The sequence below is a fragment of the Proteus appendicitidis genome (assembly GCF_030271835.1).
Classification (GTDB): Bacteria; Pseudomonadota; Gammaproteobacteria; order Enterobacterales; family Enterobacteriaceae; genus Proteus; species Proteus appendicitidis.
In genome coordinates this window covers 980,418-1,038,088 of sequence record NZ_CP127389.1, presented here as the reverse complement: position 1 = coordinate 1,038,088, position 57,671 = coordinate 980,418, and the positions used below count along the sequence as shown (strand labels likewise).

Annotated in this window: 54 protein-coding genes and 1 tRNA gene (2 of these 55 cut by a window edge); 28 read left to right on the top strand and 27 right to left on the bottom strand. The window is 36.6% G+C overall.

Features of this window, described 5'->3' with window-relative positions; genetic code table 11:
- Together QQS39_RS04760 and QQS39_RS04755 are read right to left on the bottom strand one after the other, a co-directional pair.
- A protein-coding gene (locus QQS39_RS04760) for an NADH:ubiquinone reductase (Na(+)-transporting) subunit B (protein ID WP_151434487.1) crosses the window boundary here: on the bottom strand, positions 1-1,073 show its 5' portion. Its footprint begins 166 nt before the window's first position; 1,073 of the gene's 1,239 nt are visible here — the first part of the coding sequence; its start codon is at positions 1,071-1,073; its stop codon lies off the left edge, out of view.
- Positions 1,074-1,076: 3 nt separating this feature from the next.
- Positions 1,077-2,417 (bottom strand): Na(+)-translocating NADH-quinone reductase subunit A, encoded by a 1,341-nt coding sequence (locus QQS39_RS04755; protein ID WP_285805480.1) that lies wholly within the window; start codon positions 2,415-2,417, stop codon positions 1,077-1,079.
- Between the two features lie 415 nt (positions 2,418-2,832).
- Here QQS39_RS04755 and QQS39_RS04750 point away from each other — a divergent pair, with 415 nt between their 5' ends.
- Complete coding sequence (locus tag QQS39_RS04750) at positions 2,833-3,600, top strand: L,D-transpeptidase family protein (protein WP_285805479.1); 768 nt, start codon at positions 2,833-2,835, stop codon at positions 3,598-3,600.
- Here QQS39_RS04750 and QQS39_RS04745 read toward each other — a convergent pair.
- Together QQS39_RS04745 and lpcA are read right to left on the bottom strand one after the other, a co-directional pair.
- Complete coding sequence (locus QQS39_RS04745; RefSeq protein WP_109373915.1) at positions 3,571-4,338, bottom strand: class II glutamine amidotransferase; 768 nt, start codon at positions 4,336-4,338, stop codon at positions 3,571-3,573. The genes QQS39_RS04750 and QQS39_RS04745 overlap by 30 nt on opposite strands.
- Before the next feature lie 53 nt (positions 4,339-4,391).
- Positions 4,392-4,970: a D-sedoheptulose 7-phosphate isomerase gene (lpcA, locus tag QQS39_RS04740; protein ID WP_006534804.1), complete on the bottom strand. Its 579-nt coding sequence runs from the start codon at positions 4,968-4,970 to the stop codon at positions 4,392-4,394.
- Between the two features lie 238 nt (positions 4,971-5,208).
- Here lpcA and fadE point away from each other — a divergent pair, with 238 nt between their 5' ends.
- Complete coding sequence (fadE, locus tag QQS39_RS04735) at positions 5,209-7,656, top strand: acyl-CoA dehydrogenase FadE (protein ID WP_285805478.1); 2,448 nt, start codon at positions 5,209-5,211, stop codon at positions 7,654-7,656.
- A gap of 113 nt (positions 7,657-7,769) precedes the next feature.
- Here fadE and lysA read toward each other — a convergent pair whose 3' ends face one another.
- Positions 7,770-9,011: a diaminopimelate decarboxylase gene (gene lysA, locus QQS39_RS04730; RefSeq protein ID WP_285805477.1), complete on the bottom strand. Its 1,242-nt coding sequence runs from the start codon at positions 9,009-9,011 to the stop codon at positions 7,770-7,772.
- Positions 9,012-9,123: 112 nt separating this feature from the next.
- Between lysA and QQS39_RS04725 the strand changes: the two genes are divergently transcribed.
- Positions 9,124-10,050, top strand: coding sequence for a LysR family transcriptional regulator (locus QQS39_RS04725; protein ID WP_285805476.1), 927 nt, complete (start codon positions 9,124-9,126; stop codon positions 10,048-10,050).
- Here QQS39_RS04725 and QQS39_RS04720 read toward each other — a convergent pair.
- Entirely contained in the window at positions 10,027-10,947 is a 921-nt protein-coding gene (locus tag QQS39_RS04720; protein WP_285805475.1) for a LysR family transcriptional regulator, read from the bottom strand. The two genes, QQS39_RS04725 and QQS39_RS04720, sit on opposite strands and share 24 nt — an antisense overlap.
- 105 nt (positions 10,948-11,052) lie before the next feature.
- Here QQS39_RS04720 and QQS39_RS04715 point away from each other — a divergent pair, with 105 nt between their 5' ends.
- On the top strand, positions 11,053-11,925 hold the full coding sequence (locus QQS39_RS04715; protein WP_151434480.1) for an MBL fold metallo-hydrolase: 873 nt from the start codon (positions 11,053-11,055) through the stop codon (positions 11,923-11,925).
- The gene (locus QQS39_RS04710) at positions 11,913-12,581 is read left to right on the top strand and encodes a DsbA family protein (RefSeq protein ID WP_285805474.1); all 669 of its coding nucleotides are present in this window, start codon (positions 11,913-11,915) and stop codon (positions 12,579-12,581) included. The genes QQS39_RS04715 and QQS39_RS04710 overlap by 13 nt, the downstream gene beginning before the upstream one ends.
- 113 nt (positions 12,582-12,694) lie before the next feature.
- Here QQS39_RS04710 and QQS39_RS04705 read toward each other — a convergent pair whose 3' ends face one another.
- Positions 12,695-13,126 carry a prepilin peptidase gene (locus QQS39_RS04705; RefSeq protein ID WP_285805473.1) on the bottom strand — a complete coding sequence of 144 codons (432 nt, stop codon included), beginning with the start codon at positions 13,124-13,126 and terminating at the stop codon, positions 12,695-12,697.
- Positions 13,127-13,599: 473 nt separating this feature from the next.
- On the opposite strand from QQS39_RS04705, the gene rsmE reads away from it, so the two are divergent.
- The 4 genes from rsmE to ruvX all read left to right on the top strand — a co-directional run bounded on the left by rsmE (position 13,600) and on the right by ruvX (position 16,422).
- Positions 13,600-14,331 (top strand): 16S rRNA (uracil(1498)-N(3))-methyltransferase, encoded by a 732-nt coding sequence (rsmE, locus tag QQS39_RS04700; protein ID WP_151434477.1) that lies wholly within the window; start codon positions 13,600-13,602, stop codon positions 14,329-14,331.
- Positions 14,332-14,341: 10 nt separating this feature from the next.
- On the top strand, positions 14,342-15,298 hold the full coding sequence (gene gshB / locus QQS39_RS04695) for a glutathione synthase (protein WP_023581014.1): 957 nt from the start codon (positions 14,342-14,344) through the stop codon (positions 15,296-15,298).
- Between the two features lie 141 nt (positions 15,299-15,439).
- Positions 15,440-16,003, top strand: a complete 564-nt coding sequence (locus tag QQS39_RS04690) for a YqgE/AlgH family protein (RefSeq protein WP_023581015.1) — start codon at positions 15,440-15,442, stop codon at positions 16,001-16,003.
- Complete coding sequence (gene ruvX / locus QQS39_RS04685) at positions 16,003-16,422, top strand: Holliday junction resolvase RuvX (RefSeq protein WP_151434476.1); 420 nt, start codon at positions 16,003-16,005, stop codon at positions 16,420-16,422. Before QQS39_RS04690 ends, ruvX begins: the two co-directional genes overlap by 1 nt.
- Before the next feature lie 47 nt (positions 16,423-16,469).
- Here the strand turns inward: ruvX and QQS39_RS04680 are convergent, their stop codons facing one another.
- The gene (locus QQS39_RS04680) at positions 16,470-17,474 is read right to left on the bottom strand and encodes a type IV pilus twitching motility protein PilT (protein WP_151434475.1); all 1,005 of its coding nucleotides are present in this window, start codon (positions 17,472-17,474) and stop codon (positions 16,470-16,472) included.
- A gap of 21 nt (positions 17,475-17,495) precedes the next feature.
- Here QQS39_RS04680 and QQS39_RS04675 point away from each other — a divergent pair, with 21 nt between their 5' ends.
- The 5 genes from QQS39_RS04675 to hemW are packed head-to-tail and all read left to right on the top strand — an operon-like array spanning position 17,496 to position 21,333.
- Positions 17,496-18,194 (top strand): YggS family pyridoxal phosphate-dependent enzyme, encoded by a 699-nt coding sequence (locus QQS39_RS04675; RefSeq protein ID WP_151434474.1) that lies wholly within the window; start codon positions 17,496-17,498, stop codon positions 18,192-18,194.
- 14 nt (positions 18,195-18,208) lie between these two features.
- Positions 18,209-19,027 carry a pyrroline-5-carboxylate reductase gene (gene proC, locus QQS39_RS04670; RefSeq protein WP_196571374.1) on the top strand — a complete coding sequence of 273 codons (819 nt, stop codon included), beginning with the start codon at positions 18,209-18,211 and terminating at the stop codon, positions 19,025-19,027.
- Between the two features lie 18 nt (positions 19,028-19,045).
- Positions 19,046-19,603: a YggT family protein gene (locus QQS39_RS04665; protein ID WP_151434472.1), complete on the top strand. Its 558-nt coding sequence runs from the start codon at positions 19,046-19,048 to the stop codon at positions 19,601-19,603.
- Positions 19,604-19,616: 13 nt separating this feature from the next.
- Positions 19,617-20,210 carry an XTP/dITP diphosphatase gene (locus tag QQS39_RS04660; RefSeq protein WP_285805472.1) on the top strand — a complete coding sequence of 198 codons (594 nt, stop codon included), beginning with the start codon at positions 19,617-19,619 and terminating at the stop codon, positions 20,208-20,210.
- Positions 20,203-21,333 (top strand): radical SAM family heme chaperone HemW, encoded by a 1,131-nt coding sequence (hemW, locus tag QQS39_RS04655; protein ID WP_196736043.1) that lies wholly within the window; start codon positions 20,203-20,205, stop codon positions 21,331-21,333. The genes QQS39_RS04660 and hemW overlap by 8 nt, the downstream gene beginning before the upstream one ends.
- A gap of 121 nt (positions 21,334-21,454) precedes the next feature.
- On the opposite strand, the gene QQS39_RS04650 is transcribed toward hemW, so the two are convergent.
- The 5 genes from QQS39_RS04650 to trmB form a co-directional block, all read right to left on the bottom strand.
- On the bottom strand, positions 21,455-22,405 hold the full coding sequence (locus QQS39_RS04650) for a siderophore ABC transporter substrate-binding protein (protein WP_285805471.1): 951 nt from the start codon (positions 22,403-22,405) through the stop codon (positions 21,455-21,457).
- A gap of 173 nt (positions 22,406-22,578) precedes the next feature.
- Entirely contained in the window at positions 22,579-23,316 is a 738-nt protein-coding gene (locus tag QQS39_RS04645) for a DUF2884 family protein (protein ID WP_151434468.1), read from the bottom strand.
- A gap of 22 nt (positions 23,317-23,338) precedes the next feature.
- On the bottom strand, positions 23,339-24,265 hold the full coding sequence (glsB, locus tag QQS39_RS04640; RefSeq protein ID WP_151434467.1) for a glutaminase B: 927 nt from the start codon (positions 24,263-24,265) through the stop codon (positions 23,339-23,341).
- Positions 24,266-24,339: 74 nt separating this feature from the next.
- Positions 24,340-24,666, bottom strand: coding sequence for a YggL family protein (locus tag QQS39_RS04635; protein WP_023581025.1), 327 nt, complete (start codon positions 24,664-24,666; stop codon positions 24,340-24,342).
- Complete coding sequence (trmB, locus tag QQS39_RS04630) at positions 24,666-25,385, bottom strand: tRNA (guanosine(46)-N7)-methyltransferase TrmB (RefSeq protein WP_109373894.1); 720 nt, start codon at positions 25,383-25,385, stop codon at positions 24,666-24,668. The genes QQS39_RS04635 and trmB overlap by 1 nt, the downstream gene beginning before the upstream one ends.
- 216 nt (positions 25,386-25,601) lie before the next feature.
- Here trmB and mutY point away from each other — a divergent pair, with 216 nt between their 5' ends.
- The 5 genes from mutY to QQS39_RS04605 all read left to right on the top strand — a co-directional run bounded on the left by mutY (position 25,602) and on the right by QQS39_RS04605 (position 29,317).
- Positions 25,602-26,642 carry an A/G-specific adenine glycosylase gene (gene mutY, locus QQS39_RS04625; protein WP_151434466.1) on the top strand — a complete coding sequence of 347 codons (1,041 nt, stop codon included), beginning with the start codon at positions 25,602-25,604 and terminating at the stop codon, positions 26,640-26,642.
- Positions 26,643-26,671: 29 nt separating this feature from the next.
- On the top strand, positions 26,672-26,944 hold the full coding sequence (locus QQS39_RS04620) for an oxidative damage protection protein (protein ID WP_098943971.1): 273 nt from the start codon (positions 26,672-26,674) through the stop codon (positions 26,942-26,944).
- A 63-nt stretch (positions 26,945-27,007) separates the two neighbouring features.
- Positions 27,008-28,078, top strand: coding sequence for a membrane-bound lytic murein transglycosylase MltC (mltC, locus tag QQS39_RS04615; RefSeq protein ID WP_196736039.1), 1,071 nt, complete (start codon positions 27,008-27,010; stop codon positions 28,076-28,078).
- Between the two features lie 250 nt (positions 28,079-28,328).
- A tRNA-Phe gene (locus QQS39_RS04610) sits at positions 28,329-28,404 on the top strand.
- A 439-nt stretch (positions 28,405-28,843) separates the two neighbouring features.
- The gene (locus QQS39_RS04605; protein WP_151434464.1) at positions 28,844-29,317 is read left to right on the top strand and encodes an Hcp family type VI secretion system effector; all 474 of its coding nucleotides are present in this window, start codon (positions 28,844-28,846) and stop codon (positions 29,315-29,317) included.
- A gap of 398 nt (positions 29,318-29,715) precedes the next feature.
- Here QQS39_RS04605 and QQS39_RS04600 read toward each other — a convergent pair whose 3' ends face one another.
- On the bottom strand, positions 29,716-30,519 hold the full coding sequence (locus QQS39_RS04600) for a DUF4225 domain-containing protein (RefSeq protein WP_151434463.1): 804 nt from the start codon (positions 30,517-30,519) through the stop codon (positions 29,716-29,718).
- 754 nt (positions 30,520-31,273) lie between these two features.
- On the opposite strand from QQS39_RS04600, the gene QQS39_RS04595 reads away from it, so the two are divergent.
- Positions 31,274-32,530 carry a Zn-dependent hydrolase gene (locus tag QQS39_RS04595; protein ID WP_285805470.1) on the top strand — a complete coding sequence of 419 codons (1,257 nt, stop codon included), beginning with the start codon at positions 31,274-31,276 and terminating at the stop codon, positions 32,528-32,530.
- Here QQS39_RS04595 and QQS39_RS04590 read toward each other — a convergent pair.
- Positions 32,524-33,408, bottom strand: a complete 885-nt coding sequence (locus QQS39_RS04590) for a helix-turn-helix domain-containing protein (protein ID WP_151434461.1) — start codon at positions 33,406-33,408, stop codon at positions 32,524-32,526. The genes QQS39_RS04595 and QQS39_RS04590 overlap by 7 nt on opposite strands.
- A 270-nt stretch (positions 33,409-33,678) precedes the next feature.
- Positions 33,679-34,875, bottom strand: a complete 1,197-nt coding sequence (locus QQS39_RS04585) for an ROK family protein (protein WP_285805469.1) — start codon at positions 34,873-34,875, stop codon at positions 33,679-33,681.
- 204 nt (positions 34,876-35,079) lie between these two features.
- Between QQS39_RS04585 and QQS39_RS04580 the strand changes: the two genes are divergently transcribed.
- The 7 genes from QQS39_RS04580 to QQS39_RS04550 all read left to right on the top strand — a co-directional run bounded on the left by QQS39_RS04580 (position 35,080) and on the right by QQS39_RS04550 (position 45,387).
- Complete coding sequence (locus tag QQS39_RS04580; RefSeq protein WP_151434459.1) at positions 35,080-35,898, top strand: purine-nucleoside phosphorylase; 819 nt, start codon at positions 35,080-35,082, stop codon at positions 35,896-35,898.
- A gap of 84 nt (positions 35,899-35,982) precedes the next feature.
- On the top strand, positions 35,983-37,215 hold the full coding sequence (locus QQS39_RS04575; protein ID WP_285805468.1) for a nucleoside permease: 1,233 nt from the start codon (positions 35,983-35,985) through the stop codon (positions 37,213-37,215).
- 187 nt (positions 37,216-37,402) lie between these two features.
- On the top strand, positions 37,403-39,019 hold the full coding sequence (locus QQS39_RS04570; RefSeq protein ID WP_285805467.1) for a M10 family metallopeptidase C-terminal domain-containing protein: 1,617 nt from the start codon (positions 37,403-37,405) through the stop codon (positions 39,017-39,019).
- Positions 39,020-39,361: 342 nt separating this feature from the next.
- The gene (gene zapA, locus QQS39_RS04565; RefSeq protein WP_151434456.1) at positions 39,362-40,786 is read left to right on the top strand and encodes a ZapA family metalloprotease; all 1,425 of its coding nucleotides are present in this window, start codon (positions 39,362-39,364) and stop codon (positions 40,784-40,786) included.
- Positions 40,787-40,953: 167 nt separating this feature from the next.
- On the top strand, positions 40,954-42,693 hold the full coding sequence (locus QQS39_RS04560; protein ID WP_285805466.1) for a type I secretion system permease/ATPase: 1,740 nt from the start codon (positions 40,954-40,956) through the stop codon (positions 42,691-42,693).
- Between the two features lie 16 nt (positions 42,694-42,709).
- Positions 42,710-44,035 (top strand): HlyD family type I secretion periplasmic adaptor subunit, encoded by a 1,326-nt coding sequence (locus QQS39_RS04555; protein WP_151434454.1) that lies wholly within the window; start codon positions 42,710-42,712, stop codon positions 44,033-44,035.
- The gene (locus tag QQS39_RS04550; RefSeq protein ID WP_285805465.1) at positions 44,035-45,387 is read left to right on the top strand and encodes a TolC family outer membrane protein; all 1,353 of its coding nucleotides are present in this window, start codon (positions 44,035-44,037) and stop codon (positions 45,385-45,387) included. Before QQS39_RS04555 ends, QQS39_RS04550 begins: the two co-directional genes overlap by 1 nt.
- 510 nt (positions 45,388-45,897) lie before the next feature.
- Here QQS39_RS04550 and arnT read toward each other — a convergent pair.
- Together arnT and QQS39_RS04540 are read right to left on the bottom strand one after the other, a co-directional pair.
- Complete coding sequence (arnT, locus tag QQS39_RS04545; RefSeq protein ID WP_151434452.1) at positions 45,898-47,544, bottom strand: lipid IV(A) 4-amino-4-deoxy-L-arabinosyltransferase; 1,647 nt, start codon at positions 47,542-47,544, stop codon at positions 45,898-45,900.
- 406 nt (positions 47,545-47,950) lie between these two features.
- On the bottom strand, positions 47,951-48,289 hold the full coding sequence (locus QQS39_RS04540) for a carboxymuconolactone decarboxylase family protein (RefSeq protein ID WP_023581047.1): 339 nt from the start codon (positions 48,287-48,289) through the stop codon (positions 47,951-47,953).
- A 130-nt stretch (positions 48,290-48,419) separates the two neighbouring features.
- Here QQS39_RS04540 and QQS39_RS04535 point away from each other — a divergent pair, with 130 nt between their 5' ends.
- Positions 48,420-48,809 (top strand): DnaJ family domain-containing protein, encoded by a 390-nt coding sequence (locus QQS39_RS04535; protein ID WP_285805464.1) that lies wholly within the window; start codon positions 48,420-48,422, stop codon positions 48,807-48,809.
- Positions 48,810-48,874: 65 nt separating this feature from the next.
- Here QQS39_RS04535 and QQS39_RS04530 read toward each other — a convergent pair whose 3' ends face one another.
- The 9 genes from QQS39_RS04530 to QQS39_RS04490 all read right to left on the bottom strand — a co-directional run.
- Positions 48,875-50,449: an AbgT family transporter gene (locus tag QQS39_RS04530; protein WP_151434450.1), complete on the bottom strand. Its 1,575-nt coding sequence runs from the start codon at positions 50,447-50,449 to the stop codon at positions 48,875-48,877.
- A 538-nt stretch (positions 50,450-50,987) separates the two neighbouring features.
- Entirely contained in the window at positions 50,988-51,305 is a 318-nt protein-coding gene (locus QQS39_RS04525; protein ID WP_151434449.1) for a helix-turn-helix domain-containing protein, read from the bottom strand.
- Between the two features lie 23 nt (positions 51,306-51,328).
- Complete coding sequence (locus tag QQS39_RS04520) at positions 51,329-52,162, bottom strand: MrpH family fimbial adhesin (RefSeq protein ID WP_151434448.1); 834 nt, start codon at positions 52,160-52,162, stop codon at positions 51,329-51,331.
- A gap of 20 nt (positions 52,163-52,182) precedes the next feature.
- Positions 52,183-52,734 carry a fimbrial protein gene (locus QQS39_RS04515; protein ID WP_285805463.1) on the bottom strand — a complete coding sequence of 184 codons (552 nt, stop codon included), beginning with the start codon at positions 52,732-52,734 and terminating at the stop codon, positions 52,183-52,185.
- A gap of 10 nt (positions 52,735-52,744) precedes the next feature.
- On the bottom strand, positions 52,745-53,191 hold the full coding sequence (locus QQS39_RS04510) for a fimbrial protein (RefSeq protein WP_416202678.1): 447 nt from the start codon (positions 53,189-53,191) through the stop codon (positions 52,745-52,747).
- A 56-nt stretch (positions 53,192-53,247) separates the two neighbouring features.
- A complete protein-coding gene (locus tag QQS39_RS04505) occupies positions 53,248-53,796 on the bottom strand; it encodes a fimbrial protein (RefSeq protein ID WP_151434445.1) in 549 nt (182 codons plus the stop codon).
- Positions 53,797-53,807: 11 nt separating this feature from the next.
- Entirely contained in the window at positions 53,808-54,566 is a 759-nt protein-coding gene (locus QQS39_RS04500; protein WP_151434444.1) for a fimbria/pilus periplasmic chaperone, read from the bottom strand.
- Between the two features lie 45 nt (positions 54,567-54,611).
- Positions 54,612-57,233, bottom strand: a complete 2,622-nt coding sequence (locus QQS39_RS04495) for an outer membrane usher protein (protein ID WP_285805462.1) — start codon at positions 57,231-57,233, stop codon at positions 54,612-54,614.
- 20 nt (positions 57,234-57,253) lie between these two features.
- Positions 57,254-57,671: the 3' portion of a fimbrial protein gene (locus tag QQS39_RS04490; RefSeq protein WP_151434442.1), read on the bottom strand. The gene runs 143 nt beyond the window's last position; 418 of the gene's 561 nt are visible here — the last part of the coding sequence; the start codon falls outside the window, past its right edge — the gene reads right to left on this strand; the stop codon is at positions 57,254-57,256.

Sequence of the window (57,671 nt, the reverse complement as noted above, 5' to 3'; positions counted from 1 at the left end):
CATTTACCTTTATCGGTAAACGATGCGGATACTGGATCTGTTGCCATAAACATCATACCGAAAGCAAAACCACCTAATACTAAGTGCCAGTGCCAAGGCATTGAGAAGAGAGGATTAGTATCTGAACCAATAAAATTAAACAGGTATGACATTGCAATCATACCCACCATTACCCCAGCAACAATACGCCATGAAGCAATGCGAGCAAAAAGAATGACAGCCCCACCGATTAAAATCATCAGTGTTGAAACTTCACCTATCGATCCTGGGATATATCCAAGGAAAGCATCCATCCAAGAGATAGGTTGTTGAGTGACGGTATTTAATAACGCACTTTGACCCGATACAGACCATTGTGATAATGGTGTCGCACCAGAGAAGCCATCAGCCGCAGTCCAAACCAGATCACCTGAAATTTGAGCTGGATAAGCAAAGAACAGGAATGCACGACCTGCTAATGCCGGGTTTAAGAAGTTACGCCCTGTACCACCAAAGATTTCTTTCGCGATAACAACACCAAACGTAATACCTAATGCAGCCTGCCAAAGTGGTAATGTTGGCGGTACGATCAAGGCAAATAAGATTGATGTAACAAAGAAACCTTCGTTAATTTCATGGCCACGAATAAAGGCAAAAAGAACTTCCCAAAATCCACCCACCGCAAAAACAACAAGATAAATAGGTAAAAAGTAAGTTGCACCAAGTAGCATCTTACTTGCCCATCCAGCATCTGTTGTTAATGATGCGCCAAGGAATTCAGCAAGGCGATAGTGCCAATCTGAAGCAATGATTTGCTGTAATTCTGCACCGCTATATAACTGATTCAGCGCAGGGATAGCTTGATGACCGACATTATACATTCCCCAAAACATTGCTGGGAAAACAGCCAACCAAACTAAGATCATCATGCGTTTTAGGTCAATAGTGTCACGAACATGCCCACCATTACGCGTGACAGTACCTGGCGTATAAAATACCGTGGTCACTGCTTCATAAAGTACGTACCATTTTGCTAATTTGCCTCCAGGCTCAAAATGGTGCTCTACTTTTTCAAACAAATTTTTCAAACCCATGAGTTACCCTTCCTGCTCAATTTTGGTCAAGACTTGGCGCAGTGCTGGGCCATACTCATATTTGCTTGGGCAAACATAAGTACATAATCCCAAATCTTCTTCATCCAATTCCAAACAACCTAATGCTTGAGAACTGTCAGTATCACCTACAACTAAATCACGTAATAAATGCGTTGCCATAATGTCTAACGGCATTACACGCTCATAGTTACCAATTGGTACCATTGAACGTTCGCCACCATTCATTGTGGTTGTAAATGCAAAGCGTTTATTTTTTAAGAAGTGACCGATAGTTGTACGAGTGATAGAAAATTTATCGCTACCCGGCATACCCCAACCAAATAACTCTTTATCACGACCTTCTCGTAATACAGAAACTTGGTTATGGAAACGACCTAAATAGTGATGAGCCTCATCAGATTTCCATCCCCATAATACAGAGCCAGAAATAATGCGGTTTTCACCATCAACTAATTGATCTTTAGTTAACTCATAGAGATCAGCCCCTAAACGAGTACGCACTAAACGCGGTACTTTTACTTGAGGGCCAGCTAATGCAACAACACGTTCTGTATATAAAGAACCTGTTGTAAACAAATAACCAATCGCAATGACATCCTGATAATTTAAATGCCAAACCATTTTCTTAGCACTCACCGGCTCTAAAAAATGGATATGTGTACCGACTAATCCTGCTGGATGTGGTCCTGCAAATTGGTTATAGCTAATTTGTCCATCATTTAATTTTGTAGGTGATTTTTCACCATGACAAACATAGACTTTGCCTTCGGTTAAACGAGTTAAAACAACAAGACCATCATTAAATGCCTTCTCATTTTGCTCAATAATAACCATAGGATCTGCTGCAAGCGGATTTGTATCCATTGCAGAGACAAAAATGGCGACAGGTGTTGTACCTAAATGCGGAGTCCGGCTATAAGGGCGAGTCCTTAATGTAGTCCACATTCCCGAATCAACGAGGTTAGTTTCAACTTGTTCGCGGGTCAGGTCTGAGAGCGTTGAGCTATCATAACGGTTAAAGGTGATTTCTTCGTCGCCATCAATTTCGATAACGATAGATTGGAACACACGACGTTCGCCGCGGTTAATTGCAACGACTTTACCACAAGCTGGGCTGGTGAAAACAACACCGGCATTCTTTTTATCTTCAAAAAGAATTTGCCCTTTTTTTACATGCTCACCTTCCGAAACCATCATAGAAGGACGCATACCAACATATTCTTCACCTAGCAATGCTACGTGTCGAATCGCGGGGCCGTCTTCTATCACTTGGGCAGGCGCTCCTGCAATTGGGAGGTCGAGTCCTTTTTTAATTTTAATCATAAGATTTGCACAAGTTTATCAGTTAAACCCTAAGCTACAAATTCACCCCGAAAATGTAGCGACTCTGTAATAAAAACATCTTAAGGCATTTTTAAACCCTAAGTTATTTATCTCCGATAATTGTTACTATTTTCTCTTATTCTGCCGAACTGAATTTTATCATCTCAGCCTAAACCTGTCTGACTATTCGAGTGATTTAGCTCAAGCAAATGGGAATATTATTTTGACTGAAACGTTAACAACTCGTATAAACCGAATTAAAATATCATCTTTTTCGACGAGCGCTTAAATTTCATACGGAATATTTTGTAAAAGAAAAGAAACCATATCAGATTTTAATTTACAAATTTATTGCTTCATAGCAATCTAAGATCTACTTTATCAACAAATTTTAAGCTATTTTTCTGATAAAACCATGACCAGTCACGCAAAACAACTAATCAGTTTTTTAACATTAATGTTAATTTCCTTATTAGTTAACGCTGAAAACAATTCAAGTTTTCTAATGAAACCTGTTAAAAAAAGTACAGGGCAGCCTATCTATATTCAGATTTTCAAAGAAGAAAGCTTACTTGAACTTTATACAGAAAAATTAGATGGGCAATTAGAAAAAGTACGTACTTACCCTATTTGTAGCTATTCCGGAGGTCTTGGGCCTAAAAAGTTTCAAGGTGACTTAAAAAGCCCTGAGGGTTTTTATCAGGTTAATTTCTCACAATTAAATCCGAATAGTCGATTTTACCGAGCAATCAACCTGGGATTTCCTAATCAATATGACAAATCAAAAGGATATACAGGTGATTTTTTAATGATCCACGGGGCATGTAAATCGGTTGGTTGCTATGCAATGACTGATCCTGTGATGGATGAAATTTATCAGTATGCTGAATTGGCGCTACTAGGGGGTCAATCTACGATTAATATTCATATTTTTCCATTTAAAATGACCGCTGAAAATATGAAAAAACATCAGTATTCAAAAGATATGGATTTCTGGCAACAACTTATGCCAGCCTACCAATATGTTGAAGAACGCAAACAAATCCCATCTGTTACCGTTCAAGATGGGCGTTATTTCGTTAATAGCACGTTGACTTCACCTAATAGTGTCAATCCTATCCTTAACTTATCGCAAAATAGTGAAAGCAAATGGTTACAGAATACGCACACCACGATCAAATAAGACAAACTCGCCAGCGGGAATACGCTGCCAAGATTCATTTCCAGTCAATGGTAATGTTGAAATAACAGAAACCACATCATCTGATTGTGTGTGTTGCTGGAAATCGATTTCTACATCTTGATCAAGTAATTTCGCTTTGCCGAAAGGCGCTTTACGTGTGATCCAATGTAAATTAGTTGAACAATATGCCATTACAAACCGACCATCTGACAACAGCATATTAAAAACCCCTTTTTGCTTTAATTGAGAGGCTAAAACAGCGATAAAACGAAATACAGCAGACCAATTCGCAGGGGTTCTTTTATAGCGATTATCGAGCTGATTTAAGATCCAGCAAAATGCTTTTTCACTATCCGTCTGCCCAATGGCTCTAAAACGCCCAGTATCAAGAGATTGATAACCTTTTAGTTGACCATTATGTGCATAAGTCCAGTTTTTTCCCCATAATTCACGGGTAAAAGGATGGGTATTTTCTAAAGAGACATTACCTCGATTCGCTTGGCGAATATGAGCAATCACAGCCTCTGATTTAATAGGGTATTCTTGCACAAAGCGAGCGACTGGTGAAATTGCGCTAGCTTGAGGATCTTTAAATGTACGACATCCCAATCCTTCATAGAACGTAATTCCCCAACCATCTTTATGAGGTCCTGTCTTACCACCTCTTGGAATTAATCCACTTAGACTGAAATTAATATCTGTCGGTACATTTGCACTCATGCCTAACAACTCACACATCGCTCACTCCTTCTTGCTGATATTTCTTGCTAATTTATAGCAATATCAACAAATTATTTTTCCATTTCTTTTTCAATTAATTGGATCAGAATATGGATAACTTTAATATGAATTTCTTGAATACGATCAGCGTAACCGAAATGAGGTACACGAATTTCAATATCGGCTGTACCGTCCATTTTTCCGCCATCTTTACCTGTTAGCGTAATGACTTTCATGCCTTTTTCACGCGCAGCACTAATTGCTTTGATGATATTGCCTGAATTGCCTGAGGTTGAAATACCCAGCAGAACATCACCTTCTTTACCCACAGCTTCAACATAGCGGGAGAAGATATATTCATAGCCAAAATCATTACTTACACATGAGATATGGCTTACATCTGAAATAGCAATGGCAGGATAACCAGGGCGATTTTCGCGATAACGTCCAGTTAATTCTTCTGCAAAATGCATTGCATCACAATGAGAGCCACCATTACCGCAAGATAATACTTTACCGCCTGCTTTAAAAGAATCTGCTAATAATACTGCCGCTTTTTGAATAGCTTCAATATTTGCATCATCTTGAAGAAAACGAGAAAGTGTATCTGCTGCTTCTGTTAATTCACCACGGATAAGATCTTGGTACATAGGATTTTTACTCCAGAAAGGGTAATCGAAATTTTCTGTTTCTCAGTGTAACGGATTAAATGTCATGAAAGAAGATACTGATTATCGACAAATGCTAACTTCTCTCATTTACGAATAATTTGTGAGCTATATTGTAATTAGAATGTAAATATATTGATAAAAGTTAGTGACTGGATTAGATCTAAATAACAAACAACAGGTCTGACCTCTGATCTCTTGCTAAATACAGGAGTTTATTATGACACTACTCAGTATCGTACTTTTTATTGTTCTTATTGGTGTACTTAGTTATCGCAAATACGGTATCGCAATAAGTAGCTTCGCACTTATTGCTTATACATTAGTCATGGGTGTCGCCAATATTTGGAGTTACTGGTTACTCCTTCCCGTTGCATTGGTTTTATTACCCTTTGCTATCCCTTCTATTCGTAAAGCCTATATCTCAGTACCTGCACTTAAAGCATTTCAAAAAGTCATGCCTTCTATGTCTAAAACTGAACAAGAAGCTATTGATGCGGGTACAACATGGTGGGAAGGCGAGCTTTTCCGAGGCGCTCCCGATTGGAAACAACTTCATAATTACCCTAAACCACAGCTAACTGCGGAAGAGCAAGCTTTCCTTGATGGACCTGTCGAAGAAGTTTGTCGCATGACAAATGACTTTGAAATTACTCATGAACTAGCTGACTTACCTCCCGAAATTTGGCAATACCTTAAAGATAATCGCTTCTTTGCGATGATCATTAAAAAAGAGTACGGCGGGTTAGAATTTTCAGCCTACGCTCAATCACGCGTATTGCAAAAACTATCAGGGGTATCTGGTATTTTAGCCATCACGGTTGGTGTACCTAACTCTTTAGGTCCCGGTGAGCTATTGCAACACTACGGTACTGATGAACAGAAAAAACGTTATTTACCAGGTTTAGCTAAAGGTGATGAAATTCCTTGTTTCGCCTTAACAAGCCCTGAAGCTGGCTCTGATGCTGGCTCTATTCCTGATAGTGGTGTTGTCTGTATGGGTGAATGGCAAGGCGAGCAAGTACTTGGTCTTCGTTTAACATGGAATAAACGCTATATCACGCTTGCTCCTATCGCGACCGTATTAGGATTAGCATTTAAATTACGCGATCCTGACCATCTATTAAGTAATGATGAAAATCCAGGCATTACCTGCGCGTTAATTCCAACTGATGTCAAAGGTGTTGAAATCGGTCATCGTCATTTCCCATTGAACGTACCCTTTATGAATGGGCCGACGCGTGGTAAAGATGTTTTTGTTCCTATCGATTACATCATTGGTGGGCCAAAAATGGCTGGTCAAGGTTGGAGAATGCTGGTGGAATGTCTTTCTGTTGGTCGAGGCATTACTCTACCTTCAAACTCTACTGGTGGGTTAAAGAGTGTGGCAATGGCAACAGGTGCTTATTCTCGCATCCGTCGTCAGTTCAAAATTCCAATTGGCAAAATGGAAGGTATTGAAGAACCATTAGCACGCCTAGCTGGTAACGCCTATCTTTTAGATTCTGCAGCGACCTTAATTACTACGGGTATTATGCTGGGAGAAAAACCCGCTGTATTATCAGCTATCGTGAAATATCACTGTACTCATCGAGCGCAACGTGGCGTTATCGATGCAATGGATATCGTTGGTGGTAAAGGGATCTGCCTTGGGCCATCAAACTTTGTTGCACGTTCTTATCAAGGCTCTCCAATTGCCATCACAGTTGAAGGTGCCAATATTTTAACTCGTAGCATGATCATTTTTGGTCAAGGTGCTATTCGTTGCCATCCTTATGTATTAGATGAAATTGCAGCGGCACGAGATAATAACCTACATGATTTCGACCGCGCTTTATTTGGTCATATTGGTCATGTGGCAAGTAATACCTTACGTAGTTTATGGTTAGGTATCACTAATGGTCGATTAAGTCATTCTCCAACTAATGATGAAACCCGTCGTTATTATCAACAAATTAACCGCCTAAGTGCCAATATGGCGCTATTGTCTGATGTTTCAATGGGCGTTTTAGGTGGAAGCTTAAAACGTCGTGAACGTATTTCAGCACGTTTAGGTGACATATTAAGTCATATCTTCCTCGCTTCTGCCGCTCTTAAGCGTTATGAAGATGAAGGACGCCATACTGCGGATTTACCTCTGGTACATTGGAGCGTAAAAGAGTGTTTATACCAAGCTGAAAATGCAATTGATGAACTGCTACGCAATTTTCCAAGCCGTGTTATCGCAGGAACTATGCGTGCAATTATTTTCCCACTGGGTAAAGCTCAAAAATTACCATCAGATAAATTAGATAGCAAAGTAGCACAACTTATTCAACAACCTTCTGAAACTCGTGATCGCATTGGTAGAGGTCAGTACTTAACACCGAGCGAGCATAATCCACATGGTTTAATGGAAGAAGCACTACTGGATATCTTAGCCGCTGAGCCTATTTTTGACCGTATTTGTCGCCTTTATGAGAAGAAGTTTAGCTTTACTCAATTAGATAAATTAGCGGACAAAGCACTGGCTGATAAACGCGTAACTCAAGAAGAAGCCGATATCTTACGTAAAGCAGAACAGAGCCGCTTGCGGAGTATCAATGTTGATGAGCTTGACTTTGATGCATTGGCGGTACCTGCAAAAAAGCCGAAAGCTGACAAAGTCAAAACAGACAAAGCTGCTTAACAACAGATATAAAGGGAAATACTCCCCCTTGATAAAACACAAACACCTCATCACGGTTAGTCATGAGGTGTTTTTTTATTTTTCAATAAAGCATGTTTAATAAAAAGAATAAATTAGAGATCTAACTCCAACGCTAATAACTCTTCTATTGTTTGGCGACGACGAATTAATTGAGGAACACCCTTTGTTATCAGTACTTCAGGAATAAGTGGTCGGCTATTATAATTAGATGACATTGAAGCACCATAAGCCCCAGTATCATGAATAACTAAATAATCACCGACCTGTGCTTGAGGCAATAAACGAGGTGTGACCATTCCTCCCTCTTCTTGAGTGAAAACATCTCCAGATTCACACAAAGGACCTGCCACAATCGTCTCTTGTAATTCTGTCATTGGTTTTATTTGACCATGACTATCTAAAACTGAAATGTGATGATAACTGCCATACATTGCAGGACGCATTAAATCACTAAATCCAGCATCCACCAGCACATAATGACGGCTTCCCATTGATTTAACGGCTCTTACTTGTGAAATCAATACACCTGATTCCGCCACTAAGAAACGTCCCGGCTCGATTTCTAACTCAACAGAATGCCCTAAGTGTTGTGCAATACGATGACGTGCCTTATCCCATAAAGAAAAATAGTGATCTAAATCGACTTTTGCATCACCCTCTTGATAAGGCGTTGATAATCCGCCTCCTGCCGAAATAGCCTGAATATCAACTTGAGAGGTAAGCACTTGCTCTACCATAGCATCACAGACACTAGAAAGATGTTGATAATCAACACCAGAGCCAATATGCATATGAAAACCGACTAAAGTTAGATTGTATTGTTGGATCACCGCTAACGCTTCAGGCACATCTTCATACCAAATACCATGCTTACTGTTTTCTCCACCCGTATTGGTTTTTTGGCTATGCCCATGACCAAATCCGGGGTTAATTCTAATCCACACCGCATGCCCTTGATTGCGTTCACCTAATTGACGAAGCATATCAATAGAGCCAGCATTAACAGGAATATCTAACTCCACAACACGTTCAAGGGTTCTTTCATCCAGTAAATCAGCCGTAAAGACAATCTCACTTTTTTCTCTGCCAGCTTGATAACCCGCAACTAAAGCACGTTCAATCTCTCCTAATGACACTGAGTCCACTTTCACACCCTGTGCTTTCATTAAACGTAAGATATGAATATTGGAGCATGCTTTTTGAGCAAACCGAACCACATCAAAAGATTTAAGCTGAGCAATACGCTGAGAAATTGTATCGCCTTGATAAATCCATAATGGCGTTCCATAAGTTTGTGCTAATTGGTATTGAGCCATAGTTATTGATGTTGTCATGTTATCTACTCATAAAAGTCGCGGGTGAATAAATTCATTATTTATTAACTTAAAAGGGAATAAAAATATCAAATAAGCTACACTCTATTCATCTGTGATATAGGAATGGACAATGAAAGCTCCTTTTAATTGGCGGCATATTGAAATTTTTCATGCAGTGATGACCACTCAGAATCTGACTGAAGCCGCAGAGTTACTGAAAACATCACAACCCACTGTCAGTAGAGAGTTATCTCGTCTTGAGCATCTATTAGCATTTAAATTATTTGATAGAATAAAAGGCCGTTTACAACCCACAACTGAAGGGTTGCGCTTTTTTGAGGAAGTACAGCGTTCTTATTATGGCTTAGATAGAATAATTAACGCTGCTGAAAACATTCGCCATTTTAACCAAGCAGAATTGAATATCACCTGTTTGCCCGCATTTGCTCAATCATTGTTACCTTCAATTTGCCGACAATTTCTAGATACATATCCTGATGTTAACTTAACCATTGTTCCTCAAGAATCCCCGTTATTAGAAGAGTGGCTATCGGCTCAACATTATGATTTAGGATTGACTGAACACACACAAACACCTGCGGGCACCCAACAAGAAACTGTACTTACACTCAATGAAGTCGCTGTTTTACCCAAGTCTCACCCATTGTGTAACAAGCCATTGTTAAATCCTGCTGATTTTCAAAGTCAGCATTTTATTAGCTTGTCAGCCAATGATAGCTACCGACAATTGATTGATAGCGTTTTTATTAAAGATGGAATTACACGACAGCTAGTGATGGAAACGCAAAGTGCTGCCTCTATTTGTGCCATGGTGAGTGAAAATATCGGCATTTCAATTGTTAACCCGATTACTGCACTTGATTACTTAGATAAGCCTATTTGTCTTCGTCCTTTAAGCTTTTCAATCCCCTTTACCATCAGCTTAATTACCCCATCACATCGCCCTTCATCACAACTTGTTGCCTATTTTATTGATGTGATGAAAAAGACATTATCAGACTACCCTAAGCGACTAACCCAAGCTTTTACCCGATAAAGCAAGCCAATAAGGTGATGATGAAAACCACTCTACTAAGAAATCCAACAATACTCTGACAGCCGCAGGCATATTTTGTCGGCTCGCTAAAACTGCATAAATTCCCATCGGCAGCGCTTGATAGTCAGGCAAAACTTGTTCTAATTCACCGCTTTCAAGATAAGGTTTGGCTGAATAATAAGGTTGTAGCGATATACCTACTCCTTTTAATGTAGCTTGCAATAAAACAACCGATTCATTTGCACTTAAATTACCGCCAACAGGCACTGAATAACGTTCATCACCTAAATTAAATTCCCACAAACTACGCCCAAAAAATCGATAAGTTAAACATTGATGCTGAGCAAGTTCATCTGGCGTTTGAGGTATGCCTTTTTTTGCTAAGTAATCTTTATGCGCACACACCACCGAAAGGCATGTTGCTAGCGAGCGTGCGATTAAATTAGGTTCAAGGTGATTTGTAATACGCAATGCAATATCAATACGTTCTTCCACCAAATTCACGGTTTGATTGGTAATTTGTAAATCAACCGCAATTAAAGGATAACGTTGCATAAACTCGCATATCGCTACTGACAAAATACTATTTGCTAATGATTGTGAACTGGTAATACGAACAAGCCCACTGATTTGATGACGTTCTTTCGGAATATTGGCAGGAATACGTTCAGCCATTTCTAATAGCTGTAAACTCTGTTCATATACCATTTCACCTACTGATGTTAGGCTTTGTTTGCGTGTCGTTCTGTGCAATAAACGCACCCCTGCCCACTCTTCCATTTCATTTAAATATCGCGTCACCATCGCTCTAGACATACCTAGATAATCAGCAGCTTTTATCATGCTTCCCTGCTTCACAATGGTGACAAACACTTCTGATGCTTTTATTTTATCCATTTCATTTGCTCGATTTACGCAACAATCAATTGCCTAAAATAGGGTTTTTCTCTTGTTTTATGCAACATATTATAGTCAGCAACAACATTATGGAGAAAACAAAAGATGAAAAAATTACTTCCTTTAACACTTGCAACTACCGCCTTCTTCGCAACATCAGCGCTAGCAACTGATTTAACATTAGATATTTATAACCCAGGAGAAGCGAGTGTTTTCCCAGTTTCTTCTGAAATTATTTATGGCGATAAAGATGCTGTATTAATTGATGCACAATTTCAAAAAAATGATGCACAAGCGTTGGTTGACAAAATAAAAGCCTCTGGAAAAAACCTGACTTATATCTATATCAGCCATTCTGATCCTGATTTTTATTTTGGGTTAGATGTCATTACTAAGGCATTTCCAAATGCCAAAGTCATTGCTACAGCACCCACCATTAAAGCCATTAACGAAACCCAAGCAGGAAAACTTGCCTACTGGGGGCCTGTACTTAAAGAAAATGCCCCTCAGAAAATTATCATTCCTGAAGTACTAAAAGGTGATAGTTTTTCTCTAGAAGGTGAAACTATTTCAGTCAAAGGTTTAGACGGACTATCTCCAGATAGAACATACCTGTATGTTCCAAAACTTAATGCAGTGATGGGTGGTGTTTTAGTTTCTGAAAATATTCATGTTTGGTTAGCAGATACACAAACCGTGGCAGAACGCCAACATTGGGTTAGCGCGTTACAGCAAATAAAATCACTATCTCCAAAAACTGTTATTCCTGGTCACTATTTACCAAAAGCAACATATGATCTACAAGCAGTTGACTTTACAATGAATTACCTGATTGAAGCTGAGAAAAATCTTGAAAAGACGAAAAATTCAGATGAATTTATTGCAGCGATGGAAAAAAATCATCAGAATTTAGCAGATAAATCAAGTTTAGAGCTTAGTGCAAAAGTACTAAAAGGAGAGATGCAGTGGCCTCAGTAACAAGCAATACAGGTAATACCCAAGGTACTAAAATATTGCACTATGTTTATGATCCTCTTTGTGGTTGGTGCTACGGTATTGCGCCCCTGATTGAAGCAGTAAGCAATGCATTTCCAAATTCCATTAAGTTACATGGTGGTGGATTGTTTACACCCGCAAGAGCAGTAACGGGTGGTCAATCATGGAAAGAGCATGTTACGCCAATTGATGAGCGTATTAGCCAATTATCAGGTCAAGTTTTTAGTCGCGCATACCATGACGCTCTTGGTAACACTGAAATGGTATTAAATTCACTGTTACCTATTTCAGCGATCCTTGTTGCTGAAAAAATGGGAAACCGTGGTGTTTATTTACTAAAAGCACTGCAAGAGGCCTATTACCTTGATGGCTTAAATATCAGTGACAAAGATACATTGCTATTTATTGTGAAAAAACTTGGCTTTGATGTTGAACAATTTGCGTCCTTACTGTCCGAAATTGGCGAAACTCAAATTCAACAGCACTTAAGCCAAACACAACAATTAATGAACCAAGTAAATGGTCGAGGTTTTCCGACTTTATTTATTGAAGATAACCAAGGTTATCGCCTGATATCGGTTGAAAAATATTTAGGTGATACAAAACGTTGGCAGCAATTTATAAAAGAAAACCTATAATCTTCTTTTCAGTGTGCGGATTAATTTCCGCACACTGCCTTTTTTATTTCCATTCTTATTATTCTTACTATTTTGTATTTTTGCTATAACTCATAAAAAATCATTCAAATCAATTAATTAAAGAGATTATAAGACGAAAAATAGCAACCTAATACCATTAATGTTGAAAATGAAAGACAAGAGCCAAATGCCACTTTTTTTATGTGATCTTTTATTGTGATTAATACTGTAAAATACACACCTAATCCTAAAAAAGAGCCAAGCAAAAGAATATAGGGTAATTTTTCAAATCCACACCATGCACCAATAGCACCAAATAATTTCACATCGCCAAAACCTAAAATACATTTTTGGCAGATAAAATATCCCCATAAATAGATGCTATAAAAAAACCCCGTACCACCTAGAAAACCATAAAAAGCATATTCAAAAGACACTAATCCATATGTAGTGTAATTACACAACAACCCTAAAAATATTAGCCAATAAGTTAGCGTATTAGGCAAAAGAAAATAGTCAGCATCAAAGAAAGAGAGTATTAACAAATAAAAGCTTAGTACAGAAAGTATTATCAATAAAGAAAACGAATAAATTGAAAAAGACCAATATAAACAAATAATAAGGTAGCTTATGACAAGTTGTTTACGACGGGTTTTAGGTAACAAAAATAAGAGAGAAAAAGGCAGACAAAACTTAATAAAAATAAGAAAGTCATTCAAAAAAGAGAGCAAAGGTGTTTTTATAAAACAACAACGGCTTAATGGCATAAATATCTACTCCTTAGATACCTCGTTATCCTTGTTAAACGACTGTATAAGAGTATCCATTTAATACCGAGAATTTTCTTTCTAATTACAATGAAAACATGAAATTTTGCGACAAAACACGCAATAAGATCCACGCTATAATAACGACAAAAGCAAAGTGATAACTTGCATGCCATAATGTCATGCGTATGATGCATATCACATATTTTATTTATCACGGTTAACCATCTTTTACGTAAGGGTTTCACGTTATGCGTATTCCTCGCATTTATCATCCAGAACCACTCACAGCAGGTACTCAAACAGCATTAGATGAAGAAGCATCTAATCATGTTGGGCGTGTATTAAGAATGTCTACTGGGCAAAAACTGGCACTGTTTGATGGTTCAAATCAGGTATTTGATGCTGAAATCATAGAAAGCACAAAAAAGTCAGTCACTGTGCAAATTAATGAAGGCATTGTTGATGATAAAGAATCCCCTCTCGACCTCCATTTAGGGCAAGTGCTTTCACGAGGCGAGAAAATGGAATTTACGATCCAAAAATCAGTTGAGTTAGGTGTTAATACGATCACTCCACTGATCTCAGAACGCTGTGGTGTTAAACTTGACCCTAGCCGTTTAGAGAAAAAACATCAGCAATGGCAAAAAATTATTATCTCGGCATGTGAGCAATGTGGTAGAAATAGCATCCCACAATTAATGCCGGTGATGTCATTAGAAGAATGGTGCGCTCAAAATGATGATAGTTTAAAACTCAATCTACATCCTAGGGCTAACCAAAGTATTAATACCTTACCCTTACCTGTTAAAAAAGTGCGTTTATTGATTGGCCCTGAAGGTGGGCTTTCCCCTGAAGAAATCGCCATGACAGCAGAACACCATTTTACTGATATTTTATTAGGTCCTCGTGTATTAAGAACTGAAACAACAGCACTCACCGCAATCACCGCTTTGCAGGTTCGGTTCGGCGATCTGGGATAAAGGAGAAGTAATGATTAAATTAGGTATTGTGATGGACCCTATTTCATCCATCAAAATCAAAAAAGACACCAGCTTTGCGATGCTATTAGAAGCACAACGCCGTGGCTGGGAAATTCATTATATGGAGATGAACGATCTTTACCTACACCAAGGTGAAGCACGCGCTCACACTCGTTTACTCAGCGTAGAAGAAAACCCAGAAAAATGGTTTGAATTTGGCCAAGAGCAGGATATTGCTTTAGGTGAACTAGATACCATTTTAATGCGTAAAGATCCGCCTTTTGATACCGAATTTATCTACGCAACCTATATTTTAGAACGCGCTGAAGATATGGGAACACTCATCGTTAATAAACCACAAAGCTTACGTGACTGTAATGAAAAGCTCTTTACTGCATGGTTCCCAACATTAACACCAGACACATTAGTCACTCGTGAAGCTAAGCATTTACGTGCTTTCCATGAAAAACACGGTGATGTTATTTTCAAGCCACTCGATGGTATGGGGGGAGCATCAATCTTCCGCTTGAAAAAAGATGATCCAAACGTAGGTGTTATTATTGAAACATTGACAGAACATGGTCACCGTTTCTGTATGGCACAAAATTTCTTACCTGAAATTGTTAACGGCGACAAACGTATTCTTGTTGTTGATGGCGAACCAGTGCCTTATTGCTTAGCTCGAATTCCTGCAAAAGGTGAAACGCGAGGCAACTTAGCTGCTGGTGGCCGTGGAGAAGCCCGCCCATTAACAGAAAGTGATTGGGCAATTGCGCGCCAAGTCGCACCTATTCTTAAACAAAAAGGGCTTATTTTTGTTGGATTAGATGTTATTGGCGATCGTTTAACTGAGATTAACGTGACAAGCCCTACCTGCGCCCGTGAAATTGAAGCTGCTTATCCTGATGTTTCTATTACAGGCATGTTAATGGATGCCATTGAAGTACGCTTAAACAAGAAAAACTAACTTTTAAACACAAAGATTAACGGGTTTAAAAGCATGAACCTAGCCCCCATATATGAATCAATAAATGGTATACATTAAGAAAAACAATGTATAAAGGGCTAGGTTTTTTAATAAAAATGATCAGGGAACAGTACGACTATTATGAATTTACTTAACCATTTTCTTATTGCTATGCCTTCATTAAGCGATCCGTTATTTGAACGCTCGGTCGTCTATGTTTGCGAACATAATGAAAACGGTGCGATGGGCTTAATTATTAATAAACCTATCGAAGACATCTCTGTGGAAGGTGTATTAGATCAACTGGAAATTTTTTCGACTGATAGAGACGAAGCGATTAGCTTACAAAAACCTGTGATGTCAGGAGGCCCAGTTGCAGAAGAACATGGTTTTATCTTGCATACTCCAGTTTCAGGTTTTAGCTCTAGCATTAAAATTAGTGACAGCACAATGATCACAACATCCAAAGATGTATTAGAAACCTTAGGCACAGCAAGACAACCAGAAAAAACATTAGTCTCTCTAGGTTATTCCAGTTGGGAACAAGGCCAATTAGAGAAAGAAATCTTAGAAAATAGCTGGCTAACAGTTGAAGCCTCGCCTCAAATTATTTTCGATACACCTATTGCTGAACGTTGGCATAAAGCCGCTGAATTAATTGGGATTAATATCCACACCATTTCACCAATAGCGGGTCATGCATAATGTCAAACAGAACGGTAATGGGCTTTGATTTCGGTACTAAAAGCATTGGTGCCGCCATCGGTCAAGAAGTTACAGGAACCGCAAGACCATTAGCCTCATTTAAAGCAAAAGATGGCATTCCTGATTGGACTCTAATCGAAAAAATCATAAAAGAGTGGCAACCTGATTTAGTGGTTGTCGGCTTACCTCTTAATATGGATGGCACCGAACAGTTAGTCACAACTCAAGCTAAAAAGTTTGCTAATCGCCTTCATGGTCGATTTGGTGTACAAATTGCATTGCATGATGAACGCCTTAGCACCGTAGAAGCTCGCGCTCATCTTTTTGAACGTGGTGGTTACCGTTCCTTAGATAAAGGCAGTGTAGATGCAGCATCTGCCGTTATTATTCTTGAAAGCTGGTTTGAACAGCAGTTTTAAAACATAAGTTCCACCTTGTGACACCACTTATTTTTACTTATAAGTTATCACTCCGCTTGAATTAAACCTTCATGTTGGCGTTGCTGCCGACTTAACATGAAGGTTTGCATTCCGTATTCGCTACCTGTTTGCATTAATGTTGTCACTTGGTGGTATTTGCCTTCTCTTATAAGATGCGAAATACCCTGCGTAACCTGCATTATTTCAAATAATGCCACACGCCCACCTTCAGTTGAAGGCACTAACTCTTGTGAAATTATCGCCTTTAAACTGCACGCTAATTGTGATGAAACCCATTGACGTTCATTACCTGTAAAGACATTAGTTACGCGCTCAAGCGTTTGTACTGCTCCTTGAGTATGCAATGTTGCCAGCACTAAATGCCCTGTTTCTGCCGCCGTTAATGCCAACTGAATACTTTGTGCATCTCTTAATTCACCCAACATAATGACATCCGGATCTTGGCGTAGAGCGCTCTTTATTGCATTTGCTGTATGTTGAACATCTCGCCCTATTTCCCTTTGCTGTACAATGCTTTGCTTATTACTATGCATAAATTCAATAGGATCTTCTAATGTCAAAATATGCTGACGTTGATATTGATTTAAATGATTGATCATTGCAGCTAATGTCGATGATTTCCCACTTCCGGTTGCGCCAGTCACTAAAATAAGCCCATGAGAATAATTATCTAATAATGTTGAAACCGACTTGGGTACTCGAAGTTTATCTAAAGAAGGAATTTGTGTTTCAATGATCCTTAATACGGCGGAAACACCTTTTTGTTGACGAAATAAATTAACACGAAGTCGTTGCCCACAAGACAGCGTAAGTGCCATATCAACCTGCCCTTCATGCTCAAAAATTTGCTTTTGAGCATCACTCAAAAAAGGCAGGAGCCACGTGAGTAGACTATCAGAAGTGATAGGTTTACATTGATTTTGTTGATAAAGTATCCCATTGATCCGCAATCGAGGTACATCACCACAACAAAGGTGCAGATCCGAAGCGTTATGCTTTACACTATATGCAATTAAATTTTCCATTTTCATCTTATTATCTCCTGAGTTGCCATGAATACTATTAAACAGAATCTCGTCAATGTCAGGTCTCACATTGACACAGCAGCGCAGAAATGCGGCCGTTCTTCAGAAGAAATAACACTACTTGCAGTGAGTAAAACAAAACCTGCGAGTGACATCGAAAAAGCAATAGCATGTGGACAAACTGAATTTGGTGAAAACTATGTCCAAGAAGGTGTTGATAAAATCCATTATTTTGCTAATAACAACAGCTTAGTTTGGCACTTTATCGGTCCTTTACAGTCAAATAAAACACGCCTTGTTGCTGAGAATTTCGATTGGTGCCATACCATTGATAGATTAAAAATTGCGCAAAGATTAAGTGACCAACGTCCTGACACATTGCCACCATTAAATGTGCTTATTCAAATCAATATCAGTGATGAAAATAGTAAATCAGGTATTAATCTGACAGAGCTTGATGGGTTAGCAGCGCAAATTTCTATTCTTTCAGGTATTAAATTACGTGGATTAATGGCGATCCCAGCACCTGAAAGTGAGTATGACAAACAAGTTGAAGTGTTAAAAAAAATGCATCTCGCATTTAAGCAATTACAATCTCAATATCCCAATATAGATACGTTATCTATGGGAATGACGAGTGATATGGAAGCGGCGATTGCTTGTGGTTCAACGCTCGTTCGTATTGGTACAGCAATTTTTGGCGCAAGAGATTACGCGACTAAGTAGAAATAGAGGTTTATATGGAACATCGTAACATCGCTTTTATTGGCGCTGGGAATATGGCTCATGCCATTATTGCAGGGTTGGTTCAAGGTGGATATCCAGCACATAAGATAACCGTCAGCTCACCTTCTGCCGTTCGCCGTGAACCTTTAGAAAAAGAGTTCGGCATTCATAGTACTAATGACAATATTGATGCCGTTCAAAAAGCGGATGTCATTGTGCTGGCAGTCAAACCACAAATGATGGAAGAAGTTTGTAAGCCCTTACAAAATATCGCAATGAGTAAAAAGTTGGTCCTTACTATCGCTGCTGGCATTCCTGCTACACGTTATAACGACTATTTTGCGACTCAATTACAGCTTGTTCGCATTATGCCAAATACTCCGGCATTAGTAGGTAAAGGCTTAAGTGGTATGTTTGCGCACAATTCACTTTCATCTCAAGATAAACAGTTTGCCGACGAATTAATGAAAAGTGTCGGAACAACTGTTTGGGTAGAGCAAGAATCTGCCATCAATGATATTATCGCCGTTGCTGGTAGTGCACCCGCTTATTTCTTCTTGTTTATGGAATCCATGCAACAAGAAGCTGAACGTTTAGGTTTTTCACCTGAAGTAGCAAGAGCTATTGTGCAACAAGCCGCAAGTGGTTCTACCGCTTTAGCTGAGAAACAACATATGTTGCCTTTCTCAACTTTACGTGAGCAAGTAACATCAAAAGGTGGAACGACAGCGGCTGCACTTATGCAGTTTTATGAAGGAAAATTACCTGAAAACGTCGCTTCTGCCATGCAAGCTGCAATTAAACGTGCGCAAGAAATGGAAAAACAATTTTAATTTCATCAGGGCCAACTAATGAATTTTTTAAATTTCGTCATTCTGACTCTTCTTCAACTCTACACATCCGTACTTCTATTACGTGTTTGGATGCAATGTGTCAGAGCTGATTTTTATAATCCTTTTTCACAATTTATCGTCAAAATCACACAGCCAATTGTTCGTCCATTAAGAAGTGTTATTCCTTCTATTGGTCCTATTGATACCGCTTCAGTCTTATTAGCCTATATCCTCATTCTGCTTGGTATTATTATTCCATCTTACTTATCAGGGACATCTATTCCTTTCTCTTTAATGTTCCCATTTGCCTTTATTGAACTGCTCACAGCAGCCGGTAAGATGATTTTCTGGTTGATCATTATCCGCGCAATTCTTAGCTGGGTAAGCCAAGGTCGTAACCCAATTGATCATCTTTTATATCAATTAACAGAACCTTTAATGGCGCCAATTCGTCGTGTAATTCCGGCAATGGGCGGTTTAGATTTCTCTGCAATGATTGTTATTCTTGTACTTTACGCTCTGAATTATCTACGAGTAGACGTTTTACAATGGCTACTTAGCGTAACCCTTTACTAAGAGGATAACACTCATGCAAAAAGTCGTTCTCGCAACAGGAAATCCGGGGAAGGTCAAAGAGCTAGCCTCTTTGCTTTCTGATTTTGGTTTAGATATTGTTGCTCAAACAGAGCTTGGTGTTGATTCTGTTGAAGAAACAGGCTTAACCTTTGTTGAAAATGCGCTAATTAAGGCGCGTCATGCCGCAAAAGTGACAGGTTTACCTGCCATTGCCGATGACTCAGGTATTTCAGTTGATGCATTAGGTGGCGCGCCAGGGATTTACTCCGCACGCTATGCGGGTGTTGATGCAAGCGATCAGCAAAATCTGGATAAATTGCTTGATGCAATGAAAGATGTACCTGCTGAAAAACGCCAAGCTCAATTTAACTGTGTATTGGTTTATATGCGCCATGAAAACGATCCAACTCCGCTGATTTTCCACGGTATTTGGCACGGTATATTAAGCACAGAAATGCACGGTGAAAGTGGATTTGGCTACGATCCTATTTTCTTTGTTCCTGAATTAAATTGTACTGCTGCACAATTAACTAAAGAGCAAAAGAATCAGCATTCACACCGCGGTAAAGCACTTAAATTAATGTTGGATGCCCTTAAGAATGCTTAAGTTGCCCCCATTAAGTTTGTATATTCATATTCCTTGGTGTGTACAAAAATGTCCTTATTGTGATTTCAACTCACACACCTTAAAAGGAGAAGTACCACATCAGGAATATGTGCAACATTTACTCAATGATTTAGATGCCGATCTTATTCACGTTGGCTCCCGTGAAGTACAAACAATATTTATTGGTGGCGGTACACCTAGTTTATTAAGCGCTGAGTCAATGGCTGATTTACTCTATGGTGTGAAAGAGCGTATTGCTGTTAGCCCTAATGCAGAAATTACTATGGAAGCAAATCCAGGAACCGTAGAAGCTGAACGTTTTTCTGGATTCCAGCGTGCGGGTGTCAATCGTATTTCTATTGGTGTGCAAAGTTTTGGTAACGATAAGCTTATTCGCCTAGGGCGTATTCATGATGCTGATGAAGCTAAAAATGCGGCTCGTTTAGCCAAAGAATTAGGCTTACGTAGCTTTAATTTAGATTTAATGCATGGGTTGCCAGACCAATCATTATCTCAAGCGCTTTCAGATTTACAGCAAGCAATAGAGTTATCTCCACCACATTTATCTTGGTATCAATTAACCATTGAACCCAATACACAATTTGGCTCTCGTCCACCTAAATTACCTGATGACGATATGCTGTGGGATATTTTCTCACAAGGCGATAAATTACTGACAGCCGCAGGTTATCAACAATATGAAACATCGGCATATTGTAAACCGGGCTTTCAGTGTGAGCACAACTTAAACTATTGGCGTTTTGGTGATTATTTAGGTATCGGTTGTGGCGCTCATGGAAAAATAAGCTTTGAAGATGGTCGCATAATGCGAACAGTCAAAACCAAGCACCCTAAAGGTTTTATGGAGGGGCGTTATCTCCACCAGCAAAATTTTGTTGATAATGATGACCGTCCATTTGAATTTTTTATGAACCGTTTTCGTCTATTAGAAGCATTTCCAAGACAAGATTTCAGTGATTACACGGGGCTTTCTGAAGAAGTGATTCGCCATCAAATAGATGAAGCATTGTCATTAGGTTATATCAGTGAAACTGACTCTCACTGGCAAATAACCCCTCACGGCAAGCTATTTTTAAATTCATTACTTGAGCTATTTCTTTAATATTGCTGATTTCAAATAGCTAATTTAAAAACGCCCATACTGTTATTGAACTGAGATCAGTTCATTCATAATATGGGCATTTTTTATTTATGATAAAGCGGCTTAAACGATTATAGAAATCTTAAAGTGCGCTTTCTACCGCTTCAATCTGCTTAGTTAAGCTATCTAATCCCCCTCCAGAGAGATACCAAAGATCTGCTTGCAGATAAACAATATCGCCATTTTTATAAGCCGATGTTGTTTTCACTTCATTATTTTCAAAGGTGGCTTTCTCTAATTTACCTGCGCCAATTGCTTCGCTACGATCAACAATTAAAATAACATCAGGATTCGCTTTTGCGATCATTTCAGAGGTAACAACACGACGTTTACCTTTATCTTCTTCAGCAACCGGCGGTAATTCAGCACGCTTCGCTTTAACGACATCATAAACAACGCTTTGATTATTAGGCATTAAATTGCCATCATTATGCATTAGAACTAATACTTTTTTATCAGATCCAGCCGCTTTTTTCTGAGCTTGCTCAATAACTGTATTTAACTTAGTAAGTTGCTCTTGAGTCGCTTGCTGTTTATCAAATAATTCACCTAATAATTTGATGTTTGACTCAACAGAATTGAGATAATTAGCACTATTAGTCCCTAAATTAACAGTAGGTGCAATTTTCGCTAAAGCCTCATAAGACGCACCTTGACGACCTGTAATAATAATTAAGTCAGGTTTAATCTCTGCTAATTTTTCTAAGTCAGGCGACTTCATACCTCCGACATTAGCAACGTTACTTGCAATACTTCCTTTAATATAAGCAGGTGCATTACCTAACGGCAACCCTACCACTTTATCGGCTAAACCTAACTGAACTAAAGAATCATATAAACCAAAATCAAATAGAACAACTTTTGAAGGGTTCTTAGTGACCGACGTTTCACCTAACAGATGCTTAATCACCATTTTGTCATTCTGTTGACTAATAATTTGGTTAGGTTGATATTCAATTGGCGTTTTACTTAACGCTGAGAAACTCGTTACAGAAAGGATAGATGCGATAACTAAAGGAAGGATCTTCTTCATTAATTTTGCCCTGTTTAAGTGGAATACTCAAACAGGGCATTCTAAACAGCTCTCCCCACAAGTCAATTGAACAAGAATGATTTTCATTATTATTTTCAATTATTGTGAGTTTGCTATTTGTAAAGCTCATTAATTATCTGGTTAATAACCTAATCATTAGAGAGGCAGAGCAGCTACTTCTTTAATGCATTAATTAATTCAACACGTTGATTTTCCATCTGTGTGATTTTGCTACAAGCTTGCTGACCAAATTGAGTAAACGCGGCTTCTTGCTGCTTCCACTCCTGATCTATAATCTTTTGGAAACCATCTAAGCTTCCTAATAATCCGCCTAAGGCTTTTTTACTGTCGCCACCAGCAGCGGCTAATAACTGTTTTTTCCCCAATTCATTAATACTGTCTTGCAACATACCACCTAGGCTGCTTTCTACGATTTCACGACCTTTGGTTTCAACTTCTTTAATGGCTTGAGAATGAAACGTAATGTTATTCGGCTCTATGCTGACCACTCTATCCATTTGCTGATTAAGATCTTTCTCTAATCGACTTAACCTATTGAGGATATTACTTTCTTTACCAAAAGCTTCAATCACGACTTTATCAAGCACTTTGCGAGAATCTTGCAGTTTTACCCCTGTTTCAGTTCTTAACCAAGGTACGTCTCGTCTTACTGTTGCTTGATATTTTTTGGCTAATTCTTGTTGTTGAGGTGTCAGTGTGGCACTTTTTTCATTTTGAAATAATGTGCCATCAGGATAAATAACCATTAAACCATGTGAACCAGCAACTTCAACAAATTCAGAGGTGATGCGTAAATCATCTTTTGGCATTACAGCGCAATCAAAACTGGGTGATGCATTTGCTGTACCCGCAACAAAAAACAGTGTGACAGCAATATTTCTTAAATTCATAACAACTCTCCTGAAAACACACCTAAAAAATGGAACGCCCTACTTTGTTTGCTAATAATTCAAGTGCTGCACAACCTGCTAATGAGTTACCTGATTTATCCAGCTCTGGTGACCAAACAGCAACCGTAAAAGCATCAGGAACAACGGCAATAATGCCACCACCGACGCCAGATTTTCCGGGAATACCAATACGAAATGCAAATTCACCTGCACCATCATACATGCCACAAGTTAACATTAACGCATTTATTTGTCGGGTTTGTCTTGGCGTAATAATCTGATTTTTATTACCCACACACGTACCTTGATTAGCTAAATAGCTAAAACATCGTGCTAATTCAGTGCAACTCATTTCTATTGAGCAATAGTGAAAATAAGTTTCAAGCACCGTAATAACATCATTCTCAAAATTACCAAAAGACTTCATCAAATAAGCGATTGATGCATTACGACTAAGATGCTCCATCTCTGATTTTGCAACCACGGAGTTATAACCAATGTCAGGAGTATCAGTAAGAAAACGGATCACTTCTAACATTCTTTGCTTAGGCGCACTCAGTCGAGATTGCAACATGTCAGTGATAACAATGGCTCCAGCATTAATAAAAGGATTGCGTGGTATTCCTTTTTCCATTTCTAGCTGTATCAAGGAATTAAAAGGCAGCCCTGATGGCTCTTTTCCTACACGTTGCCAAATTTCATTTTCTTCATAACGTGTTAAAGCAAGCGTTAAGCTAAGTACTTTAGAAATAGATTGAATCGAAAAACGCTTATCTGCCATACCTGATTGATAAAGTTCACCATCAACCGTATAAACAGCCATAGCAAGCTGTTCTGGAGGTATTTGAGCCAATGCGGGAATATAATCCGCGACTTTTCCTTGCCCAATTAATGGGTGAATTTGTTGCAAAATATCTGACAGTAATGCGTTAGATAACGTTGTAGTCACAGTCCCTTCCCCAGACAGACAAGGGCATCCTTTTGGATGCCCTTGTAATCATTTGCTAAATGTATAACTTTCTATCAATCCCACCAAACATCAAATAGTTCAGAGGTCTGTACATCTTGCATTTTGCTTTCTTTGAGGAAGTTTTCGACTAATTGGCGATGCTCTTCTGTACATTTACCAATTTGTTGTAAGCAGATTAAACCTTCCCAGCTCAGGTAACCACTTGCATCAAATGCCAGCCCGTTTGGCTCAATAACTTTGAGGATCAGTTCATCAACAAAGCGATCTACTTCCTCAATTGGGGTATTTTCTGGGAAAGTCCATTTAACTGAAAAACCTAATTCCTGAAATTCATCGATACGCATTTTTTTGCGTAAGCGGCGACTACGTTGTTTAGCCATTATTTTACCCTCTTAAACATAAGATCCCAGACTCCATGCCCTAAACGATGACCGCGTTTTTCAAACTTAGTCACAGGTCGTGTTTCTGGTCGTGGTACATAATCCTGAGTTTCTGACAAATTCTGATAACCTTCAACACTTGTCATCACTTCAAGCATATGTTCTGCATATGGTTCCCAATCTGTCGCCATATGAAAAACACCGTCTAACGTTAATTTTTTTAAAATTAATTCTGCAAAAGGCACTTGAACAATACGGCGTTTATTATGACGCGCTTTGTGCCATGGATCAGGAAAGAATAGCTGAACCATTTTTAAACTATTATCTGGGATCATATGATTGAGCACTTCAATCGCATCATGACACATGACTCTCAGATTACTTAATTGTTCTTCTTCCGCATTTGCAAGACAAGCACCAACACCCGGTGCATGTACTTCAATACCGAAATAATTATTTTCTGGTGTATTTTTTGCCATAGTCACGAGCGATGCGCCCATGCCGAAGCCAATTTCTAAAATTACAGGCGCTTCGCGTCCAAAAACCTGACTGAAGTCGATGGGTTCCGGCTGATACTCAATACCAAAGACAGGCCACTGTGTTTCTAATGCTTGCTCTTGACGAGGTGTTAAACGACCTTGTCTACGAACAAAACTACGAACGCGTCGTAAAGCACGCCCTTCTTCATTGAATTCCGGAGAAATTACATTCTTGATCATGTCTAATACTGTCAGTCGTTAGGCCAATTATTTACTTAAAATCGTTATAATGTCGCTATAGTGCAACTTAACCGACATTATCCAAAGATCACTAAGTTTAGCAAGAGTCACTCACAGAAGCATCACTCTATAAGATAAATATTAAGAGTGTTTACAGTTTATTCTCTCTGTGGTGCAATCTTACCTTAATCAGAACATGAGTTAATAAAATAAAACATGATGGAAGCTCCGCAATTTTCGCAAGTCGTACTCAGTTGGTATCACAAGTATGGGCGTAAAACGCTCCCTTGGCAGCAAGAAAAAACGCCTTATCACGTATGGTTATCTGAGGTAATGCTGCAACAAACCCAAGTTGCCACTGTTATTCCTTATTTTGAGCGTTTTATTACACGTTTTCCTGATGTCAGCGCATTAGCTAAAGCGCCACTTGATGAAGTGCTTCATTTATGGACAGGGCTTGGTTATTACGCAAGAGCCAGAAACCTACATAAGGCCGCACAACACATTGTAGATAAACATCAAGGGCAATTTCCTGATACCTTTGAGGACGTTTGTGCCTTACCCGGCGTTGGACGTTCAACCGCTGGTGCTATTTTATCGTTATCACTGAAAAAACCTTACCCAATTCTTGATGGTAATGTGAAACGTGTTTTAGCACGCTGCTATGCTGTCGAAGGCTGGCCGGGTAAAAAAGAGGTTGAAAATAAATTGTGGGAGATCAGCGAAAACGTCACCCCAACTGAAGGTGTAGAGTATTTTAATCAGGCAATGATGGATTTAGGTGCAATGGTTTGCACAAGAAGTAAGCCTAAATGTGAATTATGCCCATTAAATACTGGCTGTATCGCTTATGCTCAAAACAATTGGTCTGATTATCCTGGGAAAAAACCGAAAAAAGTTATTCCAGAAAAAACAACTTATTTTCTTATTTTACAATATGATAATCTTGTTTGGTTAGATAAAAGGCCACCAGCAGGAATATGGGGTGGGTTATTTGCCTTTCCTCAATTTGAAACAAAAGCATTTTTAGAACAGTGGTTAAATGAGCATGGACTCGATAATAATGAATCAGAACAACTGATTTCATTTAGACATACTTTTAGCCACTTTCATTTAGATATTGTGCCAATTTGCGTAAAACTCTCAGCGTTTACCTCTATGATGGAGGAGCAAAAAGGACTTTGGTATAACTTACAGACTCCTGCAACCGTAGGGTTAGCAGCACCTGTAGAGAATTTACTTAGACAATTAGCCTAAGCTAATACCTGCGATATTGAGGATTTATTATGAGCAGAACTATTTTTTGTACTTTCCTTAACAAAGAAGCTGATGGACTTGATTTTCAGTTGTACCCAGGAGAAATTGGAAAGCGCATTTTCAATGAGATCTCAAAAGAAGCATGGGCACAATGGATGACCAAACAAACCATGCTTATCAATGAGAAAAAACTTAACACCATGAATCCTGATGATCGCAAACTATTAGAACAAGAAATGGTGCGTTTTTTATTCGAAGGTCATGATGTTCATATTGACGGCTACACACCTCCTGAAAAATAATATTCACTTTTCCAGAGCCTTTAAGGCTCTGGTATTTTATTCACCATAGCGATGCAATTGACCATGAAAAAAATCCTTCTCTTGCTAATTATCGCCCCTCTACTCATTTCATGTAGTAGCCAACCATCAAAAACATTTGAACCCGATTACGCAAAGGACACCAATGCGTTCGATATTCTTATGGGGCAATTTGCCAATAATATCGAAATGATTTGGGGTATGAAGGAAGTATTAATCGCAGGCCCTAAAGATTACGTAAAATATACCAATGCTTATAAAACACGTAGCCATATTAATTTTGAAGCAGGTACCATTACGATAGAAACTTTAGGTGATGATGCACCTCAATTCCAATTGCATAAGGCGATAGTCACAACGTTATTAATGGGGGAAGATCCGGGTTCTATTGACCTCTACTCTGACGTTAATAATATTCCTCACAGCACTGAACCGTTTTTATCTGGACAGGTTCTTGATAATACGGGACAACCTATACGCTGGGAATGGCGAGCCAATAAGTTTGCAGATTATCTGATTGCCAATAAATTACAAAAACGCCAATCTGGTATAAATACAATTTGGTATGTCACCATTAACCTTGTTCCTAATCACCTTGATAAGCGTGCTCATAAATATTTACCGTTAGTTCAACAAGCAGCGGCTAAATATGGGGTTGAACCATCACTGATCTTGGCAATTATGCAAATTGAATCCAGTTTTAACCCATATGCCGTGAGTAGTTCTGATGCTCTAGGTTTAATGCAGATCATGCCAGCAACTGCAGGGCGGGATGTATTCAGGATGCAAGGGAAATCAGGGCAACCAAGTCGTAGCTACTTATTTGATCCTGCTAATAATATCGATGCAGGTGCAGCTTATATCTCAATACTGCAAAATAGTTATCTTGGAGATATCAAAGATCCTGTTTCGCGCCGTTATGCTGTTATACAGGCTTACAACGGTGGTGCAGGTAGTGTGTTACGGATATTCCATAACGATAAGAAACAAGCGGCAGCCCTGATTAACAACTTAGAACCAACGCAGGTGTATTCCACATTACGTAATAAGCACCCTGCCGACCAATCTCGTCGTTATCTAGAGAAAGTCAGCACAGCTCAACGCAACTATCGTTAGTTGTTACTTAATCTAAAAAACAAAGCTTCCTCAATGAATTTGGGGAAGCTTTTTTGTTATTGAGACTTAATAAACCGTTTTATCGTCATGTATTTTTTGAATATTGCAAAAGCCTTTAGCTTGATTTTTACGCTTCCTTCGCGATAAATAGCGTTTTATTAACCAATAAGTTTAAAAAAACAGCAATCGAGCAGTTTTGTGATAAATAACGTTGACGAGCAAGGCGATATCGGGTTTAATACGCCCCGTTGCCCGAATAGCTCAGTCGGTAGAGCAGGGGATTGAAAATCCCCGTGTCCTTGGTTCGATTCCGAGTTCGGGCACCATATTTCATTTGTTCGTCAGTGAGTTAAATCACTGAGAGGGCAAAAAAGCTAAGATAAAACACAAATTTAACGTAAGTTATCTGTTGTTAAAATTTATTAAAAGCTTTGAATAAACAGTCTTGCTCAAATCAAGGCTGTTTTTTTTATTTGTAACTTTTACTTTCTTTCCTAATCACTGTCAAATCTTGATACTCCTCCTGTTATTTTCATCACATCAATTCTGCTTCTAATATATCTCGCAAGTTATCAACACTTTAATCAATGTATTTAAAGATTACATTCTAGTGATTGCGCCATATAAATTGCCACAATACATAGATAGTAATTTATCTATTTTTAAATATAATAAATACATAAATTAATCTAATAAGATTAACTTTAAAGTAAATTTAGTTTTAGATAAACATGAAGTTTAATTATATAAAAAGGAAAATAATTAATGTCTAATAATATTTATTTAAGAATAAATGGAAATGTTCAGGGTAATATTTCAGCAGGATGCTCTTCATACGATTCACTTGGCAATAAATATCAGAGTTCTCACTTAAATGAAATATTAGTTATAGCATCCACATTTGATATATCAAGAAGACAAAATTTAAGTCATGCCCCTCTTTCTATAACCAAACATGTTGATAAATCGACACCATTACTAATTACGGCAATTACAAATAACGAAATTTTAAAATGTGAAATTGATTACTACAGAACTTCTCATACCGGCGCCCAAGAGAAATATATGACGGTTGTTTTAACCAATGCTTCTATTGTCAATTACTCACAAATACATGCAAGTACCTTAACTCAAAGTAATTCATTACCTAGCGAAATTATCACCATACAATATGAAAGCATCACCTGTAACCATATAATGGCAGGAACGTCTGGGTATAGTATTTCTGAACTAAGTTAACTAGTGAAAATTTAATGGTGAATTTAATATCTTGATTCACCATTAATTAAATCTATCTTTCATAAAATATCAATATGATAAATTACTTTTTTTTACCAAATGTCAGTGATATACAAAGGTAAAGTGCAAAAAAGAGACAGCTATAGCGAATAATATCTTTATTACCAGATCTTATAAATAATTCACCAATAAAAAATTTATCACCAAATTTAAATATAATAAGACAACTACTACCAACAATATAAATAAATATAAGATACATTAAATTTAAAAATCTACTCTCTTTATTAAGAAGATAAATCTGCAATTTATATAGAATATAAAATAATAGAAATGAAGATAGATAGAATAGAAAAAGTTCCAACCAGCCAAATGGAAAAGGTGATAACACATCAAAATCATTCACTTTTATTTTTTTCCTTATATAAATCGTATGTAGAATAGAAGGTCACACCATCAAAGAAAAACTCAGAAGTAAGTGATAATCGCCCCATTGATTGCCATGATGTTATAAAATCACTCTTAATATAATGAAATAACTTCCATGAATCTTCTTTAAGAACCGGTTTTAGTAGTGATGCACCAGATAAACTTAAATCAACCACATTATAAAATATATCCGCTTCATTATCACCATAACCTAAAGCTTTAGATGTTGCTCTATATCCGTTTCTTACAGGTCCACTATATTCCTCTCTAAATAATAAATAATATCCATTTTCAATCATACTATTTACACCTTGAGATACCATTCCAACCCCTAAACTACTGCATAATGTTCCGACAGATCCCACACAAGAAGCTCCCCCTCCATATATTTGCATTGCTCCGCTGACAAAACCTACTTGTTTGAGTGTTAATTTATTATTTTCCTCACTTTCTTCTTGTTTACGTATTATTTCAAAAAGTGCATATTGCATTACGCTTCGATTTCTTAGTAAATTATCCTGTAACTCTAACCTTTCAATTTCATCTGAGATATTATCTAACCCTGCTGATAAACTTAAGCAATAACTGCTTACCTCTAACTCAGTTCTAGCAATCAGTTGTTCTATATCATTTAAGAACATCATTCTTGCAAAAGAATCACCAATATATTGATAGGCAAATTTCATTGCTATTTTTCTTAAATAACTGGATTCTCTTCTTAATGTATCTCTATATACATCGCTATAACTATAGTCTAGTTCATACTCAGTCATTTCTTTCACATCCTTATTTAAAATAAAAACTTAAGTAATATCTCATCCAAATTATCGGCTATTATAGTGTAATATTTAATAATTCTTATCAATAGTGAATATTTAGTTTTCTACTTAGCAGAGAGATAAAAGCCCATTTAACTAAAGCAATAAGATAAATAGACTATAAATCTAAATATATAAGATAGGTCATTATTTATTTTAATAATTAGAAAGATAATTTTATATAAAGACCTATCTATATTTACATATTATTTATGATATTTAACAGAAAACCCAACATCCCCCTAATAATGTTATAAATGTTATTTTATATAAGAACTAATATATTATTAATACAAAAAACTCAGGGGTATTTTTAATTATCTTTTATTATTAGTATATAAATCACAATTTAAATAACTCTTAAAATAATAAATTCACTACCAATAATAATTCTTATTTTCATTTTTAAATTAAAAATATAATTTTAAATATACTTAACATAAAAAAGCGATCGCTTTTATAACATTTATAATACAATTTAAATTCATTTGAGAAATACTCCTGCTATATATCTCTTTTTAATTAATACCTACCTCACAGAATATGAAATTCACCTTAATTGTCATTGACGAAATATAGCTTCAGCAGTAAATATAATAAGCAATGATTATAAAAACAGTGACCATCTTTGAAGATGGCTTTTTTAATCCTTAAATCGTCTCATTTTTTAGACAAAGGGATATTACAGAAACCACGGGAGAATTCTCTTATGACTCAACAAGATGCAGCGACTCATTACTCAATTAATGATATGAAAGCATTAATTGAAACAATGCAAATTTATAAAAAAGATAACAGTGGCAAAGGGATCACTCGTATTGCTTATGGCGAAGAAGATGAAGCAGCACATCTGTACCTTGCTGGTTTAATGAAAGAAGCGGGTCTTGAAGTTTATCGAGATGGTATTGGTACACTTTACGCACGTTTACCAGGTAAAGATCGTTCACTACCTGCAGTAGGTACAGGATCTCATCTTGATACAGTTCCTCAAGGCGGTGCTTATGATGGCGCTTTGGGTGTTATTGCAGGGTTTTATGCCTTAATGCAATACAAACCACAACAACTTAAACGTGACTTGGAGCTTGTTGTTTTCCGCGCAGAAGAATCTAGCCGTTTTGGCTTTTCATGTATTGGCAGTAAAGTATTAACAGGAAAAATAGATAAAGCTCGTTGGGAACAAAATAGAGATGATGACGGCAATAACTTCTTTGAAGTTTTAAAATCTTTAGGTTATCAGCATGATAATTTTGATAATTGCGTAATCACAAAAGAGCGTTTTAGTGCCTTTGTAGAGCTTCATATCGAGCAAGGTAAACGCCTAGAGAATGACAAAAAAACTATTGGTATTGTTAATGGTATTGCAGCACCAACCCGTTTTTCAGTGACTGTTAATGGTCATGCGGATCACTCTGGTGCAACACCTATGTATCAACGTCAAGATGCGTTAGTGGCAAGTGCTGGGATTATTACCGATATCAACCGTGCTGCATGTACTGAAGCCGTTTATGGCACTGTTGGTACAGTGGGTAAACTTAATGTTATTCCGAACTCCATGAACGTCATTCCAGGACAAGTAAAATTCTCTGTTGATATTCGTGGTATTGATACTGATAGTATTCAACGTGTTGTACAACGTTTGAATAATAGTGTTGAAAAAGCAGAAAAAGATTTTGGCGTTACTATTGATGTTCAACCAATTTCTGCTGAATCGCCAGTCAAATTAGATGATTCAATTTGCCAAGTCATTGAAAGCTTATGCCAAAAACACAATATTGACTACATGACTATGTTAAGTGGTGCAGGTCATGACTCAATGAACATGGCGTCACTTTATCCAACGGCGATGATCTTTACACCGTCAGTTGCCGGTATTAGCCATCATCCTGATGAATTTACCGAATTTAGTGATATAGCTGTCGCTGCAGATTTATTAGCAGAAACATTAGGCACATTAGCAAATCAATAATTACTCACTATTTGTTTTAAAAGGTTAATTGCATCATTTCCCTTGGTTGCTTTTAACCACAATTTATCAAAGAGTGATTGATATTGAAATATTGCCTCAGTTGAAGAGGTGACAGTGGCAATGCCCGTACTGACATTAGGGAATTCACCTAAACGGAACGGGCTAACGGCCAAAGAAAGAGGCACTTTCTCTTGATAGAATAATTGGAAAGTTAAAGACGGCATAGTATCTGAAATGATTGCAATATTAAGATAACTATTTTTTTGTTCTAATTTTTCAATTAGATGAAGAATTTCATTTTTTGCTCGTTCTTTTCTTTCTTGTTGCAGTGTTTTAGTTAAATTAACCGAACCTAGCATGCCAACATAAAGAAATTTTTCAATTTGTTGCTGGCTAATAAGGTTATAAATATGCGGTGAATGTAAGGACTGATGTTTTTTACGCTCTTTTAAAATAGACAAAACTTCTTGTTGTTTTTCAGACAAAAGATTTAAAGGTGATGCCTCTGTTAGCATTTCAACTAATGTTTTGTCATAACAATCTGAAGTTAATAAGTAAGAGAAAGGTTCAAAGTGGGTGTAAATATGTGAAGACTGAGTTTCAAGTTGGCGCATTCGTTCAAAAAAGCCATTTGCGCTTGAATAATATTCAGTATTGATGCCCAACAAACTGGTTAGCGAGGTATTTAATAATCTAGCAAGATTATCAAGTGTCTCAATTTTAACAATTTCGCCTTTTTCTAACCGATATACAGCAGCACGAGAAATACCTAAGCTTTCTGCTACATCTTCAGCTTTTAATGAAGAGGCTATGCGGTAAGCGCGCAAGCGATAGCCAATGGATTGATAATCTATTTTTTCTCTAGGTATGTAAGGCATATTTATAATTGGCTCCAAAATGCACAAAGTACCAGGGTAAAGTAACGGCACAACGATAAGATATTAGTTCAGATAGTTTAAATTAAACCCAAAATAAAAAGAATCACCTTCCTCACAATGAGGTAAATAAAAGAAGTTTGCAGTAAAAAGTTAGTCTATATCAATAAACCTGTCTCCTAGCAGGTAACCTCACCAGGGTTAAAGCAGTAACAAACAACAATAAAAAAACAAAAGGCGTTGTAATTGATATTACAACGCCTTTTTCATTATTTAATTAACTAAATGCTCTAATACCATTGCACCCGCGCCTTGAGAAACTATTTCATAAGCATGACTTGCTGGATAAACTTCTGTTTTTATATTTGGGAAAAGTGCGAGTTTAGTTTCAATCGTTTTTTTAACGGTAGCAAAAAACGTATATTTAGGTATTAATGTTCCACCACAAACAACAATATCAGGTTGAAGCATTAAAATCGTATTTGCGATAGCAAGCCCATAGTAATAAGCTGCTTCTTCTAATGCATCAATACACAAAGGATCTCGCATTTCTATCGCTTGAAAAATAGTATGGTAATTAATTTCATCATCAGTACTGACCAGAGAGGTTAATAAAGAGTGCTTCCCTCGCCTTATCTGATGAATAATATTATTTTTTATAGCATCTAAAGAGCACAATGTATTTAAGCAACCATAAGAGCCACATTCACACAATGGTCCTTTTACATCAATCGTCATATGGCCAAAACAATTCATAGTCGCTGAGGTATCAGTTAAAAACTGATTGCTGATAATGGCACATCCTCTTACTTCGGTATCACAAGAAGTAAATAAAAATCGTTGTGTTTTTTGGCGGTAATACAAACGAAATTCAGCTAAAGCGGCAAAATGTACTCCACTCCCCACGGTAACGTAAGTAGGAATTTTTTTACGTAATAGTGTCTCTAGCTCGCAGAATTCTTTATCGAGGGATTTGGACGCCAATTGATGTTCGACAACATGCTCAATAGAAATTCCTAATCCTAAAACTTTCTCATAGCTGATGTTATTTTTTAATAACAAGGCATCAACTTTAGGTAATAGCTTCTCTGTCATCTGATATGCAGATAAATAAGGCTCTGGCGATATTTTGATTTTATCCAGCATATTAAGTTTTAAGTCCATTAACACAATAGTTGAATAGACTTTGCTTAATTCAATACCAATTAAAAACACCCCTTCTGTATTAATATTATACAAAATAGGTTTCCGCCCTCCCGTTGATTCCCCTAATTCTGCAGTAGTAATTAATTGAAGAGCATTTAGCTCGTCCAATAATCGGGCGCAAGTCGCGGGCTTCATTTGTGCTAATTCAGTCAGTGTCTCTGTTTTTATTGGCCCATTTTCTGCTACTAATTTGTAAAGGCTTTTAAGTTTCAATGCTTTTGAAGTCTTAGAAGACTGAAGTTCTTTTAAATTTTTCAATAGCATAGCGACATCCTTTATTAAATTATTGATTAGCAAAAGAGGGATATCGCTATCTTACTGTAAAAAAAGCAATAGTTCCTTAATCAAAACAAACAACATGATCTTAATCTCAAAATGAGAAAAAGTGAGTTGTTCATTTCTGTTTATCAGGCAAAGTACTCTCAACCACTATTTAAAACGTAATGACGATTTACACAGGAGAGAGTCATGCATCAGGTTTCTGAAATTAATAAAGCAAAAGAATTTGTTCAATCTAAAACCACAGAAAAACCAACCATTGGGATCATTTTAGGATCAGGTTTAGGTCCTTTTGCCGATACATTAGAAGATGCCGTACATATTCCTTATCACACCATTCCACACTTTGCAGCGTCAGGGGCTGTGGGGCATGCTAATGAATTAGTGATTGGTAAAATTGCAGGAAAAACGGTTGTTGCCATGAAAGGTCGTTTTCATTACTACGAAGGTGTATCACTTGATGAAGTCACCTTTCCTGTTCGTGTAATGAAAGCTCTGGGTGTGGAAAAACTGATTATCACTAACGCATGTGGCGCTGTAAATACAGATTTTAACCCCGGTGATCTGATGTTAATTACGGATCATATTAATCTAACTGCAAATAACCCACTGATTGGACCAAACAACCCTGAATTAGGTGTTCGTTTTCTTGATGTGAGTGAAGTTTATAACAAAGCCATGCGCCAAATTGTTATTGATATTGCCAAAGAGCAAGACATTACCTTACGCCAAGGTGTTTATGCATGGTGGACAGGGCCAACTTATGAAACGCCAGCAGAAATTCGCATGATAAGAACATTAGGTGCAGATGCCGTAGGCATGTCAACCGTTCCAGAAGCACTCATTGCTCGCCATTCAGGTATTGATACCATTGGTATTTCATGCTTAACCAATATGGCTTGTGGGATTTTAGAACAGCCTCTTAGCCATGATGAAGTCATTGAAACAGCAGAACGCGTAAAATCCACCTTCTTAAAACTTATCAGTGAAGTGATCGCTCGTTTATAACTTTCTATCAATAAAAGAAAAAGTGGATCATAGATAGCTGCCTATGCTCCACTGAAATCAATATTCCCAACAGTGGAGATTGTTATGGGTATAAAAATACAGCTCAAAGGCATGATGTTTATGCAATATTTTATCTGGGGGAGTTGGTTAATTACCCTAGGTGCATACATGATGCAAACATTAAACTTCACTGGAATTGAAGTTGGACTGGTTTACGGATCTAAAGGCATTGCGGCTCTGATTATGCCCGGTTTACTAGGCATCATTGCTGATAAATTTATTCCTGCGAATCGCTTATATATTATTTGTCATCTTATTTGTGCAGTTGCTTTATTTTTTGCCGCGTCCGTCACTGATCCAACTATCATGTTTTGGGTTATGTTTATTAATGCATTAGCATTTATGCCAACCATTGCACTTTCAAATTCAATTGGTTACTTCTGTTTAAATAAACATAAATTAGATTCTGTAGCTCATTTTCCACCTATTCGTGTATTTGGTACGATAGGCTTTATTGTTGCAATGTGGTGTGTGAGTTTATTTAAATTAGAACTCAGCAATACTCAATTATATATTGCATCTGTTGCATCGCTTTGTTTAGCGCTCTATTCATTCTGCTTACCTAAAATTCCAACAGCCCAGCATAAACAATCAACCTCTTGGGCATCGCGCTTAGGATTAGATGCTTTTGTTTTATTTAAAAAACCAGTCATGGCAATATTCTTTTTATTTGCCATGTTATTAGGTGCGGTACTTCAAATTACAAATACCTTCGGCAGCCCATTTATTCATGATTTCGCTAAAAATCCTCAATTTGCTGATAGTTTAATTGTTCAATATCCATCGATTTTATTATCAGTATCACAAATGGCTGAAGTTGCCTTTATTTTAGCAATACCTTTTTTCTTAAAACGCTTTGGTATTAAAAAAGTCATGCTAATTAGTATGATTGCATGGACTTTACGCTTTGGATTATTTGCCTATGGCGATCCCTCACCTTGGGGTTTTGTATTGCTGATGCTTTCAATGATTGTTTATGGTTGTGCATTTGATTTCTTTAATATTTCAGGATCTATCTATATCGAAAATGAAGTTAAACCTGAAATAAGAGCCAGCGCTCAAGGGCTATTTATGACTATGGTAAATGGCGTTGGTGCATATGCGGGATCTATTTTAAGTGGTATGGTGGTTGATCATTTTACAGTCAATGGAATAAAAGACTGGCAATCCATTTGGTTAATATTTGCATCATATACATTAATATTAGCAATTATCTTTGTGTTTGCTTTTAAGGAAAATAAAAAGATAGCTCAATAATAGTCTTCAAAAATAACTTTTCCTTTTATATTAATGATAATAAATCGATAAAAAGATTTATTATCATTTTTATTTTTAATTAAATTTAAAATTTAATCCATATCAAAAAATTCTTTTTTTTAAAGTAAAAAAACAATTAACACATAGCATATTAAAAAAGGAAATGGATCTTTTAAAAGGAAATAAAATGTCCCATCAAGAATATTCACATGGAATAAGCGTTATTATTGGTATAATAAAGAGTTACTCACCTTTAAAACGATGGAATAAAAAAAATAAAGATGATGTATTTACAGAAATAACATATAGCTTTCCTGACTGGAGCAATTTAAGGGGTGAAGAATATAAAACAATTACGACATTAAATAAACATCAACAAGATATTGCCGAAAAAACATTACAACTATGGGCTGACATTGCCAATATTACATTCATTAAGAAAGACAATAAATATGATACTAATATTAAATTTGGTGTTTATAATAATATAAATGAACTAACAAAAGACGGCTCTCATTTAGTCCTTGGCGTTGGAACCCCTCCAATAAACAACACAGAACCGAATAAAAAAATAGAAAAAGTCACTGATTACAGTGTGGGAGGTCATGTTTGGATTAATATATCTTCAACTAAACATATAAAAACATTAAATAAGAATGAAATGACATCAGAGCAAAAAAATAAAGTAGATTCATTTAAAGAGAAATCAGATAATATAAAATATTATTATATAGAAACAGATACTCATATTACTTTATATAAAAATAATAATGAAAGTGGTCATATAGATAATCAACCTATAATATTACAAAAAGGAAATAGAGAAACTCAAACTTATATACATGAAACAGGGCATGCTCTTGGTTTACCTCATACCTTCATTGGAGAAGATGACCATAATAATCCTGATATTGAAGAAAATAGTTTCAAATATTCAGTAATGTCATATCGCTATCCCAAAATAGAAGAGGCTGATTTTGATGGGCTTTTTCCTATGTCTCCACTATTAATCGATATATATGTTATTCAAAAGTTCTATGGCGTAAATGTAACGACGCGAACTGATGATACTATTTATGGTTTTAATTCTAATACGCAAAGAGACTGTTACAGTTTAACTTCATTAGATGATGTCATTATTAGCTGTATTTGGGATGCCGGTGGCTGTGATACTCTTGATTTTTCAAAATATAATGTAAATCAAAAAATAGATCTTAATCAAGGTGTCTTTTCTGATATTGGTGGGCTAAAAAGTAATATTTCTATTGCCTATGGAACAATAATCGAAAACGCAAAAGGCGGTGAGAATGATGATCATATCATTGGTAATAACATAAATAATGACCTATTTGGTCATGGAGGTAATGATATTATTTATGGATACGATGGAGATGACAACATTTATGGAGGTAAAGGTAGTGACATGCTTTATGGTCAAGAAGGTAATGATTTTATTTATGGGGGGGATGGTTACGATATAATTTCCGGAGGAAATGGACATAATACACTGTTTGGAGGAAAAAATGCTGATATGTTTTTTTTCGAAATTAGCGATAAGACAAATAGCCATAATAAAATTATGGATTATAATATCAAGGAAGATTTTCTTATTTTCCTAGATGAAAATAGAATAAGCCTAAATATCGAAAAACTTATATCTCAAAATTCAATTTCTTTTAAGATAAGTTTTAAAGAAGAAGATAATTTAACAAGTTTAGTAATAAAAACAAAAGAACAACTAGAAATTCCAAATTTAACAATAGATATTGTTGGAAATTTTAGTTATGAAGATCTATTTTATTAACATCACTAATTACGGTAAACAATAAACGGACAAATTATAAGGTTTAAATTTACTTAAACCTTATAATAACAAAGTAATATATAATATTATAAAATCATGACCGTATTATATAATAACGTTTAAAAACATCCCTATTGATAAGGTAACCTAAGTTCTATTTACTTAATTAAATTATTCTGACTTAAAACACACCTTACTTCACAATTATTTAAAAACTTATTTTTCCCCTCTAGATTAATGTTAATAAATGTCTATCTTTATTATCTCTAGCATTCGCTAGATAATTAAACTATTTTCAATATGAAAATAAACTTAACCTAAACTTGATATCCGGAGGATATTATGGGTTCTTCTTTATTAAAAAAAGCAGTAGGATTATCTAATGTTTCTGACTTATTAGATAAAAGTGGAATTTTTTATAATTTCTCAGCTAAAACTCTACCTTCTTTTGATTATGATACTGCTGGAAAACATATTGCACGAGAAAATTCCACATGGAATGGAAAGTATGTTATTGGACAAGCGGCAGAAGTGACATATTCATTCCCAACTTGGGCTGGTAAAAAGTTTAATGATTTTGGTGATAAAAATCCCTATGGATTTAATTCAGCACAAAAAGATCATGCAAGACAATCTTTAGATGCATGGTCTGATATTGCAAATATCAAATTTACCGAAGTAGCGCCAGGTGTAAAATCAGATATTACTTTTGGTAATATTACTGATCCATACGGCAAATTCCAAGCTTATGCAACTTTGCCAAATACCTATAGTTATGGTCGTGATCTTTCGGGGCAAGCTTGGTTTAGTGACTATTATGATGCAAAAAATACAACGCCTGAATTAGGTAATTATGGTCGTTTAACTATAATCCATGAAATTGGTCATGCACTTGGTCTAATGCATCCTGGCGATTATAACGCAGGGCAAAACGTACCTGGATATTTAAAGTCTGACTATGCTGAAGATAGTCGCCAATATACTGTTATGAGTTATTGGGAAGAATATGAAACAGGTGCGCACTTCCAAGGTGCTTATGCAGGCGCTCCTTTACTTCATGATATTTCAGCAATGCAATATCTTTATGGCGCAAATACCACAACCAGAACAGGTGATGATGTTTATGGTTTTAACTCAAACACAGGTCTTAATTATTACACTGCAACAAGTAGCAGTGATAAATTAATCTTCTCAGTTTGGGACAGTGAGGGTAACGATACTTTTGACTTCTCAGGATATTATCAAGATCAAGTTATTGACTTACGTGAGGGTCATTTCTCTGATGTTGGCGGACTACAGAAAAACGTTTCTATTGCACAAGGCGTTACAATAGAAAATGCAATCGGTGGCTCTGGTGATGATACTATCTATGGAAATGATGCTGATAATATTCTCATCGGTGGTGGCGGTAACGACATACTATATGGTGGCGGTGGTCAAGATATATTATGGGGTGGTACAGGTAGCAATACCTTTGTTTATAAAAAGATCACCGACTCTTTAACCTCTGCTGCTGACAAGATAATGGACTTCAAATCAGGTATTGATAAGATTAATTTATCAGAATTAATCGACGATACCTTTGGCCATAAATTCCTTAACTTTGTTGATAATTTTACAGGTCGCTCGGGTGAAGCAACCATTAAATATGATCAATCAACAAACTCAAGTGAACTTGCTATTAATGCTTATGGATATGGATATAGCCCTGATTTCAAAATTGACATTGTAGGATTTGTTAATTACGAAACTGACATTATTGTTTAATTTATCATTAGGTAGGAGAGAGATATTTCTCCTACCTTTCTTTTACCTATAAGGAGTTATTTTTATATTATCTTATTAAAGAAAAGATAGAGTTATCACTCCATATAGATAGAAGAAATGCAGTAAATAGCAATAAAACAGATAGGAATAAAATCAGGAATAACACTATGTCAGTAAACAAAAACAATAATGAAATAACAAATATTATAAAAGAAAGAAAGAAAGTCTTTCTTTCCATTGGAATATTTACAGCCTTAATAAATATTTTAATGTTAGTTCCTTCCATTTATATGTTACAAGTTTATGATCGCGTCTTGCCTTCAGGCAATGAAATGACTTTATTAATGCTAACGCTCATCATGTTAGCATTATTTATTTTTATGGGAGGATTAGAATACTTAAGAAGCATTATTGTCATTAGAATGAGTAACAAACTTGATTTATCCTTAAACTCAAGAATTTATACCGCTGCATATCAAGCAAAATTAAACAAAATGCCCGGTATTAATTCCTCTTTAGCATTTAATGACTTAGTGACTATTAGGCAATTTATTACAAGCCACGCTATTTTTGCATTTTTTGATTTACCTTGGTTCCCTATTTATCTTCTTGTTATCGCATTATTTAATCCATGGTTAGGATTATTTGCATTATGTGGTGCGATCGTTTTATTTTCTTTAGCAATTCTTAATGAATACTTGTCTCGATCATCATTAAAAAAGGCCAATGAGTTTGCTAATCAAGCTCAGGTAATACAAGGTCATCATTTTGAACATCCACAGCCTATTGAAGCAATGGGAATGCTAGGTTATTTACGTAACCAATGGCAAGTCGCTCACTTTAAATACCTACAAGCGCAAACTCATGCAAGTGATAATGCCGCAGGTATCAATGCAATAACAAAAGTCACCCGAATGGCACTGCAATCTTTAATGCTAGGATTAGGCGGATGGCTAGCAATAGATAATACAATTAGCCCAGGAATGATGATCGCAGGTTCAATACTATTAGGTCGTGCTTTAGCGCCGATTGAACAAGTTATTGGCGTATGGAAAAACTGGGATAGTAGTAAAGAAGCTTATAAAAGATTAACCACGCTATTAAAAACGTACCCTGAAGAAAATAAAAAAATGGCGCTACCTACTCCTAAAGGTGAATTAACGGTAAATATTAATCAAGCTCAATACCCTCAAACGGAACGCACCCTATTAAATAATATTCATTTTTCACTCAGCCCCAGCGATGTACTTGGTATTATTGGCCCGAGTGCTTCAGGAAAATCCTCTTTAGCTAAATTTATTGTTGGCATATGGGAAGTTAAAACAGGTGCCATACGTCTTGATAATGCAGATATATATCAATGGAATAAAAGTGAAGTTGGCCAATATATTGGATACCTTCCTCAAGAAATCGCCCTTTTCCCTGGCACGATTGCCGAAAATATTGCTCGCTTTTCTGAAGTAGATCCTCAAAAAGTCACTCAAGCTGCAATGATGGCAAATGTTCATGAAATGATTTTACGTTTTCCTAATGGTTATGAAACTGTTATTGGCGCTCATGGTGAAGGATTATCAGGAGGGCAACGACAACGTATTGCGTTAGCTCGTGCATTATATGGTGATCCTGCACTAGTCGTTTTAGATGAACCCAATTCTAATTTGGATGATTTGGGTATTAAAGCTTTAATGCAGGCAATTCATATACTTAAGCAGAATAAAAAAACCGTAATATTAATTACACACCAAAAACAGTTACTTTCAGTGACCAATAAACTCTTAGTTCTTTTCGATGGTCACACCAAATTATTTGGCTCTACAACAGCCGTTATTGCTGAGTTAAATAACTCATCAGTAATAAAGAGTACGCCAACACCAACAACTATACCTATAACTCAAAGCAATATTTAATATTGAGAAAACTATTATGATCACAAAAAAAAATGAAATCGATATTGTTCATGGTATTTCAGATGATCCTAGAAAATTCTTAATAATAGGATGGTCAGTTATTCTTTTAGGTCTTGCTATTTTTATTTTTTGGGCCGCTTTTGCGCCTTTAGATAAAGGCGTATCTGCGAAAGGAAATGTTTCAATTTCAGGTAATAAAAAGAGTGTTCAAGCTTCAGTAGAAGGTATTATTACTGATATTTTAGTGAAAAATGGTGATAGCGTAATAGAAGGTCAAACTCTTATTCAATTAAGCCCTATTCAATCGAAAGCTTTAGTCAAATCTTTATCCGAACAATATGATAATTTGTTGATTACTCAACAACGCTTATATGCTCAATTAAATGAAAAAACAGAGTTTATCTTAGATCCTAGTGAAAAATACTATTCTCCTTCTGAGAATTTAAATAAATTATCTCTATTGCAAAATAAATTACTTAATGAAAAGTATATTGAGTTGCATAGTGAAATAAATGGCTACAACGCTATTATTGATGGTATTTCTAATCGTTTAGTCCATTTAAAAAGATCTACGCTAAACAAGCAACATCAAATTGATAGCTTAAAAACCCAAATCAAAGATTTATACACCCTTGCTAATGAGGGGTATATTCCCCGTCATCGTTATCAAGAAATTGAGCGTGAACTTGCTGAAAATAACAATCATCTTAATGATACCTATGGGCAAATAAGTACGCTAGAAAAACAAAAGTTGGAATATCAACAAAAAATATTGCAACGTAATGCTAATTTTTACCAATCGGCACGTACTGATCTTAACCAAGTTCAGTTACAAATAAGTGAAACAGAAAAACAACTTATCATTGAAATAGATAAACTGAAAAAGATGCAAATTACGGCTCCTATTTCAGGAATAGTGATGGATTTATCTGTTTTTACCCAAGGTGGCGTTGTAAGAACAGGTCAAACACTCATGGAAGTTGTTCCTCAAGATCATCAATTAATTATTGAGGCACGTTTAGCACCTCACCTTATTGATAAAGTTACCCTTGGTCTTCCTGTTGATTTAATGTTTAGTGCATTCAATCAAAATACAACACCTAAAATTCCCGGCGAAGTCACATTAATTTCCGCTGATAGACTTATTGATGAAAGAACAACAGAGCCTTATTACCAAGTATTTATTAATGTTAAAGATAATACTCTTCTTGCAGACAATAAAAATAAATTAAAGGCTGGAATGCCAGTTGATGTATTTATTAACACAGGCGATCGCTCATTACTAAATTATCTCTTCAAACCTGTTTTAGATAGGATCCATACTTCATTAACGGAAGAATAATGATGCAAATAAAAAAACTCTCTGCCATTTTATTTATATGGATGCTAAGTTTTCACGCTTTAGCGATCAGCTTGTCTGATCTTTATTTCTTAGCCGTAAAAAATGATCCGACGTTTAATGCTGCAATTAAAGAACAGGTTGCGGGTAAAGAGTATGAAAACATTGGATTATCTCAATTACTCCCAAGTGTACATGTCAACTATCAAAACAACCCTCGAAATTGGCAACGGAAGGTTTATCCTATTAATACGAATCGAGGAGAAATAGAAAAAACAGAATATCAAAATTACCAAAGCCATTCTGTCAGTGCCATTATTAGCCAACCACTTTTTGATTACACGGCATTTAGTGATTACAAATCATCAGTAATCAAAACACTATTATCAGACAGCCGCTATCAAGTGAAATTTTCTGAGCTAGTGATCAGATTAGTGGATAATTACATAGAATTGGCTTATGCGCAGGATAAATTATTATTAAATCTTTCACAGCAAGAGGTTTATAAACAACAGCTAATATCAAGTCAACGTTTATTCGAATTAGGGGAAGGAACAAAAACAGATATTTCAGAGATCCAAACACGATTATATTTAACTCAATCTCAATATACGGATATTCAGCTTGAGTTAGATAATGCTAAAAATAAACTAAGTTCAATGATTGGTACACCACTACCTTATACAGAACATATAGCAAAATTAAGCAATAATAGCTTTATATTACAACCTATCACTCCCAATAATTACGAGTCATGGGAAAATGAGGCTATGCAAAACAACCTTAATATTCAAACCGCTCGTTATGAAATGGCAATAGCAAAACAAGAAGTAGAAAAAAATAGAGGTGAATTTTTCCCAACAGTGCAACTCTATGCGTCTTATTCTAATAGTGATTCCGATAGCAATAATACCGTAAATCAAAAATATCAATCCGCGAATGTTGGCTTTTATGTCAGCCTGCCTTTATTTAATGGTGGAAAAACAACAGCTTCAATGCGTCAATCTACTGCATTGTATCAAATGAGTGCTTTTGAAAGAGATGCAATTATCCAGCAAATCACGCAAGAACTACGTCATCAATATCAAATATGTACAACGAGTGATATTAAATTGAATGCCTATGAGCAATCCGTTTCCTCTGCTAAATTGCAATTAGATGCGACTCAAAAAAGTTACATTGGTGGGCAGAGAACAATGGTCGATGTTCTTAATTCTGAAGAATTATTATATCGCGCTCAACAAGATTTAATTAAAGCTAAATATGATTATATTCAAGCTTGGACATTATTACATCAATATACTAATACATTAGATATTGAAAAAATAAAATTAATTGAAGGTTATTTTCAATAGAATTACTACATTTTTTAAGAAAAGATATGTACATAATTATAAAAGTCCTAAATCATGAAATAGATATAGGACTTTTAGTTATAAGTAATAATTAATCACTTATTTTAGCTAGCGGGTATCATCACTTCTTTTTATTACCGTACAACGTTAATACACGGTGAGTAAGAGCAATTGATGCTAGACCGATAAAACATTCAGCTAGGAAAATCAGCATAAATTACCCCCATTCATAAGTACATTTTGTTTGGGCGGGGGTTCTGATAAAGTAAAGTGACTTGTCATATAGTGCTTAGCTAACTCCGATTTAATGGACATATTTTAAACCTACCATTAAAACTAAAAAGAGCAAAATATATTTATCAACAAAATCCATTTTTGGGCATTGATCACATAAAAATAACACAAAAAATCAAATCCATGTCATGTTAAAAACCGACGTTAAATTTATTTGCTCTTTTATAAATGTCTTTTTAAAAATAGAAATAGAGCTTAAAATCAATCAATTATCAATCAATTAAAGAAAACAAATGTTAAATCACCCTGTTTTTCTACAATAGGTTTTACCTTTAACTGACTTATCACAGATAATATTTCTTTTCGCTCTGGTCGGACTAAAACAATCGCAAGCCCTTGATAGTTATTCTCTTCAATTAAGTTAACTAGCTGCTTAAGATCATAATATTTATTTTGCACATCAGGATATGCCAGACCATAAGCAAGCTCCCCTTTCGTCTCTGTTAAACGAATATCAGTGCGTTTTAAACCCCATGCTAAAGACGTTCCGATCCCAACTTCATCTGTTAAAATATAGGGCTTATCTGCTAGCTCACTATAATAATGATTAATTGCCTTTTCAGGGGTGCTTTTGCTTTCTACTTTATGAGGAATAGCATACCCAATTGCTAGACTTAATCCTATCGAGCAAAATAAAGTTAGTAAGCGTGTGGGTTTAAAGAGCGAAGCCATTCCCATCACACTCCAAAATAAAAAGCCTCCAATACCGAGCAACGCTTTATATTGCTCATTTGTTTCATATAACGTAAATCGTGTAGAGAAAAGCGAATAAGCAATAATAGAGACGCCTACAAGCCCCAAAACAATATTTATGCTCGCATTAATGTTATGGATTTTTTCATTTTGTTTATTTTTTAGCTCTTCCATATAATGTGCAATCAAGATAGAAAGTGGCGCAAAACAAGGTAGCATATAGGTTAATAACTTACCGCTGGAAGCAGAAAAGAAAACAAAAAATAGAAATAACCAAAACGAAAAATAAAGAGTTCCCTTCTTCAAGAAAATAGCTGATTTAATAGCCCCAAATAAGAACCCTAACCAAGGTAAAATACCCAAAATCACAATGGGTAAATAAAACCACATAGGTTGTGATCTTGCTGATCCCTTCTCAACAAAACGTTGAACATGCTCAATCCAAAAGAAGTAATGCCAATAATCGGGTGCCTGAAGTGCAACTGAAATCACCCAGGGACCAGCAATAATAAGCATAGCGATAAGTGCTATTGGTGTATAACAAAGGACTTCTTTAAAACGAGATAAGCTAATTGCGGTTACAAAAAAAACTAATGCGGGTAATACGACAGCAATAAAACCTTTGGTTAGAAAACCTAACCCACAAAAAATACCAACGAGAATATAAGCTTTAACTTTCGCCTTTCTATTAGTTGCATGTAATCCAGATAAAAAATAATACATGGCTGCCGTGACAAACATTGTCACGATTGGATCAAGAATATTGTAGGTACCAATAGCTAACACAAGAAACGAGGATAAAAAAACCACCAGTGCATTAAACGCCAAAGTACGGTTATGCCAAACTAACATAGCAGCACGATAAACAAATAAGCCGGTTAATAAGGTGGAAGTTACAACGACAACACGAACAGAAAAATTACCGCCACCAAATAGCCATTGTGCAATACTGTTTAACCAATACCCTAATACTGGCTTTTCAAAATAACGAATATCCAGCATGTAAGGTACAGACCAATTACCTGATACGAGCATTTCTCGACTAATTTCAGCATAACGGATCTCATCTGGTTGCCAGAGTAGCCGCGTTTCGAGAGGAATTAAATAAGTTAAAAATATAAAAATCAATAGTAGAAACCATTTATATTTTTCTACAAAATCAACACGCATATATTCCTCATTAAAATAAAAAAATATGACTTTACACCAACTACCCACTTAGAATAGCTATCCTATAAAAGATTCAATTATTATTTATTAATTTATAATTAATTAGTAAGTTGCTTTATTTTTAACCAATAACAAAGACACCAAAAAACGTCATTATCAAGAATAATCAATAAGATATAATAACTTTTAGTTAGCGATTAAAATAATGATACATTAATATTTTATTAATCTTTTTTTAATAGCAGCGAGTTTTTATCAAAAATTTATCTAAATAGTATCAAAGCAGAAAATGGAAGGTAAAAAATTAAGCATAAACAAAAAATAAACAAAGGATATAAATAAAAAAACCAGAAGGAATTTATTCTGGTTTTTGATTACTTTGTTTAATTATATGATGATAAAAATCTTATTTACTAAACTCTTTAAAAGCGCCCATGGTGTTGGATGCATACATAACAGAAGGACCTCCCCCCATATAAATAGCAACGCCTAATGCCTCAGCGAGTTCTTGTTCTGTTGTGCCAAGCTCTACAAGTGTTTTTGTATGAAATCCAATACAACCATCACAACGATTTGCGACAGCAATTGCAATGGCGATCAGTTCTTTTGTTTTTGCATCTAAAGCACCTTCTTTACCACCCGCTTTTGTTGTACTCATAAAAGCTTTCATGACTTCTGGAATATTTTGAGACAATGCCCCCATGTTACCTGCAATGTCTGTTACTATTTCTTTGTACTTGCTCATTTTTGATCCCCTTACAATATATTTATTTATATAATATAAAAATATATTATCAAATCATATAATATAAGCAAGCAAATTTAATTTGAGGTGATCTTTTCTATTATGATAGTTACCGAAAAAGAGGTTTAAAATGTCTATTTTAGATGAGTGGGCTGAACGCCATATCGAAAAAGCATTACAAGAAGGGGAACTTTCATCACTTAAAGGTGAAGGAAAACCACTGATCCTTGATGATAATAGCCATGTTCCAGAATCACTTAGAGCAAGCTATCACTTATTAAAGAATGCAGGTTTTTTACCACCTGAAATGCAAGATAGAAAAGAAGCCTTATCTCTAGCTGAAATCTTAAGCACATTAAATGAAACCAGTGTAGAGAATGAGTCACTGCAAAAGCGTTTAGCATTACTTGAGTTGAAATTGCAGCAGGCTGGTTTAGATACTCAATTTTTACATGCAGACTATGCCACACAACTGACAGAAAAATTGGCAAATAATAAAAAAGAAATGAATCAAAAATAATGAAATATCAAAATAGAAAAAGCCCATACATCCCTGTATAAGCTTCTTTCATTCATTGCAGAGAATTAACCTGCTGTTGGAGAATAATACGTTGGTGAGCCTGGTCCTACTGGTAAGTTAAATACAAATACCCACAAATAGAATAATAATGACCAACCAATTAAGAAAATAACGGAATATGGCAACATCATAGAAATCATAGTACCAATACCAGTGTCTTTCTTATATTTTGTTGCGACTGCTAATATCAAACCAAAATAACTCATCATTGGTGTAATGATATTAGTCACAGAATCTCCTATTCGATAGGCTGCTTGGATTGTCTCAGGCGCATAACCTGCAAGCATTAACATGGGGACAAAGATAGGTGCTGTAACCGCCCATTGTGCTGATGCGGAACCAATCATTAAGTTAATAAAAGCACAGATTAAAATAAAGCCTAAGAACAGTAATCCACTTGGCATATCAATGCTATTAAGCAGTGCGGCACCCTTGACGGCAATAACCTGACCGATGTTTGTCCAACCAAAAAACGCAACAAACTGAGCCGCAAAGAAAATAATCACTAAATAAAGCCCTAGCGTACTCATCGAATTTGCCATGGCATCGACGATATCTTTATCTGTACGCATTGTCTTAGCAATCCATCCGTAAACAATCCCCGGAATTGCAAAGAATAAGAAAATAAAGACAACAATAGATTTTAAGAAAGGAGAATTACCAATTAGCCCTGTTTCTTGGTTTCTCAATATGCCATTTTCAGGAATAACCGTTAGCGCCAAAATCACGCCCATAACAATAAAGGTTCCTGTTGCAGCCCATAATGCTTTCTTTTCTAGCGGTGTAACTTCAGCCGCATTCTTTAAATCATTTTCTTCATCATCAAGTTCGTTACCGTTATAAGGTCCTAGTTGAGGCTCCACGATTTTTTCTGTAATGAAGTAACCTAAGAAAGTAATAAGAAATGTACTGACAAACATAAAGTACCAGTTTGCTTCAGCACCGACGATATAAGTTGGATCTATAATGCGCGCGGCTTGCTGTGTAATACCCGATAGTAACGGATCTATCGTCCCTAAGAGTAAGTTAGCAGAATAACCGCCAGAAACCCCTGCAAATGCAGCAGCTAAACCCGCAAGAGGATGCCGTCCTAACGAATGAAAGATAATCGCTGATAACGGTATCAACACCACATAACCCAGTTCAGCAGCAGTATTTGACATAATACCAGCGAAAACAATCGCCAATGTGGTCATTTTGCGAGGTGCTTTCATTACCACTAAACGCATAACCGCAGACAATAAACCTGCACGTTCAGCAATACCGACACCTAATAACGCCACCAGCACCGTACCTAAAGGCGCAAACCCAGTAAAGTTTGTGACGATATTTGCCAAGATACGGCGAATACCCTCTGCATCTAACAAACTAATAATGTGGATATAGCCATCTTCTGCGCGCCCTTTGGCGCCTTCTGGTCGGGGATCTTGTACCGTAACACCGAAGTATTCACCAACTGCCGAAGAGACAAGTAAAATAGCAATTAAAATAATAAATAAAATAACGGGATGGGGTAGCGCATTTCCTAGCCATTCCACTGTGCGTAGAAAGCGACTGCCTCCCTGTTTTTTTGTTTGCATCATTTATCCTTTTTATAAAAAAACAGAAAATGCACAGTACACAACCCTTTTTACTATGACTATCTGTTAATCCTATTTATAGATGCTTTATTTAAGATAAACATCAGGATAAAATTATCGAATAAAATATTTTTTATCTTAATAAACAATAAAATAAAAACAAATTATATAATTACAAATCACTTACATTAAAATTAATTTATAATATCTAAAATTAAAAAATGTGCATAAGGTAACATTTTTTAACATTATCGTGATTATTTATTAACCTTTCCTACCTAAAAACACCTTTGATTAATAGTCAGAAACGATTAAACACTCAGATAAACCTGATAGTAACGGTTGTAATTACTATAAAAGGGAAAATAATGACGAATAAACAATCAGAATAGGTTAAAACTTTAGATTATTTGTAACATGAACAGGTAGTTTTGCAGTAGATTTTAAACGTATTGCTATACATAGAATAAAAAAAGAGGGTAAAAATAATTTACCCTCTTTATCTACCTCTACCACTCAATGAGAAAATATTTGCTGATTAAAAGATAATATCTGGCGTAGATTCCGCTATGAAATGTATGCACTTATTTTCGTGTTTATCTTCAGCCTCTTCTTCAACGTGAAAACAATCTTCAAAAAACCAGTAAATAGGGGTTTTTAAATAAATCGCCAATGTCACAAGGTAACTCAAGTCTATTTTATTTAACCCGCGTTCATAACGTGAGAACTGTTGTTGGCTAATTCCCAATTTATCAGCAATGTGACCGCCTGTATAACCAAGCTCTTTGCGTTTTATCTGTATTCTTTTACCGACCAGTTCATTCACATTGATGTTTATAAAATCATAATCCATCATCGCGTTTTCCAACTTCGTTTATATTAAGGCATTGCCAAAATTAATGTGCCCACCCCAGAAAATGAACCCGGAGCAACTCGACCATAAGGACGTAATACCGAGCTAACCACTACGGGTGTCGCTCTCCCTGCAGGTACGAAAACTTTCTCGCCCGTTTCACCGGGATTATTATTAAGATATAAATCCGCGTATAGGCTACCGTCTGGGCGTAATCTGACATTTGGGCCATCGAGAGATGAGGCATACATAACAACGTATAAATCTTTATTACATGTCACTCGAACGGTTTGTGATCGTTTATTCTGTGTTGAGTCACCTAGTCTGTCTTCATCAATATCGCCATAGCTAAGGTTGACAGAGCCATCAATTATCTCGCAAGCCCCAGCAGGAGGTGGTGCAATACCACACATAGATCCCGGAAGTAATAACTTTGTTGATCCAGTTTCATAGAATAAACCAACACACTCTTGAATTTCACTGTTGGGCACCCCTGAGTGATGAGCTACCGCAGGCGATGTAGGAAAAGTTTGTACTCGCATAACCGCTTCACGCAATTCTGCCATAGTGCGATACTTTTGCGCTCCGGTTAAAATTGTTCTTGTCGCTGCCCCACCTTGTCCTGATGCATTATGCCTATGATTAATCGTAATTTTACAAGATGCGCCACCATAACAAGGGTTCAACGTCATCGTTGTTTCAGGGTCCCAACGTTGAATAATAAACGTATAATTTGCAGAAGAAGAAGAAAGAACTTTAGATTCCGTAATGTAAGAAAAAATAGAAGCCATTGATGATGCAGAAAAGAGCATCATCACACTAAATAAACATAATGCTGATAATCGTTTTGGGGTAAACATATTAACCTCAATCTTAATAATTAATCATAATTCAGGTGGAATGTAGCTATAGCACTAAAACGACCTCGTTTTATTGATTCATTCGCAATAGCATTAGGCTCGGCTTGTATAAATGCGCGGAACCTTAAAATAGAATCCCCTGAATTTAAGGCAATATTGCTTGTTTCCTGATTAATCCGCAGTGGACTACCATCAGAGTTTTCTAATCCAATGGCAATACCTTCAGCTTGACTTCCTGTACTTAATGCAAGAAAACCTTGCCCAACCATTGCCTGATTTTCAGCACCACTAAATGTCACTCTTACCTTTTTATTAATAGAAAGGTCACATTCTGATAAATGAATTTGAAAATTTTGGCTATTTGTTCTACCCGCGCCAATATAAAACGTTTTATCTGGCACATTACCAAATTCTAGAGAGATGGTTTCATCGCCAGGTCTTATCACACAAGGTTCATCAACTAATGTGCCATAAAGTCGCATATTATTCGGTGCTGCATTAGCTGTTGTAAATATTCCTATTAGAAGCGAAAGCCCGCAAATAGCAGGAAGCGGTAATGTTTTAAGCTTCATTTTCACACTCCTATTGATATTCTGCGAGCAACGTTGCTGTTACTTCAAATGGACCTTCTACTAATGTGCTTCCTGGTTTTTTCACTGGAACGGCTTGAATAATAGGTGGCTTATCCGGCGATATAGTAAAGCGCTCATTTAAAATAAAAGGCTCACCATTTCGAGTCATATGAATCGCTAAGTCTGTAATATTGGTTTGTAATCCAGCATCATCAAACTGACTTTTAGGGCCAATAATTGAAAGCCCCAGATCCCAGCCTTTTATATTTGGATCGCACTTTAATCTGTAATTCACGGGTTGGGTGTAATTAATTCCATCAACTCTATGAATACCAACATTATGGCCAAAATAAACTTCAATTAAGTTGTTATTTTCAATCACACAAGGAGGCGGAATTAATAATGTTCCAAATAATTTCATATTCGGTTCATCCGCACTGACAAATAAAGGCGACATTATAAGTAATGTTGTCAGACAAACCTTTTTTAAATTAATAAGCATGTACTGACTCCTTACTGATATTCGACCCGAAGTGTTGCAGTAGCGTAAAAATCACCACCTGTTAATGATGCAGAGTAATCACGCACAGGAATTGCCTCAAATTGAGGAAAGTTAGGGTAAGTAAAATTCACTTCTTGCCCCAATCTCAATAATTTATTTTGATAAAGAAGACGCACCCCTAACCCTGTAATGTTTGTACTCAAGGCATTTGAATCAAACCCTGTACCACTTCCAGAAATAGAGACTTTCATTGTATTTGTTGGCATTTTTCTACATTCAGCACTATAGGTAATAGGCTTTTTGTAATTAACGCCATCAATACGCGTACTCATGACTTCACCAAAATCAACCTCAATCGTCTTACCCCCATTGATAACACAAGGTGGTGGAGCGATAACATTACCGGTGATATAGACATATACAATCCCAGGTATAGTGCTACCCGCTCTCGCTGTAGGTGGTGTATTTGCAACAGCAGCTGAACTCAGGACACCAGTAAATGTTGTCATTAATAAAATCAACACTGCTTTGCTTGTGTTAAACCGCTGTTCCATATCCATAAATAAACCTATTAATTTCCGATTGCTGTTTCTACAACCTTGCATTCATTACCGCTACAGCTAAATTTCAAACGAGGACGTCCACCATAATCGTTGATATAACTTAATACGGGTGATGCGCCAAGTGTGGAGGCTTTCAAATTAAGATCCGCACTACCTTTTGGATCAACCATGACAGGCATAAATCCAGAGATACTTTCACCTTTTAATCCAGTTAACCCATCGACAATTGTCACAAAGTAAGGCGTTGGATTATTAACCTGATAGATATCCCCTTTTTTCGTTAAGGTGATCTTTTCCTGCCACGGGTTTGTTAAATCCGTTTGTGTTGCATAAATCGCAGTAGGGCGATAAAACAATTTGATCCGTGTTTGTAATGCAATTTGCAGTACATTGGGTTTATCACTACGTGGTGGAATTTCACGTAGGTTAAAATAGAACACGCTTTCCCTATCTTGAGGTAATTTAGCGACATCAGGTAATCCTTGTATTTTTATCTGGCTTTTATCACCTGGTTCAATACGCTGAATAGGCGGCAGAACGATTAATGGGCTTTCCACTTTTTGCCCATTGACATCTTCCATCCAACCTTGTGCTAAATAAGGCAGATCTTTATTTTGATTACTGACATTAAGGCTAATTGATTTATCTGCTCCATTAAAAATGACACGAGTTCTATCCAATGCAATCGCAGCAATAGCTTGTTGAGTAAATACCATACCCGTCAATAATGTGGTTGCTACAATGAATGAGCGCTTTAATAACATCATCTTTAATTACTCTTTTGTTTATAAAATCGTTTAATTTTTCCCTTCTCAACCTTCAGTTTTGACTAATTGTGGCTGAGATGGTGATTCGGTTCTCTCTTGTGCTGAATAAGAGATTGATGGAGTGCTTCCACATGTTAATAATAGTGAAGAAATAAAGATGCCTTCATCTAATTGAGGTACTTGTACTTCGCACTGTTTTTTACCACTCCAACGTACATCTAAAATATCACCGGAGTTTATTCCGCTTAGATAAACATTACCGCTATCATTCACGATGCCGAGTTCTCGTCCTTTTTCTGTAGTAATGCTAGCGCCAAATGGTGGATAACTACCGTCTTTCAAGCGGACAATCGCCATCGCTTTTTGCCCTGAAATAACGTCAAACTCACGGTAACCTATTGCCCCTTCAGTCAGGGTTAATTGTTGAATTGAACGCACGGCATCAACATCATCAGGTAATTTATCTAAATCAATTGTTGCACTACTCCGATAGTAATTATTGATATCTGGAAGTACCGCTTTACCAAAATAGTTAGTATGGCTTACCGCCCCTAAACTTCTAATTGGTACTCCAGAGACCCCATTAGTATCAACTAATAAACGCGCAGCGCCTGGCATTGCAGTACGATGGAATGCACCGCCTTTTGCTGTTAACGTCGCGCCACCTTGTAGAGAAAGTGATGCTGAAGTATTTTCACCTTGAATATGGCTCGCACTTGCTGTTACCAGTGCTGTATCACCATAACGCGTATAATAAGCATCAGCAGAAGGACGACCACGGCTACTTAAACCAGCACCTAAGCGATAGTTATTATTGTCATCGAGGCGATCAAAATAGCTCACATTATGTGAATTACCATTCTTATTAATTACAGTGTTATAGCTAATTGTCGCTTTATCACTCCAAGGCATACTGACATTAAAATAAACACCATCATCATTGGTGCCATTAAATTTATTGCGGTAAGCAGATAAATTTAAATTAATATTTTTAAAACTACCGATATCCATAAATTTAGATAAAGATAAGTTGTAATAATCGTTATTAGGCTTATTCCAATAAGTTTGGTGGTTATAGTTAAGATAAGCACTTAAGCCTAAATCAGGGAATTGCTTACTTAATGTTATCGTATAAAGCTCTTTATTATTATCGCGGTTGTTATCACGATAACGACGATCTAAATATTGCTCCATACTCATAAAGTCACGTTCTGAGAAGCGGTAGCCGGCGAAAGTCACCTGACCATTAATAGCTTCAAAACGTTTAGAGTAACTGACTCGATAAGAGCCTCCATGATAGCGTTTATCATCATTTGGAATTTTTGCCCAAGAGTGTGTCGCATCAAATGAAATAGCCCCTAATACCATCAAGTCACGACCAATACCTAAAGAAACAGAATTGTAATCGCCAGCAACTAATGAACCGCCATAGAGTGACCAACCATTTGATACCCCCCATGAAAACTCACCCATTGCAAAACTGGGTCCTTCTGTCTTGTGGTCTATATTAGAAGGTTTACCTGCTGATAATTTATATTGCACTCGACCCGGACGTGTTAAATAAGGGATACTTGCCGTATCCATTTGGTATTCTTGTACCGAACCATCTTGCTCTTCAACACGAACATCTAGCTTACCGCTGACGGCATCATTAAGATTTTGAATACGGAATGGACCCGGTGCGACCTGTGTTTCATAGATCACACGGCCTTGCTGGCTGATCGTCACCTTAGCGTTCGACTTTGCAACACCAGTGACTTCAGGTGCATAACCTCTTAAATTAGGAGGCAACATCTGGTCATCTGTTAATAAACTAATACCCGTAAAACGGAAGTTATCAAAAATGTCAGAGCGTGAATAAGTCTCACCCATAACAAGGCGAGCGCCCCACTGGGTTATTGCTCTATAAAGATAATATTGACTCCAATCCCAATCATTTTCAGTACTACCATTCACGCCTGTTGTGTGTTGATAGCTTGCTTGCCAATCAGCACGAAAACGCCATACACCTAAGTTAGCACCCGCAGTACCACTTCCCGTAACTTGTTGTCTTTGCTTACCATTAGCAGGATCGGTCACATTAGCATTCAGGTTATAGTCAAAAAGAAGCCCTGAAATACCTTCATCCCAACGAGATGGTGGGTCCCAATCTTCGGTTGCGTACTCAACATAGGCTTGAGGAATAGTCACAATAAAACTACCTGCACCTAAGTTAGTACTTGTTGTCATACCGGGTATTGATGACTCATCAAGACAGGCACCGCCATCTTTCCAAGTTACCGCTTTGAGCCATTCAGGTTTTAACGTAAATTGATTGACTAATTCACGAGGAATACAAGGAATACTCGCTTTAGGATCATTGTCGGGAACAATATAATTAATCGTATAGAGATCGGGTAATTCATTATTGTTAACTTTAACAATAAATTCATACTTGCCAGGCATAATATAGCCGGCACGAGAAAAGTCTGATAAATCAATGTTTTGTTTATCTTTTAGATCAAGAATATCAGAGTTAAACTCGATATCACCGGCTGCAAATGCCATATTAGAGGCACTCGCCATACCAGCAATAATTAAATAGATCAGTGCCGCTACAGGTCGAATTGTATGCTGATTACTCTTTTTTTCTGCTTTTCTTGAAGCAGTTTTGAATGATTTAGCCATAAATAATCCAACCAATCCATTTAATAATATTCGAGTTTAAAACGCAGGGTTGCTTGATAATTACCTGCTCGTGGAATGTCGTTATTTTTAACAAGCCTTGCTTGATACAACAAAGACAACGATTTGGTATCAATATCCACAGGAGGTAAAGGCTTCCCCGGTGTTGCCAATCTTCCGTAACGGTCAGCAATAGCTAACGAAGCACCTTTAGCATCGCCGAAAAGTTGGAATAATCCGTTCTGTGCGGGGCCTTCAAAAGTAGCAATAAAACGAGGACGTTCAGCTTGTGTACCTTTTTGATCAACAAGAGAACATTCTGTTAATCGAATAGAGAAATATTCAATAGGTCCTTGGCCTTCAACAGCTAAGGTCGGAATAGATACGGTACTCAAAGAGATAACTTGCTCTCGACTTCCTGCCGAGATAGTGCATGTTGGC

What these genes read in the sequence shown, in the direction of transcription:
- QQS39_RS04520 (WP_151434448.1), bottom strand. Translation starts at nt 52,162, where the DNA reads ATGTTTACCCCAAAACGATTATCAGCATTATGTTTATTTAGTGTGATG.
- QQS39_RS04585 (WP_285805469.1), bottom strand. Translation starts at nt 34,875, where the DNA reads ATGCTATTGAAAAATTTAAAAGAACTTCAGTCTTCTAAGACTTCAAAA.
- QQS39_RS04745 (WP_109373915.1), bottom strand. Translation starts at nt 4,338, where the DNA reads ATGTGTGAGTTGTTAGGCATGAGTGCAAATGTACCGACAGATATTAAT.
- lpcA (WP_006534804.1), bottom strand. Translation starts at nt 4,970, where the DNA reads ATGTACCAAGATCTTATCCGTGGTGAATTAACAGAAGCAGCAGATACA.
- gshB (WP_023581014.1), top strand. Translation starts at nt 14,342, where the DNA reads ATGATTAAATTAGGTATTGTGATGGACCCTATTTCATCCATCAAAATC.
- QQS39_RS04715 (WP_151434480.1), top strand. Translation starts at nt 11,053, where the DNA reads ATGAAAAAATTACTTCCTTTAACACTTGCAACTACCGCCTTCTTCGCA.
- fadE (WP_285805478.1), top strand. Translation starts at nt 5,209, where the DNA reads ATGACACTACTCAGTATCGTACTTTTTATTGTTCTTATTGGTGTACTT.
- arnT (WP_151434452.1), bottom strand. Translation starts at nt 47,544, where the DNA reads ATGCGTGTTGATTTTGTAGAAAAATATAAATGGTTTCTACTATTGATT.
- QQS39_RS04580 (WP_151434459.1), top strand. Translation starts at nt 35,080, where the DNA reads ATGCATCAGGTTTCTGAAATTAATAAAGCAAAAGAATTTGTTCAATCT.
- QQS39_RS04675 (WP_151434474.1), top strand. Translation starts at nt 17,496, where the DNA reads ATGAATACTATTAAACAGAATCTCGTCAATGTCAGGTCTCACATTGAC.
- QQS39_RS04570 (WP_285805467.1), top strand. Translation starts at nt 37,403, where the DNA reads ATGTCCCATCAAGAATATTCACATGGAATAAGCGTTATTATTGGTATA.
- QQS39_RS04725 (WP_285805476.1), top strand. Translation starts at nt 9,124, where the DNA reads ATGAAAGCTCCTTTTAATTGGCGGCATATTGAAATTTTTCATGCAGTG.
- QQS39_RS04555 (WP_151434454.1), top strand. Translation starts at nt 42,710, where the DNA reads ATGATCACAAAAAAAAATGAAATCGATATTGTTCATGGTATTTCAGAT.
- QQS39_RS04600 (WP_151434463.1), bottom strand. Translation starts at nt 30,519, where the DNA reads ATGACTGAGTATGAACTAGACTATAGTTATAGCGATGTATATAGAGAT.
- QQS39_RS04510 (WP_416202678.1), bottom strand. Translation starts at nt 53,191, where the DNA reads ATGTCGCCTTTATTTGTCAGTGCGGATGAACCGAATATGAAATTATTT.
- mutY (WP_151434466.1), top strand. Translation starts at nt 25,602, where the DNA reads ATGATGGAAGCTCCGCAATTTTCGCAAGTCGTACTCAGTTGGTATCAC.
- QQS39_RS04505 (WP_151434445.1), bottom strand. Translation starts at nt 53,796, where the DNA reads ATGGATATGGAACAGCGGTTTAACACAAGCAAAGCAGTGTTGATTTTA.
- QQS39_RS04525 (WP_151434449.1), bottom strand. Translation starts at nt 51,305, where the DNA reads ATGATGGATTATGATTTTATAAACATCAATGTGAATGAACTGGTCGGT.
- QQS39_RS04665 (WP_151434472.1), top strand. Translation starts at nt 19,046, where the DNA reads ATGAATTTTTTAAATTTCGTCATTCTGACTCTTCTTCAACTCTACACA.
- QQS39_RS04635 (WP_023581025.1), bottom strand. Translation starts at nt 24,666, where the DNA reads ATGGCTAAACAACGTAGTCGCCGCTTACGCAAAAAAATGCGTATCGAT.
- QQS39_RS04645 (WP_151434468.1), bottom strand. Translation starts at nt 23,316, where the DNA reads ATGAATTTAAGAAATATTGCTGTCACACTGTTTTTTGTTGCGGGTACA.
- QQS39_RS04560 (WP_285805466.1), top strand. Translation starts at nt 40,954, where the DNA reads ATGTCAGTAAACAAAAACAATAATGAAATAACAAATATTATAAAAGAA.
- lysA (WP_285805477.1), bottom strand. Translation starts at nt 9,011, where the DNA reads ATGACAACATCAATAACTATGGCTCAATACCAATTAGCACAAACTTAT.
- QQS39_RS04495 (WP_285805462.1), bottom strand. Translation starts at nt 57,233, where the DNA reads ATGGCTAAATCATTCAAAACTGCTTCAAGAAAAGCAGAAAAAAAGAGT.
- ruvX (WP_151434476.1), top strand. Translation starts at nt 16,003, where the DNA reads ATGTCAAACAGAACGGTAATGGGCTTTGATTTCGGTACTAAAAGCATT.
- QQS39_RS04660 (WP_285805472.1), top strand. Translation starts at nt 19,617, where the DNA reads ATGCAAAAAGTCGTTCTCGCAACAGGAAATCCGGGGAAGGTCAAAGAG.
- proC (WP_196571374.1), top strand. Translation starts at nt 18,209, where the DNA reads ATGGAACATCGTAACATCGCTTTTATTGGCGCTGGGAATATGGCTCAT.
- hemW (WP_196736043.1), top strand. Translation starts at nt 20,203, where the DNA reads ATGCTTAAGTTGCCCCCATTAAGTTTGTATATTCATATTCCTTGGTGT.
- QQS39_RS04620 (WP_098943971.1), top strand. Translation starts at nt 26,672, where the DNA reads ATGAGCAGAACTATTTTTTGTACTTTCCTTAACAAAGAAGCTGATGGA.
- QQS39_RS04500 (WP_151434444.1), bottom strand. Translation starts at nt 54,566, where the DNA reads ATGATGTTATTAAAGCGCTCATTCATTGTAGCAACCACATTATTGACG.
- QQS39_RS04680 (WP_151434475.1), bottom strand. Translation starts at nt 17,474, where the DNA reads ATGAAAATGGAAAATTTAATTGCATATAGTGTAAAGCATAACGCTTCG.
- rsmE (WP_151434477.1), top strand. Translation starts at nt 13,600, where the DNA reads ATGCGTATTCCTCGCATTTATCATCCAGAACCACTCACAGCAGGTACT.
- QQS39_RS04575 (WP_285805468.1), top strand. Translation starts at nt 35,983, where the DNA reads ATGGGTATAAAAATACAGCTCAAAGGCATGATGTTTATGCAATATTTT.
- QQS39_RS04595 (WP_285805470.1), top strand. Translation starts at nt 31,274, where the DNA reads ATGACTCAACAAGATGCAGCGACTCATTACTCAATTAATGATATGAAA.
- QQS39_RS04535 (WP_285805464.1), top strand. Translation starts at nt 48,420, where the DNA reads ATGTCTATTTTAGATGAGTGGGCTGAACGCCATATCGAAAAAGCATTA.
- QQS39_RS04590 (WP_151434461.1), bottom strand. Translation starts at nt 33,408, where the DNA reads ATGCCTTACATACCTAGAGAAAAAATAGATTATCAATCCATTGGCTAT.
- QQS39_RS04515 (WP_285805463.1), bottom strand. Translation starts at nt 52,734, where the DNA reads ATGAAGCTTAAAACATTACCGCTTCCTGCTATTTGCGGGCTTTCGCTT.
- QQS39_RS04650 (WP_285805471.1), bottom strand. Translation starts at nt 22,405, where the DNA reads ATGAAGAAGATCCTTCCTTTAGTTATCGCATCTATCCTTTCTGTAACG.
- QQS39_RS04530 (WP_151434450.1), bottom strand. Translation starts at nt 50,449, where the DNA reads ATGCAAACAAAAAAACAGGGAGGCAGTCGCTTTCTACGCACAGTGGAA.
- zapA (WP_151434456.1), top strand. Translation starts at nt 39,362, where the DNA reads ATGGGTTCTTCTTTATTAAAAAAAGCAGTAGGATTATCTAATGTTTCT.
- QQS39_RS04750 (WP_285805479.1), top strand. Translation starts at nt 2,833, where the DNA reads ATGACCAGTCACGCAAAACAACTAATCAGTTTTTTAACATTAATGTTA.
- QQS39_RS04720 (WP_285805475.1), bottom strand. Translation starts at nt 10,947, where the DNA reads ATGGATAAAATAAAAGCATCAGAAGTGTTTGTCACCATTGTGAAGCAG.
- trmB (WP_109373894.1), bottom strand. Translation starts at nt 25,385, where the DNA reads ATGATCAAGAATGTAATTTCTCCGGAATTCAATGAAGAAGGGCGTGCT.
- QQS39_RS04690 (WP_023581015.1), top strand. Translation starts at nt 15,440, where the DNA reads ATGAATTTACTTAACCATTTTCTTATTGCTATGCCTTCATTAAGCGAT.
- QQS39_RS04605 (WP_151434464.1), top strand. Translation starts at nt 28,844, where the DNA reads ATGTCTAATAATATTTATTTAAGAATAAATGGAAATGTTCAGGGTAAT.
- mltC (WP_196736039.1), top strand. Translation starts at nt 27,008, where the DNA reads ATGAAAAAAATCCTTCTCTTGCTAATTATCGCCCCTCTACTCATTTCA.
- QQS39_RS04540 (WP_023581047.1), bottom strand. Translation starts at nt 48,289, where the DNA reads ATGAGCAAGTACAAAGAAATAGTAACAGACATTGCAGGTAACATGGGG.
- QQS39_RS04550 (WP_285805465.1), top strand. Translation starts at nt 44,035, where the DNA reads ATGATGCAAATAAAAAAACTCTCTGCCATTTTATTTATATGGATGCTA.
- QQS39_RS04755 (WP_285805480.1), bottom strand. Translation starts at nt 2,417, where the DNA reads ATGATTAAAATTAAAAAAGGACTCGACCTCCCAATTGCAGGAGCGCCT.